Origin of the sequence: Mucilaginibacter xinganensis (assembly GCF_002257585.1) — a bacterium.
GTDB classification, from domain to species: Bacteria; Bacteroidota; Bacteroidia; order Sphingobacteriales; family Sphingobacteriaceae; genus Mucilaginibacter; species Mucilaginibacter xinganensis.
This window is the reverse complement of record NZ_CP022743.1, coordinates 4,548,980-4,605,769: the sequence shown is the minus strand read 5'-3', so window position 1 is coordinate 4,605,769 and position 56,790 is coordinate 4,548,980. Positions and strand designations below refer to the sequence as shown.

Below are 56,790 nucleotides of genomic sequence, written 5' to 3'. Positions count from 1 at the left end.
CCCTTTTTTGTTAATTTTAGATCAGTAAATTTCGAACTTGCAATTTGATCCTTAAGTTTGTATTTATTATCCCTTATCCAACAAAATAAATGACATTATTAAAAAAAGGTTTGTTTTTATTTGTAAGCTTTTTTGTTCTGTTAGATAATGTCTATCCTTTTTTTATCCAAAATAAACAATCAACCGATTCTTTGCTAAAAAAAGCTAATTCTTCTAATGATCCATTAATAGGTTTGAAATTGGTTAAACAAGCCTTGAGCGAGGCAAAGCATACTAACAATAGAATAGGCATCATCAAAAGTCTAAACCTTGCTGCCGAATTTTATGCAGATTTGAGATTTTACGATACCACGAAAATTTTCGCTGAAAACGCTTTATTAGCTGCTGAAAAATATAATATAAACACCTACCAGGGTGACTCATGGATTTATTTAGGTAATGCGGATTATGGAGTTGGGGAATTTAAACATGCTATTGAACAGTACAAAAAGGCGGCTCTTTTTTATAAAAAAACAAATAAACTGTCTGATTTAGCAACGTCTTATTTAAATATCGGCGTTTGCGAGAGTAAGCTTTCATTATATCCTGAATCTATAAGATATTTTATGCTGGCTTCAGAAATATTTGGAAATCTAAAAGACAAAGAATATTTATCCTCAACTTTCAATTCCGTAGCTTTATGCTTCGTTGAGTTAAATAATTATCCAAAGGCGCTGGAATATAATAGGAAAGCTTTAGCTATACGGCAAACATTAAATGAAAGACTTGCAGTTGCACAATCATTAAATAATATCGGGTTTACATTTAAGCAGTATAAGAAAACAGATTCAGCGATATATTACCTCAATAAGTCGCTTGGAATGTATAAGGCCGGAAGCGATTCAAGTTCGATAGTGCTGACTTTACAAAATCTTGGTTCCTCATGGAAAGCAAAAGGTGATTTACCTAGGGCTGAAAAGTATGTTTTAAGGTCACTACATATAGCTGAAAACTATGGGATGACAGAGGAGCTGGCCCGCGGTAATGCCGACCTCGCTGAGATTTATACCCAGCAAAAGAGATATGGGCCGGCACTAAAGGCCATTAATATCACCATTACTACGGCGCAACAATTAAAGCTTCCTGAATTATTAATGGAGGCTTATGGTATAAAGTATAATTTATACAACCATGCGGGCGACTATAAAAATGCGCTGCTTTATCTTAACAAAAGGGGCGACCTAAAGGATAGTCTTTTTTCTGTGGCTAAAAACCGCACGGTTGACGAACTGGAGATCAAATATCAAACGGCAAAAAAAGAAAAAGATATCGCTGTTCTCCAGGTGCAAAACAGTCTGGGTCAAAAAATTGTGAAGCAGCAAAGTTTGTCGATCACGATACTTATTGTAGCCTCGGTTTTACTGCTCGTATTATTTGTGATAGCCTATAATAACTTCAGAATGAAGAATAAGGCTAATATGCGCATCCAACTGCTGATGCGGGACCTGCATCATCGTGTTAAAAATAACCTGCAGATCCTTTCAGGTCTTTTCACTATGCAAATAGAGAACCTGAGCGATGAAAATACGAAAATAGCCCTTCGTGAAAACGAGGCCAGGCTAACCTCTATGAATTTGATTCATAATAAATTATACCTTGACAACACCACCACCAAAATTGAAATGAACGATTATTTAACCAAGTTGTTAAATCATATTAAAGATTCATTTGCAGGGTATAAACAAAATGAAGTGAATTTGAGGATAGAGGTAGGTAATATTATGCTTGAAGCCGATAAAGCAGTGGCTATTGGGTTGATAGCGAATGAATTGGCTACCAATGCATTTAAGTATGCTTTTAATGATAGCGGGGGCGAAATTCACCTTGCACTAAAGCTGGTTGAAAAATCAAAACTATTGTTAACCCTTGGTGATAACGGTGTGGGTTTAAAAGAGGAGAATAAGAATAAGGCGCCGTCGTTTGGTTTAAGACTGGTTAACTTGATGGCACGCCAGTTGAACTCAACCCTGGTGATAAAAAACAACCCCGGCGTTTTTTACCAGATGGAGATAAATATTTAATAAGTGAATCCGTAATAGGGTTAGGAGTGGTCAGGAATGAGGAAACGTGCTGGAGCATAACGAAATTGGTCTATTTTAACGTGCTTATAACCTGGCGCTTAATTCTTTCCGTCCGGGTTCTTTTGTTATTAATTCAAACTTTTTTCAAAAAGCTTTTTGAGAACAAAAAAAACCTCCTATATTTGCATTCCTTTTTGGAATGGATAACAAACCTAAGGAGATTGCCTGATAGTATAATGGTAGTACGACGGTTTTTGGTACCGTTTGTCTAGGTTCGAATCCTGGTCGGGCAACAGTTGATATTTCGGATTTCGAATGTTCAATTTCGGATTTATTCCGGGAGAACTATCGAAATCCGAATTGTTTTTTATAATAGCTGGTAATCAGGAAATTCATTTGGATTCAACTTCCGAAACCGAAGATCCGACATCCAAACTCAAAAAATGCCTTTACAATTTAACCCGGTTAAATTATTTGCTGGTTCTGCCACACAATCACTGGCGGCAAATGTTGCAGAATGTTATGGCCGCGATTTAGGCGAGGTTGATATTTCGCGTTTTAGTGATGGCGAGTTTCAACCCCATTTTAATGAATCGGTTCGTGGTTGTGATGTTTTTTTGATCCAGAGCACCAACCCACCTACGGATAACCTGATGGAATTACTGATGATGATTGATGCCGCCCGCCGTGCATCTGCTCATTATGTAACCGCGGTTATTCCTTATTTCGGTTTAGCCAGGCAGGACAGGAAAGATAAGCCGAGGGTTGCCATTGGTGCAAAACTGGTTGCCAATTTATTAGTGGCTGCCGGTATTAACCGCATTATGACGATGGACCTGCACGCAGCACAGATCCAGGGTTTTTTTGATATCCCGGTTGATCACCTTGACGCTTCCATTATTTTTGTGCCCTATATAAAAAGCCTTGGCCTGGGTAATTTAACCATTGCATCGCCAGATATGGGCGGCTCATACAGGGCGCGTACGTTTGCAAAGTTCTTTAACGCCGAAGTGGTAATCTGCGATAAACGTCGTAAGCGCGCCAACGAAATTGAGTCGATGACGCTTATAGGTGACGTTACCGACCAGGATATTGTGCTGATTGATGACATTTGCGATACCGCCGGAACACTGGCAAAAGCAGCAGGGTTGATTATGGAGCGTGGTGCACGCAGTGTACGCGCAGTTTGTACGCATCCCTTATTGTCGGGTAAGGCGTATGAAACTATAGAGAATTCGGTTTTAACAGAATTAATTGTTACCGATACCATACCGCTGAAACACCACAGCGACAAAATAAAGGTTTTAACCACTGCGAATTTATTTGCAAGTGCAATAATGAATGTAAATGAACACGGCTCAATAAGCCAGCTGTTTAAAGTGGATTGAGAAGTCCATAGTTTATGGTCAACAGGCCATAAATGAATTGAAATTGAATAATAATAAACCATGGTATTGGACCATGGACTTTTAACATAAATAAATAACAAAAAAATGAAATCAATTGCTATTAGCGGTTCTCCAAGAGAGAACGTAGGGAAAAGAGACGCTAAAGAACTGCGTTACCAGAGCCTGGTGCCTGCAGTACTTTACGGTGGGGCTACCCAAACCCACTTTTCAGTGTCCGCAAGTGATTTGAGAGCCGTAGTTTACACGCCGGTTGTTCATTTCATCGACTTAGATATTGCCGGTACAAAATCACAGGCTATCATTAAAGATCTTCAGTTTCACCCGTTAACTGAACAGATCATTCACGTAGATTTTTTACTTTTAGACGAGAAAAAACCTATCACTATTGAGATCCCGGTTAAATTAACAGGAACTTCTCCAGGTGTTAAAGTAGGTGGTAAACTGGTACAAAAATTAAGGAAATTACGTATCAAAGGTTTACCTAAAGATCATTTGGATGCTATTGAAGTAAGCATTGAAACTTTAGAGGTTGGTAAATCTGTTAAGGTTAATGATATTAAATTGGAAAAGTTAGCTATCATGAACGCGAAAGAAGATACTATCGTATCAGTAACTACTTCACGTGCATTACGCCAGGCTGAGCAGGAAGCTGCTTCAGGCAAAAAATAAAGCCACTAACCCCTAAAGGGGAACAAGAGGTACCGCGCCGCCCTCTTTTGGGAACCACGGAATGGTAATTAACAGCGATAAGGGAAACTTATCGCTGTTTTTTTTAAAAGTAATATCTTAGCGGTTGTTATAAATTATTTGTGGCTCGGCCACGCAAATCAAAATCGACCCTTTTGGGGTCAGGGGTATGAAATATTTAATAGTAGGTTTAGGAAACATAGGGCCGGAATATGCTGATACCCGGCATAATATAGGTTTTATGATATTGGACGAACTGGCAAAACAAGAGAACGCCAAATTTTACAATATGCGGCTGGCCTATTATACCGAAATAACCCACAAAGCCCGCACCCTTTACCTGGTTAAGCCAACCACTTATATGAACCTGAGCGGCAAAGCCGTTGCTCATTGGATGAGGGAGCTTAAGATTCCCATTGAAAACGTATTGGTAATCGTGGATGATATTGCGCTTCCGTTCGGCACATTGCGCTTAAAGCCCAAAGGCAGTGCCGCCGGTCATAATGGATTAAAACATATTGAGGCAACGCTTGGACACAATAATTACGCCCGTTTGCGTTTTGGCGTGAGCGACAATTTCCCCAAAGGCAGGCAGGTTGACTATGTGCTGGATGGTTTTGACAAAGACGAACTACCGGAACTGCCTGCTTTGATAGACCGCTCGATAGAAATGATAAAAAGCTTCGCAGCCATAGGCACGGAGCTAACTATGACGCGTTATAATAGATAATAGTTTCTGCCCTGGCTTCGGTTAATTCTCCTGTTTTTATCGCTTTAAAGTAACATTAGCGTTACGTAACTAAAATGATAGTTATTTTGGCTTAAATCATTTTTTTTATGAAAAGCAGGTGAATATCTTCGCGGAAATATTCCCAAAATCCTAAATGAAACGACTTTTACTGATGGCCCTGTGCTGTTACCTGTCGGCCGCAGTATTGGCCCAACCCGCACCACCGGCATTAACTGTTAAAGGAACAGCTATCGATTCTGTTACCAATAAGCCCATTGGTTATGTTACTGTAGCTTTACAGGATGCAGTTACCAAACAATCGGTAAGGGGAGGGCTTACCAAAGACGACGGCACCTTTGAATTGAAAGCGATAACCGGCAAAAACTACCAATTATCATTGGCTTCAGTTGGTTATGCCACAAAAGTTATAAAAATAACCGGTAATACTGCCACCGTTAATTTAGGTAATATTGTAATGGCATCCGGGAAAAACCAGCTAAAGGAGGTTTCCATAACGGCTTTAAAGCCTGTAGTAAAGCAGGAGATTGACCGCATTAGCTATGATGTACAGGCTGACCCTGAAACTAAAACCCAGAATGTTTTGGATATGCTGCGTAAAGTGCCGCTGGTAACGGTTGACGCCAGTGATAATATCCAACTAAAAGGAGGAAGTAACTACAAAATACTGATCAATGGTAAGCCATCATCGTTGGTAGCGCATAATCCGTCGGATGTGTTTAAGTCAATGCCTGCCAGCAGCATCCAGAAAATTGAGATCATTACAACGCCCCCTGCGAAGTATGATGCCGAGGGGTTAGCGGGGATTATTAATATCATCACGAATAAAAAAATAGACCAGGGTTACAACGGCAGCATTAACTTACGCGATAATAGTCTTTACGGACCGGGAGGAGGTCTTTCACTCACGGTAAAACAAGGTAAACTTGGGATTTTTAACTACACGGGTTATGGCAAACAAATAAAGCGCCACAGTTCATCCAACTCAACTTTGCAAACGTTCGGTACAGATCCTACCTTTTTAACACAATCATCTGCGAGCACCAGCCAGGGCCGATATATTTATACCAGTACCGAAATCAGCTATGAGATTGATACGTTAAATCTTATAACAGGTTCATTTGATTACAATAACGGGCATAGCAGTAATGAAAGTAACCAGTTCTCGAATGAGTTTGATGCCGCCAATGCGCTGATTCAAAGCTACAGGATTCAAAACAGCAGCGCCTCAACTTATAAAGGGGGCGACTTCGGCTTTAACTACCAAAAAGGCTTTAAAAATAGTAAGGATAGGCTATTGACCTTTAGTTATAAGTTTTCAAATCAGCCAAACAGCAGCGAAAATATGAATACCATTACCGACAGGTTTAATTATGGGCTGCCCAGCTATTTGCAAAATAATAATGCAGGTACTAAAGAGCAAACCATCCAGGCAGACTATGTGCATCCATTAAAGCATATTACTATTGAAGGTGGTTTAAAGGCAATCCTGAGAAAAAGCTCAAGCGATTTTGGAACCACTGACTATATAGATTCTATAAAAAGCTACGTGCCCGATCCAAACAGCGCCAATAATTTTAACTACAATCAGAATGTTTACAGCTTGTATAACACTTACCAGTACAACTTAAATAATTGGGGAGTTAAAGCCGGGCTGAGGGCTGAAGGTACTGATATAAGCGCTCATTTTGTGTCGCAGGCAACTGATGTTAGCCGCAATTACAGTAATATTGTCCCCTCAATATCTGTACAACGAAAGCTTAAAAACGGAACAAGCTTAAACTTTGGTTTCACCAACCGCATTCAGCGTCCTGATATTTATGAACTGAACCCTTTTGTGGATAAAACAAATCCAAGATTTATCAGAACAGGTAATCCCGATCTGAAACCCGTTGTTAATCACAGCTTCGAGCTTAATTACAGCAAATTCTCAAAAGGATCAATAAACTTCGGGTTGTCTTATTCCTATTCAAACAATTCTATTCAGAGTGTAACCAGGCTGGTTGATACCGTTACTTACACCACTAATGAAAATTTAGGAAGCAACAAAAACCTGGGCTTAAGTGCAAGTTTTAACTATCCTATTACTAAAAAGTTCAATATTAATATCAATAGCCGGATTTCAAATGTTTGGATAAACGGCTTTTATAATGGCCAACAACTTAGCAATAAAGGTATCCAGGGTTATACATTTGCATACGCCGGTTACAGGATAACCGATACCTGGCGTGCCGGTGTTAATGGAGGATTTTATAGCGCAAATGTTTTACTTCAGGGAAAATCCAGCTCAAATGTGTTCACTTCAATCAGTACATCTAAAGACATCCTGAGTAAAAAAGGTTCTGTTTTCTTTAATGTGAACAATCCGTACAGTAAATACCGAACTTATAACAGCTATACCCGCGACCCTGCGTTCTACCAAACCAGCGCATCTGTAAATCCTTACAGATCATTCAATATTGGCTTTAACTACCGCTTTGGAAAGCTTAAGGCAGATATTAAAAAGAACCAGCGTGGTATTGATAACGATGATACCAAAGGAGCTTCCAAACCTGCCAGCGGAAATTAATAGCTTTGCGACATGAAAGTGTACGGAATAACCAATTGCAATACGGTAAAAAAAGCGCTCGACTGGCTAAAAAGTCATAACGTAGCCTATGAGTTTCACGATTTTAAAAAACTTGGTGTAAGCGAAGAAAAATTAAGGGAATGGGATGCGAAGGCCGGCTATGAAAAATTCATGAATAAACAGGGCCTTACCTGGAAACAACTTGACCCGGAAGTGAAGGCAGGCGTAAAAACAAGTACAGATGCTTTAATGTTGCTGCAGCAAAAAACCAGTATGATAAAGCGCCCTGTTATTGAGGATGGCGACTTCCTGTTTTTCGGCTTTGATGAAGCAGTTTATGAAGATAAGTTGATTAAGTGAGGGGATGAATAGGTGAGTGGCTGATTAAGTTGGATTAGGTTAATAGATTTTTGTTTAGTCCGAAAAGGAAAATCGAATTTACACATTAAGCTATTAGCTTGGTTCAGAAGATTTACCCTCAATGCAATCTAAATTAGTCAGCCACTCACTTAATTAACCCGATCAGCTAACACAATGGTAACAATCATTTTACCTGCTGTATCATTCCTCAATTTGTAGTATAATTGCAAATTATAAACTGACCTCAAAATGAAATTAAAACTGTTAGCCGGTTTTGCACTGGCTTTTATTGCTGTAACAGGTGTTAGCCAGGCACAGCAAACCCCCGCAGGGCAAACCACGCCGGCAGCTCCGCCAGCTTCGAACTATGATTACCATGAAGCTTTCGGTCCCTATTTTTACGGAAAAAATGGATCGGAGTACCGCGCGGCCGACGGTGAGCCCGGGCCAAAATACTGGCAGAACCGTGCCGACTATCAGTTAGCCGCTTCGCTTAACGATCAAACCAACGAAATTACAGGATCAGAGGTATTAACCTATACCAATAACAGCCCGCAAAAACTAGGCTACTTATGGATGAACCTGGAACAAAACCTGTTCAGGCAGGATTCAAGGGGAACTGCTATTGTGCCTTTGCTGGGGAATCCTCCAAAGCCAATTAGCCGTAACTGGGGCCGTGGCCAGGATTTTGATGCGGGCTTTAAAATAAAATCGATAAAGCTGGTAGGTCTTAAGGGAGCTACTACCGACCTGAAGTTCCTGGTTTCTGACACTCGGATGCAGGTTTATCTTCCTAAAGAAGTGCCCTCAGACGGTGGCCAGGTGAAATTGAAAATTGAATATTCATTTATACCACCCAATTACGGATCCGACCGTATGGGAATCCAGGAAACTAAAAACGGGAAGATCTTCCAGATAGCACAATGGTATCCCCGTATGTGCGTTTATGACGATATTTATGGATGGAACACCATCCCTTATTCTGGTCCCGGTGAGTTTTACCTTGAATACGGCGATTTTGATTTAAATATCACTGCTCCCGCCAGCCACATAGTGGTAGCGTCGGGCGAGTTGCTTAACCCACAGGAGGTTTATACGCCAATGCAACTGAAACGCTGGGCAGAAGCTGAAAAAAGTGAAAAAACAGTAATTATCCGTTCCGCAAGCGAAGTTACCGACCCGGCATCACGCCCTGCCGGTAAAAAAACATTAACCTGGCACTTTAAAATTAAGAATGCCCGTGATGCTTCATGGGGATCATCGGCTGCATTTATTATCGACGCGGCTAAAATGGACCTGCCAAGCGGAAAAAAATCAACAGCAATATCAGCCTACCCGATTGAAAGCGATGGTGTTAACGCATGGGGCCGTTCAACCGAGTATGTGAAGAAATCGATAGAATACAATTCTAAGCAGTGGTTTGAGTTCCCTTACCCTGCAGCTACTGCTGTTGCCGGTATAGTGGGCGGTATGGAATACCCGGGGATTGTTTTCTGCGGAGCTGGCGCCACCAAAGGAAATTTATGGGGTGTTAACGATCACGAGTTTGGCCATACCTGGTTCCCGATGATCGTAGGCTCGAACGAGCGGATGTACGGCTGGATGGATGAAGGTTTTAATACTTTTATCAATACGCTGTCGACCGCTGATTTTAATAACGGCGAATACAAAGGAAAAGGCAGCATGAATATGCACCGTGCGGGCGCTGCGTTTACTGCCCCCGGGCTGGAGACCATGTTAAGCCAGCCAGCTAACCTTAAAGAGAGAAATACGGGTACTCTGTTATACTCAAAACCAGGCGCCGGCCTTACCATGCTGCGTGAGGTAATACTCGGTCATGACCGTTTTGATTTTGCTTTCAGAACTTACATTGCCAAATGGGCCTTTAAACACCCAACACCTGATGACTTTTTCCGCACCATGGAAAATGCAGGCGGCGAGAACCTGCAATGGTTTTGGAGAGGCTGGTTTATTAACAACTGGCGCCTGGATGTTGCCGTAAGGAGTGTTGAATATGTAGATAACGACCCATCAAAAGGCGCATACATAACTATTGACAACCTGGAGAAAATGGCGATGCCGGTAATATTGGAAGTTAAAACCGTTAGCGGGAAAACTGACCGTGTGAAATTGCCGGTAGAGATCTGGGAGCGAAATAACTCATGGAAGTTTAAATATCCGTCAACCGAAGCTATTGAATCGGTTACCTATGATCCGGACAAAGCGTTGCCTGATTTTAACGAGGCTAACAACGTTTGGACAAAACAGTAGTTAGTGATTGGAGACCAGAGGCTAGAGGTTAGGAGTAAAAGATTAATTCCAAGGACTCCTTTAGCGTAAGCGATTTAGAAAACAAAGACCCGGCAGAAACCGGGTTTTTGTTTTTAAGGTATTTTGAGTGTTAAATAAAATAGGTTGATACAGTGTTGTGTAAAATGTTTAAGTAAAAACCTTTATCATAAAAATTAGGTTTATATTGACAGTGTAATTCATCTGCCATGCAAATAAAAATCGTTTTAGTCCTTTTCTTAAGCCTGATAGCAGGGTCTGTTAATGCGCAGGGCCTTTTAAAAGGTACCGTGTATGACAGCGGGAGCGGCAATAAGTTGTCGAATGTTTTTATAAGAGATAATAGCAGTAAGCAACTGGGTTTAACAGATAAGGACGGTAATTTTACAATTAAGACAGAAACCGGGCACCTGCTGATTTTTGATTGCCCCGGGTATGTATCTGATACTGTATACCTTGTTGACCTTGCCCCTAAAAAGGTTGAGATGATCACTAAAACCATAGCGTTAGGGGAGGTAAAGATCAATTCAAGGCGGCAGGCTTTTGATCCGCATAAAGAATACCCGGAAATTTACACCAAAAGCAAGTTATATGTACTCTCACCAACCACCTGGTTCGGAAAGGAAGCAACAAATGCCAGGCGGCTTAAAAAGTACTTTAAGCGTGAAGAAGAAGAGCGTAAAATTGATGCGGTATTTACAAAAACCTACGTAGGCAGTATTGTGCCCCTAAAAGGGACCGAACTGGATGACTTTATGCTAATGTATCGCCCTACTTATGCTTTTATAAAAGGAAACAACAACGCATCGCTGGCTGTTTATATTAATGACAGCTATAAAAAATATGCTGCCTTACCGCCGGAGAAGCGGAAACCGCAAAGCCTTACGGGGGGGAATTAGTCATTGGGTCATTGGGTCATTGGGTCATTGGGTCATTGGGTCATTGGGTCATTGGGTCATTGGGTCATTGGCATTATGTTAAGTTGGTGCTGCTGGTGAAACAATTATTGATTGGCAGCGGTTGTCATTAAAAATTTGCCGCTATGAAAAAGAAAATAATAACAATGGTATTGCTTACCGCTGCGTTTGCCGTATTAAGTACAAGTTGTGCGCCGCCAAGGCATATGAAACCACCACCGGCGCCCGGAGCGCGTTAATTAATTTTACAAATAAGCCGGCGATGGAAAAATTGCCGGCTTATTTGTTTTTACCCATATTTGGTAACTCACAAAGCAGGGGTTAAATTACTTCCATAAATGTGAAAGCCTCAATTACATTACATCGCCCCAGGTCTTTTTGTCTTTCAGCATTACCTCGCGCAGCAACCTTACCTGTGGGGCGCCATGATTGAGCACTTCATCGTGGAATTTTTTTAGCGAAAAGTTTGTGCCTTCCTGTTTTTCATAGTCAGCGCGTAGCTTTAACAGCTCTAACTTGCCTATAGTATAAAACAGGTAACCCGGGTCAAAGGTACCGCGCAGGGCTTCCTGTCGCGATGGTTTATCGCCCTGGTACCAGTTATCCATAAAAAATTTAGTGGCGTCATCTACACTCATCCCCTGGCAATGGGTTTTGATAGAAACACATAAGCGGCACAAACGCAATAAAGCATCTCCGGACTGGGTAAGCCTGAATTTGGTAGCCCTTACCGTATCGCCATTATGGCCATAACCCTCGTCGGCCATCATTTTTTCGCAGTAATGGGCCCATCCTTCAACAAATGCATAGCTGTTAAAAACCTTTTCGATCCGGGTTGCTGAAGAAGCTGTAAGGTGCAGGTATTGAGTATAATGCCCCGGGTAAGCTTCGTGGATGGTAATGTTATCTGTAGTGTAATAATCAAATTGCCCCAGCCAGTCTTCCTTTTGTTTTGCGGTCCACTTTGCGTCAACAGGGGTAACATAGTAAAAAGCTTCGGTAGCCCTGGTTTCAAAAGGACCGGGATCATCGTTTGAGGCCGTGCTGGTTGCCCGTGCAAATTGCGGAGTTTCCTCAACTTTTAAATTAACCTTGGCTGGCATGGAGACTATATTTTTATCGGTTAAAAATTTGCGGATAGCTTCCACATTTTTCCTTACTTCGGGAATCAGGTTAGCGGCGGTTGGGTGCTCCTTTTGCAGATCGCGGTACACCTCAATCGGTTTTTTATTAGGGTTGACGGTTTTAGCGGCTGCATTAAATACATCCTGCTCTTTTTTTAACTCGGCAAGCCCAATTGCCAATATTTTTTCAGGAGAAAGGGTAAGGCCTTCGCTGTAAAGCAGCATCTTTTTGTAGCTGGTTTCGCCAATAGCGTATTTGTTGGTTGCCTTGGGCAGCTTGCTTTTTTGCAGCCAGGAAACATAATTTTTTATAGCAGCAATGGCAGCGTTATTTGTAGCGTTAAACACGGTCATTAATGAGTCGTTCTTTACCCCTTTTAAGGCGATCTTCAGATCGCCGCCTAAAAAATCGGCCGATCCGTTTGCAATTTCAATGGCAGTTTGAATATATGGTTTCGCCAGCGAGTCTTTTAGATTGCCTTTGGCAGCAGTAAATACATTGGCGGCATTTTTTTCTATCGCTATAATTGATTTAAGCCGATCTTGCAGCGGCGCAAAATTGCGTTTAACATAAATACTTACATCAATTGCCTGCGCGTAGGTCATGGGGTTTTTGTCAAAAGTGCCCATATCCTCAAAATTAAAGATCTCGTTTTTTATAGCCGAACGGAGGATGCGGAAATCATAAAACTGTTTAGGGCTTAACGAGGCCGTATCAGTAACACTTAGCCTTTGATCAAAGTCTTTTAAGCGGCCAAGCTCTTTACCTATTGATTCCTTACTCAAATCTGTTACCTTACCATCATATTGATGGTATCCCAAAGCAACTCCGTTGGCGGGTCGCCAGTCAAGGTAGCCTGAAAGATAATCATCAGCCAGTTTTTGAAATGCGGCATCGCCCGAAACAGGTGTGGTAACGGGCTGTGTTTTATGCTCGCAACTTAATAAAAACGTTATGGGAATAAGCAACAGCGTCAATTTTTTCATAAAAGGATAATTGTTAAAATCGAATTTAGGGTTTAATTGCAAGTTGAGCAAGGGCTCGCAATGTTTAAGCACGTGAAAACTGCTGTTTGATAAATTCTTACCAATATTAAACTCTCCTGACAAACATTCCTGGTGTTAACTGTTATTTTGCTGGTAGCAAATCTACCTGTAATCGTCCTGCCGGCTATTAAACCCGGCAGGATGGTTCATCAACTTTAAAAGATAAATTTCATGAAAAACAAAGTATGGTTTATTACCGGATGCTCCACCGGTTTTGGTCGCGAACTGGCCAAAGAAGTTTTAAAGGCCGGTTACAGGGCCGTAGTAACATCCCGCAAGATCAGCGACGTGGAAGATCTTATCAGAGATTACCCGGATAATGCCATCGCCCTTACGCTTGACGTTACGAAAGAGGCCGAAATAAAGGCTGCTGTTGCCGAGGCTATCCGGCATTTCGGCGAAATTGATGTATTGGTGAACAATGCGGGAATAGGTTATTTTGGCGCGATAGAAGAAAGCGAAGAAGATGAGGTTCGCCGCATGTTCGAGATCAATTTCTGGGGGTTGGCGCATGTTACCAATGCGGTGCTGCCGGTAATGCGCAAACAGCGAAGCGGGCATATCCTTAACGTAGCATCTATTGGCGGCCTGGTTGGTTTCCCGGCGGTAGGCTTTTATAACGCTACCAAGTTTGCTGTTGATGGCTATTCAGATGCATTGTCAAAAGAGCTTGCGCCTTTAGGGATCAGGGTTACCGTAATCTGTCCAAGTGGTTTCCGTACAGACTGGGCCGGCCGCTCAGCCAATAACAGCAAGATAATAATTGACGATTACAAAGCTACTGCAGCAGCTAATAAGGATAATATCCGTGGCTATAGCGGTAAACAACCCGGCGACCCTGAACGCGCTGCAAAGGCCATTGTTAAGGCGGTTGAGTCTAAAAACCCGCCATTGCACTTGCTGCTTGGTAAAGCTGCATTAAAAGGCGCACGCAACAAACTGGAAGTTTTAAAGAAAGATTTTGATGCCTGGGCAGATGTTACCGAAGGTGCTGATTTTCCGGAGGGGGAGTAGTTTGTTTAATCCATAGTTGATGGTCCATAGTCCATAGCAGGAAGATGATAATGTCCTCGCAAGGACGATAATTGATAATCCATCCCGTAATTAATCCTTTTCGTTTTTAAGCCGTCCAACATACAAACACCCGCAGTTGGGTGCAGGCATTAAAGCTTAACATTATGAAAAAGAGATTTGTTGCATTTGCGCTTTTGGTAAGCGCTATAGTATCGGTAACATCCGGCTGTTATGTGGAAGGTGGATATGGCGGACATCCGCACAGGTACCATCATTACCGACATGATTATTAATATAAATAGATTGTTTTAGGATAAGTGAGTGTGTATGGAAAGCCCCGGAGAGATCCGGGGCTTTTTGGTGTGGCCATTGATTTTTAGATTGAATGATTTGGCTGATTACGTTTTAGCGTAGTGATTTTTTTTCGTACTTTTGTATAAGCGTCATCTTATGAAGTTTCCTTTCATTGCGACACAATATTTTCGTCTCCACAATAAAACAAGATTTTTACATTTTTAGGCTCGTTTTTTGATATTTATCTAGGTATAGTATTGATATATAACTTATTAACTTAAAAGCACTGTAATGACCAAAATGCATTTTGCCCGTTTAATGCCTTTTTTAAACACGATCAAAATGCATATTGCCCGTTTTTAGGGTGTTTTGAGACATGACCAAAATGCGTTTTGCCCGTTTTTACCCCCTTTTTAGACACGACCAAAATGTGTTTTTTTCATAGACATCGGGTGTTTGGGTGTAGTAAAAAGTTAATTATGAAACTTTGAGTATATTGGAGCTTGATTTAATAGTTACAACAATAAATGTCTTCCAATAATTTTTATAAAGCCTTTATCATCTCTTTACTGTTAATAGTAGCTACCAATAAGATAGATGCCCAAACGATTGCCGATTATAAAAGTAAACTGAGTCTGCGAATATACCCTGATGAGGCGCTCGTTCAAAAAGGCGGAGTTGATAGTCTGGTGTTCACTGTTGATCTGCCGGGTACCAAAACATTGCTCATGCTTGATTTACCAAATATTTTTGTGCCTGTCCAAAGAAAGGAGTTCGACAAATGGGGTATTACCGCAAGGGATGCTTTCCAAATGGCTCATGAAAATGTCGCGAAGCAAAAAATAGAAAATATTACAAAGGTTTTTGATGTTGATGGCGCGAAGGTTGAATTTAATTTTTTAGGAAATGAAGATTATGCCGCAAGCTATGCACTCAATATAGGAGCAAATAAGCCGGAACTGGTAGGCGAATGGGGCTCGGTTGTAGTAATTCCTAATAGAGGGCTGGTAGTGATTTGTAAAATAAGCCGGGACAAACCCCTTGATTTTGTTAAGTTTATCCAACGCATAAAACCATTAACTGATAGATCATACATTGGGCATCAGAGCCCGGTTTCCAAGCATTTCTTTTGGTACTACAAGGGAACGTTTACCACGATAACGGTTAATGAAACTACAAACGGAGGTATAAATGTAGTTGCGCCGCCTGAGTTAGGCGAACTAATGTCAGTAAAGAAATAATTTATTTGGAAACGCGCAGTCAACCCAAACATTCCCAACCCTTTCACCCTCTATAACTTAAACCGTAAACTTTTTTCAATAACCTATTGAAAATCAAAAAATAAGTCCGTACTTTTGCAGTCCCGAAAACCGGGTTAAAAACAAATAAACAAAAAAAGGAAGAATGCCTACTATTCAACAATTAGTTAGAAAAGGTAGAGTAGCTCTGGTTGACAAGAGTAAGTCGCCAGCGTTGGACAGCTGTCCACAGCGAAGAGGAGTATGCACACGCGTGTATACCACTACCCCTAAAAAACCAAACTCAGCAATGCGTAAAGTTGCCCGTGTGCGCCTTACCAACGGAAAAGAAGTTAATGCTTATATTCCGGGTGAAGGTCACAACTTACAGGAGCACTCAATTGTATTGATCCGCGGCGGACGTGTTAAGGATTTACCAGGTGTACGTTACCACATCATCCGTGGGGCATTAGATACATCAGGTGTAGCAGGCCGTAACCAGCGTCGTAGTAAATACGGAACTAAACGCCCTAAACCGGGACAAGTAGCAGCAGCGCCAACAAAAGGTAAAAAGAAATAATTAAAGGAGGATAGTAATAATGAGAAAGTCAAAACCAAAAAAAAGAATCCTTCTTCCTGATCCAAGATTCAATGATGTTCTGGTAACCAGGTTTGTAAATAACATGATGTATGACGGTAAGAAATCTACCGCATATGCTATATTCTATAACGCCGTTGATATTGTTGAGAAGAAAACCAGCGAAAACGGTTTGGATACATGGAAAAAAGCTTTGAACAATGTAATGCCTGCTGTTGAAGTAAAAAGCCGCCGTGTAGGTGGTGCTAACTTCCAGGTTCCTACAGAAGTTCGTCCTGAGCGTAAAGTAGCTTTGGGTATGAAATGGCTGATCAGCTATGCCCGTCGTCGTGGTGAAAAAACCATGATGGAGAAATTAGCAGGTGAGATCATCTCAGCAGCTAAAGGTGAAGGTGCCGCAGTGAAGAAAAAAGAAGATACGCACAAAATGGCTGAGGCTAACAAAGCGTTCTCACACTTTAGATTCTAAAATTAGATTACACCGATTTAATAATACGATTACACCGATTATTTATGTTTACATTTTAATAATCGGTGTAATCATTAAACCAAATTGGTGAAATCCAAAAAAAACAAAGATGTCAAGAGATCTAAGATATACAAGAAACATAGGTATTGCCGCTCACATTGATGCCGGTAAAACTACAACTACAGAGCGTATCCTGTACTATTCTGGCTTTAGCCACAAAATTGGCGAAGTTCACGAAGGTGCAGCTACAATGGACTGGATGGCGCAGGAGCAGGAACGTGGTATCACTATCACTTCGGCTGCTACTACTATCGACTGGAAATACAGGGGCCACTCATACCATATCAACATTATTGATACCCCGGGACACGTGGATTTTACCGTTGAGGTAAATCGTTCATTACGTGTACTGGATGGTTTGGTGTTCTTGTTTTCTGCCGTTGATGGTGTTGAGCCACAATCAGAAACCAACTGGAGACTTGCAAATAATTACAACGTTGCCCGTATAGGTTTCGTTAATAAAATGGACCGTTCAGGTGCCGACTTTTTAAATGTTGTAAAACAAGTAAAAAGCATGTTAGGCAGCAACGCTGTTCCGCTTCAGTTGCCAATTGGTGCAGAAGAGAACTTTAAAGGTGTTGTTGACTTAATTAACTGGAAAGGTATTGTTTGGAATGAGCATGATAAAGGTATGACCTTTACTGAAGTGCCTATTCCGGAGGATATGCTGGAAGAAGCAACTGAGTGGAGAGAGAAATTGCTTGAATCAGTAGCTGATTATGATGAGAGCCTGATGGAGAAATTCTTTGACGCTCCTGAAACAATTACTGAGCGTGAAGTGCTTGACGCTTTACGTAAAGCTGTTTTGGACGCTAAGATTGTTCCTATGGTTTGCGGTTCATCTTTCAAAAACAAAGGTGTACAAACCATGCTTGATTATGTGATGGAATTACTTCCTTCACCAATGGACGTTGATGGTATTGTGGGTACAAACCCTGATACCGGCGAAGAAATTGTTCGTCAGCCATCAGAAAAAGAGCCATTTGCTGCATTAGCGTTTAAAATTGCAACCGATCCTTTCGTAGGCCGTTTGTGCTTTATCCGTGTGTATTCAGGTAATCTTGAGGCCGGTTCATATGTGCATAACATGCGTTCAGGTAATAAAGAACGGATCAGCCGTATTTTCCAAATGCATGCTAACAAGCAAAACCCTATCCCTAATGTAGGTGCAGGTGATATTGCTGCGGTAGTAGGCTTTAAGGATATTAAAACAGGTGATACCCTTTGCGATGAGAAACATCCGATAGTTCTTGAATCAATGAACTTCCCTGAGCCGGTTATCGGTTTAGCTATTGAGCCTAAAACACAGGCTGACGTAGATAAATTAGGTATGGCTTTAGGTAAATTATCAGAAGAGGATCCTACTTTCCGTGTAAACTCTGACGAAGAAACCGGCCAAACTGTAATTTCAGGTATGGGCGAGCTTCACTTGGATATTATCATGGACCGCTTAAAACGTGAGTTTAAAGTGGAAGTTAACCAGGGTGCTCCGCAGGTTGCTTACAAAGAAGCAATTACAGGTACTACACAACACCGTGAAACATATAAGAAACAAACTGGTGGTCGTGGTAAATTTGCCGATATCCAGGTTATTCTTTCGCCGAATGATGAAGGTAAAGAAGGCTTACAATTTGTGAACGAAATTTCAGGTGGTTCAATACCACGTGAGTTTATCCCATCTGTTGAAAAAGGCTTTGCAGCTTCAATGGTAAATGGTGTATTGGCAGGCTATCCGTTAACCAGCTTAAAAGTTCGTTTAATTGATGGTTCATTCCACGCAGTCGATTCAGATGCGCTATCTTTCGAGTTAGCTGCAAAGATGGCTTATCGCGAGGCATTGCCAAAATGTAAACCGGTATTGCTTGAGCCGATCATGAAAATTGAGATCTTAACCCCTGAAGAAAACATGGGTGATGTTATCGGTGACATGAACCGTCGTCGTGGCCAGCTTTTAGGTATGGATTCACGTGCAGGTGCACAGGTAATTAAAGCTACTGTACCACTTTCAGAAATGTTTGGTTATGTAACCCAGTTACGTACCATCACTTCAGGTCGTGCTACTTCAACTATGGAGTTTGATCACTATGCTGAAGCGCCACGTGCCGTACAGGAAGAAGTAGTTGCCAAAGCAAGAGGCAAAAGAGCTGCTGCTAATGCGTAAATAAGTGATTGGTTGATTGGTGATCAGAGATTAGTTTTTGAACCCAATCAACTTTTTAAATACAATAAATAATCAATTGCTCTAACAAATAGCTCTTAGAGTAATTACAAAACAAAAACAAAATGAGCCAAAGGATCAGAATTAAATTAAAATCGTACGATTACAACCTGGTTGATAAATCAGCTGAGAAGATCGTAAAAACAGTAAAGCCTACGGGCGCTGTAGTAAGCGGACCGCTTCCATTACCAACTGAAAAGAAAATTTTCACGGTATTGCGTTCGCCGCACGTAAACAAAAAAGCACGTGAGCAATTTCAATTATGCTCATACAAGCGCTTATTGGATATCTACAGTTCAAACTCAAAAACTGTTGATGCTTTAATGAAGCTTGAATTGCCAAGCGGTGTTGAAGTTGAGATCAAGGTGTGATAGTACCGGAAGATCATATAAAAAGGCCATTCTGAAAACAGTGGCCTTTTTTAGTTATAACGTAACCATTAACTGATCTTGTTAGCCTCGCTGGATGGTACGCGCATAGTTTCTTTACCAGGATAACATGTTAAAAAAGCTCAACCTTACCGTTATTTGCCAGAAACTCCAGCCAAAGCGCCTCCAGTTCATCAACCAGTTGTGGCTTTATGGAAATGCCGGATGCCTGCGGTGTCCAGTTTTGAGCGGCGAAGTTTCCTGTTTTTAAAACATCCATTGTGAGGATAGATTCCTTATCCGGGTTGAGTAACACATCAAGAGTAATATTTATGCGATAACGCAACCTGCCATTCCGATATACCTGGTAAGGTGTTGAGGTAATAAAACCGGAAGCAAAAATACCCTTGGGCGCTAAGCCAAGCCTTACGATGTAAGCCCTGTCGCCGGGTTGAATAGTCTTATGGCTGGCTACGCTCCAGTTTTCTTCAAACTTGCCGTCAACAAGCTTTTTGATATCTTCGTCAAGTCCGGGCCATTCCCACTTCAAAGGGTTCCATCCAAACAGGTAAGCTTTCATGTTAGCTTACTTTATGATCTGCCCATCAGCTCATCTACCTTATTTCGCTCCGTTTGCAGCTCGCGGGCAAGTTTCTTTTCTTTTTCGTTAGCCTTGGCTTTGTAGTTTTTAAACTCTTCATCAAGTTCGTTATAGAGGTTTATACGGTACCTGGCTTCGCGGCTGTGGGCGCCTGATCGGAAAATGACCACAGCTGCGGTAGCACCAAGGATAATTACAAGGCCCCACATTATCAGGTTGTAGGCAGATTTGTTGATGTACATGCCAAGGAAATTTACAGAGTTAACCCTGGCGTTTGACTGCGCAAGAGATTGCTCCTTTTCACTTACGCTGCTTTGCAGGTTGCTGGTTGTTTTGGTTTGTGCGGCAAGTTTTGTTTCGGCTTGCTGTAATTTAAGGCGGTCAGCATTGATAGTATCTTTCAGATTTTTATATAGCGAGGAAACAAACGGTTCCTGGTAATGGTATATTTTGGTTAGCAAGTACTTGTATTGGCCGTTAAGCGATTTATCCCGCATCAGTATGGTATCTTCCTTTGTCGGTTTATGATATTTAAAAGGGGGGGCTTGCCTAATTTGAACAGGCGCAGGTTTAGCAGGAGGAATTTGATTAGATAAATTTTTATTGTTAGCTGAAAAAACCTGTGCGGCACCCAACAAAATTAAGGTTATAAAGGTGAATAATCTTACAATAAAAAAGTTCTTCATGGTATTAATTTAGTTCAACAATATTAACAAAACAGGAGTTTAAAGGTTTTTATTGTGCAAAAAGCCTCTTTTATAAAGGCGAATGTAAGGTTTAGTACGGAATTTTGCTACTCATACCTATATTAGCAGTATGAATATAGGCATCATTGGCTTGGGGGATATGGGGCGTTTGTACGCAAAAGCTTTTGCTGATGCAGGCTACCAGGTTTGTGGTTGCGACCTGCCCGATAACCGCGACCGGCTGGAGGAAGAGCTTTCACCATACCATATTAAAATTATGGAAAGCGGCATGGATGTATCCCGGATTTCAGACCTTATCATCTATTCTGTTGAAGCAGATAAGATGCTGCAGGTTGTTGCGGAATGTGGCTCATCGACCAAGTATGGTGCTATTGTAGCCGGGCAGACATCAGTTAAAACACCTGAAATAACAACATTTGAAAAATACCTGCCTGCTGATGCACAAATAATAACCTTTCACGGCATGCATGGGCCGGGGTTTAAGCCCCGGGGGCAAAAGTTGATCCTGATCCGCCACAGGGCAGATGGAGAGGCCTACCAGCGCATGCTTGACCTGTTTACTGCCATAGGATCGGATATCGTGGAGATGAATGACTACCACGAACATGATAAAATTGTTGCCGACACGCAGGCCGTAACCCATGTAGGCTTCGAAAGTATGGGGACAGCCTGGAAAGAGGCAGGGTTTTTCCCCTGGGAAAATGCTTCGTATATAGGAGGCATCGATAACGTGAAAATCCTGACCACGCTGCGGATCTTTAGCTATAAAGCACACGTTTACGCAGGATTGGCCATACTTAACCCTTATGCCAGGCAGCAGGTAAAGCGGTATGCTGTATCTGAGTCGGAATTGTTTAAGCTGATGATAAAGGAGGAAGAGCAGGCGTTCAGGGAAAGGCTTTATCGTGCCCGTGACTTTGTCTTCCATGAAAGCCGCAAGCCTATCATGCTAAATGATACGGTGATGAAAGAGTTTTCCCTTTCGCAAAAGCCCGAGCAGCAAAAGCCTAATTCGCACCTGAGTATATTAAGCATGGTTGATGCGTGGTATCATTTGGGCGTAAACCCTTATGATAACCTGATTTGTCAAACCCCGCCGTTTAGGCTGCGCCTGGGCATAGCCGAATACCTGTTTAAGAATGAAGAGTTGCTGGAAGAATCAATTGTTACGGCTTTGTACGATAAGACCATCCGCGGGGATGATTTAGAGTTTCATTCAGCGGTACGGGAATGGTCGTCAATTATAGGTTACGGTGATATGCAGGGTTACAAAAAACACTTTAATGATGTGCAGGCATTTTTTGATGGCAGGCTGGAAGAAGGTAACAAGCAGAGCGCTGAGTTGATAAGAAGACTAATGATGGAATAGTATTGTTAAATAACGATTCCGCCGACGTGATGAACGATCGGCGGAATCAATACTAAATTAATAACGAATTAGTTGCTGACTGCAAATAAGGTCCACGGGTACGATTTCATATCTCTTAAATATTTACCCTGTGTTTTAAAATATTCCGGGTGCTTTTTAAAGAAAGGAGCAGCCAAAAAATCAGCACCGCCGGGATGGCCCATGTGGGCCCAAAGCGACATCTTTTTAGCTAAAGCAGTGCTGCTAACTTTTCCCTGTACAGCGCCCATGGGGTAAAACGGACCTTCGCTCCATTCAGGCACGCCAACGGGGTCTTCATCTACATGGCCGTCAATTACGCAGCGGTTATTGGCTTTTTTGCCATGTACTGCATCATAAGTGTCACCTTCAATAGTTTTGCCTGTAGCTTCATCCAGTTTGCCTTTGTAATCAACAGCAACCAGTTTCTCCATGCGTAACCTGCGCGCATTTGGCGAGTTTTCATGGTTGTTCACATCAAACGTAGTTTCTTCTTTTATAAGTTTTGGGTCACTCGGAAAATTAGATCCTATAATAGCGGTGTCTTTTGATCGCCATACCTTGTAGTTTTTAAGGCCAAGTTCCAGTTTAGCCACTTCGTTGGTTTTGGTATCGCCAATTAACCAATCATTTGCATAGCCACCGTTGTTGTCCGTAGTCATTATTTTAATTACATCATCAATACTTTTGGCATATTGAGCGGCTTTACGTGCGCGTACAAATTCAGGCGTACGGGTAGTGTCAAAACCTTTAAAGCCGGTTATGGTTGTTTCAGTGATCAGGATGCCACTATTGGTTACCACAAAGTCATCTCCACTATGGATAAAACCAGGGGCGATGTCCATCAGGATATGATTTCCTTTTTCAGGTTTGATATCGGCAATTACATTCCAGCGCTCGCCAACAATATAATCGGTCCAGTTATTATGGCCAATAACAATTTTATGGTCTTTTGTGAAGCTGCCTGTGGCAATAAACGCGCTGCAGTTACCGGGTGCTTTGTTATCGCCGCTGCCGGGTTTAACTTTATTATCAAGGCCGGCAACGTAATATTGGGCCAGCTCAATGTTTGCGTTTAAGGCCGTAATATCCAACGTGTCATATTTCATGCCCTTTGCCTGCAGGCCTTCGGCAATTCCTTTTATTTCATCCTGGTATTCCTTATCTATCTTTTTCCATAAAAAACGTTTCGAAGCTGCACGGTAAAAATCCCAGTCCTTTCCGCTGCTGCTGGGAAGGTAATATTGCATCACTTTAATTAAAGTGTCAATTTCATTAGCCACTAAATAACCATGCTGGTAACCAATATCAGCAGGGGAGCCTGCCAGGTGCACATAGATCCAGCCATTTTTGTCTTCGCGGGTTGCATTGCCGAGCCGGCTACTTTTTGCAGGTGTGTTTTTACAGCTAAAAAACGCTGTTGTTAGTATTACAGCGATAAAAATTTTGATAGGGGTTTTCATTTTTACGGTCAGTTAAGTGATGGTTGAATATAGAGAAACTTAGTAAATTTTCAAAATGCAGTGAAACTAGAGTGCGTTTTTGTTAATCTTGATATATTTGAACAAATTAACCGCCTTGCTGAATTCCTTTAATGGATCAATCTTACGTTAAGCTCAGATACATTTTCCTGCCTTTTTTGATAATTAGCGTAAGCACTATAACTATCTATACTTTTTTTGACTGGCTCATTATTGTTAAACTTAATTTAATTAAAGTTGATGAAGCGGTAGTCAATTTGATAATACCTATGGTGATACCATGGCTCCCGCTTTTATTTTTGTTAAGGGCAAGGGTTAAATTGCTAAAACTGAATAATAAAGGAAACAGGGATCCGGCTACAGGGATCTTAATGGTATGCTGGATTGCGATTGCTATTCCTTTAGTGATATCCCAGGAGTATATGGTTACCGCAACAGGAAAGTTAACCAGACTGGATTATATGAGCCAGATTGATTATAATAAACCCACAAAGTATTATACAGTAAAGCGTTTTTACGTAGCCAAGGGTCTGGTGCATTTGCGGCCTGTTTTTCGTGTAAGCGGTAAATCAAACAGCGACTTCAATATGGCCATTTACGCTCCCATCCCTGTTTTTGACCACCTGTTTCCCGATACTAACATGATAACAGTTATGCGGAATAACCTGAATGCAAAAGGGCTGGTTATCATCAACGGAAAATTAAGTAACATGCAGGTTTTAAAAAGGCTTCCGGCCGATTCAATCCGTAGAATGCGTTATTTGAATCCATCATTGGTAATGCCTCAATATGGTGATGCCGGCAAATTCGGTGCACTGCTGGTATTAACCAGAGGTTTCAAAATCAAATCAGAATCCCCGCCGCCTAAAATTGCACCTGCGGCCTGGCTTGCTGTTAAGTACACAAAAACGATCAGTAACCGATTAACGGTTCAGGAAAAGGATCAAATCTACAGGGCGTTTGCAACGCAGAGCGAAACTGATTTCCGGAATATGCGTTTTGATCGTTTTATTTATCTCGACAGAATCCCATACAATAACGATTCACAGAATTACCTTGATGCAATAAAGCTAAAAGGTGATGTTGTTGATGGTTTTCCGGTTGTTCTGAAACCGGTGTATGATGTTTATTCAAATAGAAACGGCAATAAACTTGCCTGGATCTTCGGCTCGTTCGGAGCAGGGGCGGTAATTTTTTTAATTATACTTAGTTTAATAAAACTAAGGGACGGAGATCTTATCAGCATACTTAAACAACAGGTTTCGGGAAAATAAACCATATCAATGGTTACAGGGTTTAATTACTAACCTGTGAACCCCTCACGCAATCAACTATTTTCACTAAAAAACCCTGCGCAAAATATTTATAAAAAAATAACTTGCTAACTATTTGACAATTAATCTAAAATTTCTATCTTTGCCGTCCCTTAACGGGGAATAATATGTCTTGAACGAAGCCCTACTGCTTCGATGGACACAAACTAAAAAAGAAAATGTCAGGAATTATTGGTAAAAAAGTAGGAATGACCAGCATTTTCGATGAAGCAGGAAAAAACATTCCCTGCACAGTAATCGAAGCTGGCCCTTGCGTGGTAACACAGATCAGATCTGTTGAAACAGACGGATATGCGGCTATACAGCTTGCATATGGCGAGAAAAAAGAAAAACACACTACAGGTCCTTTAAAAGGCCACTTCCAAAAAGCCGGTACTACACCAAAACGTAAACTGGTTGAATTCAAAACTTTCCCGGAAGAAAAATCATTAGGTGACACTGTTACCGTTGAGATTTTCGAGATCGGTGATTTTGTGGATGTGGTTGGTACTTCAAAAGGTAAAGGTTTCCAGGGTGTGGTAAAGCGTCACGGTTTTGGTGGTGTGGGTATGCAAACTCACGGTCAGCACAATCGTTTACGTGCACCGGGTTCATTGGGAGCTTCATCATGGCCTTCACGCGTATTTAAAGGTATGCGTATGGCGGGTCAGATGGGAAATGAGCGTGTAAAGATTCAGAACTTGCAAGTTGTGAAAGTTTTCGCAGAGCAGAATCTGTTGGTTGTTAAAGGTTCCATCCCAGGAGCTAAGGGTTCATTCGTAATAGTGGATAAATAAGATGGAAGTTAACGTAGTAAATGTATCAGGTAAAGAAACAGGTGCCAAGGTGCAACTTCCTGAATCCGTATTCGGTATTGAACCAAACGATCACGCAATTTATCTTGATGTTAAGCAGTATTTAGCTAATCAGCGTCAGGGTACACACAAGTCAAAACAGCGTAACGAAATTGCAGGTTCAACCCGCAAATTATATAAGCAAAAAGGTACCGGTGGTGCCCGTGCAGGTAGTGTGAAATCACCATTGTTTAACGGTGGTGGCCGTGTATTCGGTCCGCAGCCCCGCGATTATAGCTTCAAATTAAATAAAAAGCTTAAATCATTGGCACGCAACTCTGCTTTATCATACAAGGCAAAAGACAGCAACATAGTAGTTGTAGAAGATTTTTCTTTTGAGTCAATCAAAACAAAAAGCTATATACAGCTTACCGCAGATCTTAATGTTAGTGACGTAAAGACACTTTTAGTATTAGGCGCTGCAAATAACAATGTTTATTTATCAAGCAGAAACCTGAAAAGAACTAAGGTTATCACAGCAAACCAGTTAAACACTTATGATGTGTTAAATGCAGGCAAGCTGATATTAACCACAGGTGCTCTTAAAACTTTGGAGGAAGCATTAGCTAAGTAATTATGGAAATTTTAAAGAAACCCTTACTTACTGAAAAAGTAGCTCAATTAACAGAGAAGCTTAATCGTTATGCTTTCAAAGTTGATCACAGAGCTAACAAAATTCAGATCAAAGGAGCCGTTGAGGCTATGTATGGTGTTACCGTGAAAGCTGTAAACACTATGAAATACGTTGGAAAACTGAAGACCCGCAATACTAAGGCAGGCGCCGTTAGCGGCCGCGCTGCAACTTACAAAAAAGCGGTTATTACGTTGAAAGACGGAGAAGTAATTGATTTTTATAGCGGTATATAAATAAAGAGATGGCAGTTAAAAGATTTAAACCGGTTACGCCGGGTACCCGCTTCCGCATAGATACTGATACGTCGGATATCACAACAAACGTTCCTGAAAAGTCGTTGGTGGTTTCGTCTAACACAAGATCAGGCGGACGTAACAACAGCGGTAAGATGACCATGCGCTACATGGGTGGTGGCCACAAACAAGCTTACAGGTTAATTGATTTCAAACGTAATAAATTTGATATCCCTGCAAAGGTTGCAACTATTGAGTACGATCCTAACCGTTCGGCACGTATAGCACTGTTACATTTTGCTGACGGAGAAAAAAGATATATGATAGCCCCTGCAGGTTTAGCGGTTGGACAAACCGTTTTATCGGGCGAAACAGCACCTCCTGAGGTTGGTAACACGTTACCGTTAAAAACCATTCCATTGGGTTCTATTATTCACAATATTGAATTGAACCCTGGCCAGGGCGGTACCATTGCACGTAGTGCAGGTACTTACGCACAGCTTTCGGCACGTGATGGCAAATATGCTATTATCAAATTGCCTTCAGGCGAAACCCGTATGATCCTGGCAACTTGCCTGGCTACTATCGGTACAGTTTCAAATGGCGACAAAGCAAATGCAGTATTAGGCAAGGCTGGCCGCAAACGCTGGTTAGGCCGCAGGCCAAGAGTTCGTGGTGTAGCCATGAACCCGGTAGATCACCCTATGGGTGGTGGTGAGGGAAGAGCCTCAGGTGGTCATCCACGTTCACGCAAAGGTTTATTAGCCAAAGGCTACAAAACTCGTGACAAGAAAAAAACATCGGATCGTTATATCATTGAAAGAAGGAAAAAATAATGGCTCGTTCAATTAAAAAAGGACCTTACATCGATCATAACTTAGACAAGAAAGTTATGGTACTGAATGATTCAAACAAAAAATCAGTTGTAAAAACATGGTCAAGGCGCTCCATGATCTCTCCTGATTTCGTTGGTCATACATTCGCAGTACACAACGGTAATAAATTTATCCCTGTGTATGTAACAGAGAACATGGTTGGACACAAGCTGGGAGAGTTTGCACCAACCCGTACATTCCGTGGTCACGCAGAAAAGAAAAAATAAGGCATGGAAGCAACAACAAAAATCAAAAAGTCTGTATTGATCAGACAACGCAAGGAGCAGGAAAAAGCTCAGCAAGGCGGCTCTTCTGTTGCCAAACTGCAAAACTGCCCTACATCACCACGTAAAATGCGTTTGGTGGTTGATCTGATCCGCGGTATGAACGTTGAGAAAGCGATATATACCCTAAAGTTCTTAAATAAGGAAGCAGCAATACGTGTTGAAAAGCTTTTGTTATCAGCCATCAAAAACTGGGAAGCAAAAAACGAAGGCAAGCGTGTTGAAGACAGTAACTTATATGTAAAAGAGGTTTCAGTAGGCGGTGGTCGTCAGCTAAAAAGGTTACGCCCTGCTCCGCAAGGAAGAGGATACCGTATCCGTAAACGCTCAAACCATGTACACCTGATCGTAGATAGTAAAAACGACAACAATTAATTTGAAATGGGACAGAAAGCACATCCAATAGGTAACAGATTAGGAATCATCAGAGGTTGGGATTCTAATTGGTTCGGTGGCAATCATTATGCCGACAAATTAGTTGAAGACGAAAAAATCCGTAAATATCTTTCAGCACGTATCTCAAAAGGTGGTGTATCAAAGGTAGTTATTGAGCGCACATTGAAACGTATCACTGTAACTATACACACCGCCCGTCCGGGTATTGTTATAGGTAAAGGTGGCCAGGAAGTTGACAAGATCAAAGAAGAGTTAAAGAAACTTACTAAAAAGGAAGTTCAGATCAACATCTTCGAGATCAAACGCCCCGAGCTTGATGCACAATTAGTTGCAGAAGGCATAGCAAAACAACTGGAAGCACGTATTTCATTCCGTCGCGCCATGAAAACCACAATTGCTTCAACCATGAGAATGGGTGCAGAAGGAATTAAGGTAATGACATCTGGTCGTTTAGGCGGCGCTGAAATGGCACGTACAGAACAATATAAAGAAGGAAGAATTCCTCTACATACTTTCCGCGCAGACATCGATTATGCATTAGCTGAAGCATTAACTACTTATGGAAAAATAGGTGTTAAGGTTTGGATTTGCAAAGGCGAGGTTTACGGCAAACGCGACTTATCACCAAACATTGGTGGCGCAAGCAGCGCCAGCGGTAAAGGCGGACGCCCTGAAGGCGGCGCGGCAGGCTTCGGCGGTCGTGGCGGCAATGAAAGAGGCGGAGAGCGCGGTGGCGAACGCAGAGGCGACAGGAAACCAGGCGGTGATCGCCGTGGCGGACCAGGCGCTGGCGGAAGCCGTCCGGGTGGCCAGGGAAATCGTCCGGGTGGTCCAGGCGGTGCAAATCGTCCAGGTGGAAATCGCCCGGGTGGTCCAGGAAAGAGATAATAATATTAGTAGAAAAATATATCGTAACGATATAAAAGCTTAAGAAAATGCTACAGCCAAAAAGAACGAAGTTCAGAAAGATGCAAAAAGGCAAAATGAAAGGTAACGCCAGTCGTGGCGCTGAGCTTTCATTCGGATCTTTCGGTATAAAATCACTCGAGCCGGCCTGGATAACCAGCCGCCAGATCGAAGCTGCACGTATTGCTGTAACACGTTTTATGAAACGTGAAGGCCAGGTGTGGATCAGGATATTTCCTGACAAGCCTGTAACCAAAAAACCAGCAGAGGTACGTATGGGTAAAGGTAAAGGTGCTCCGGAATATTGGGTAGCGGTAGTACGCCCCGGTAGGATCATTTTTGAAGCAGAAGGCGTACCTTTGGACGTTGCTAAAGAGGCATTGCGCCTGGCAGCACAAAAGTTACCTGTGCAAACAAGATTTATAGTACGTAGAGATTACGTAGAAGCATAAATAAAAAGAGTTGAAAGGTTGTAATGTTGAAAGGTTGTAATGTTGATTACAGCCGCCATAATGGAAACATTTGAACATTGTAACTTTCCAATATTACAACACACAAATAAAATAAAATGAAGAACTCAGAAATTTTGGAGTTGTCAACTGAAGAATTGGTTGCCAGGGTCAGCGAGGAAAGAGGAACACTCACCAAACTGAAATTTGCACATGCGGTTTCTGCTATTGAAAACCCTACCCGTATTACAAAAGTACGTAAGGACATCGCCCGTTTAAATACTGAATTAACAAAGCGCAAAGCGGCGTCAGCTTCTGAATAATTTTTTAAGCGTCGAGAAAAATGGAAAGAAATTTAAGAAAAACACGTACCGGCATGGTAGTTAGCAGTAAGATGGAAAAATCTATTGTTGTAGCTGTGGAACGTAAAGTGAAACACCCGATCTACGGTAAGTTCGTTAAGAAAACTACCAAATTCATGGCTCATGATGAAGCTAATACTTGTGGTGTAGGCGATACCGTATTGATTATGGAAACCCGCCCGCTGAGCAAAAATAAAAACTGGAGATTAGTTCAAATTTTAGAAAGGGCTAAATAAGATGGTACAACAGGAATCAAGATTAAATGTAGCTGATAACAGCGGTGCTAAAGAAGTTTTAGTGATCCGTGTGTTAGGTGGTACCGGTAAAAGGTATGCATCAATCGGCGATAAGATAGTAGTTACCGTAAAAAGCGCTTTGCCATCAGGCAACGTTAAAAAAGGTACCGTTTCAAAAGCCGTTGTGGTTAGAACTAAAAAAGAGATCCGTCGTAAGGATGGTTCTTACATCCGTTTTGATGACAATGCTGCGGTTTTGTTAAACAACCAGGATGAGCCAAGAGGTACACGTATTTTTGGCCCGGTAGCAAGGGAGTTACGTGAAAAACAATTTATGAAAATTGTATCATTAGCACCGGAGGTATTGTAACAATGGAAAAGAAACAACACACACAACCAACCAAACTTAAGATCAAAAAAGGTGATCTGGTGAAGGTTATAGCCGGCGATTCAAAAGGATCAGAAGGTAAGATATTAGAAGTAATATTAGAAAAAGGCAGAGCTATTGTTGAAGGTGCCAATATGGTATCAAAACATACTAAACCTAACGCAGCAAAACCAAACGGCGGAATTGTTAAGCAGGAAGCTGCTATAGCTATTTCAAACCTGATGCTGGTTGATCCTAAATCAGGAAAACCAACCCGCGTAGGCCGTAAAAAGAATGATGCCGGTAAATTAGTAAGGTTTGCAAAAATATCAGGAGAGGAAATTAAGTAATGGAATACGTACCAAGATTAAAAACGAAGTATAAGGACGAAATTCGTACTGCACTGAAAGAAAAATTTCAGTATAAAAGCGTAATGCAGGTTCCTAAGCTTGAAAAAATTGCCATTAACCAGGGTGTTGGTGGTGCTACTACTGATAAAAAACTTATTGAAAGTACAATTACTGAATTGACCACTATTACCGGTCAGCAGGCTGTTTCTTCAAAATCCAAGAAAGATATTTCAAACTTTAAGTTACGTAAAAACATGCCTATCGGCGTACGTGTTACCTTACGTGATAATACAATGTATGAGTTTCTTGATCGCTTAATTGCAGTTGCTTTACCACGTATCCGTGATTTCAAAGGTATTAACGATAAAGGTTTTGACGGACGCGGAAACTATACTTTAGGTGTATCAGAGCAAATTATATTCCCTGAAATCAATATTGATAAAATCAATAAAATACAGGGTATGGATATTACCTTTGTAACCTCGGCAACAAATGATGTTGAAGCATTGGAGTTGTTGAAACAATTTGGATTACCATTTAAAAATCAAAATAGCAATGGCTAAAGAAGGTGTAAAAGCACGCGAAGTTAAACGTGCTAAATTAGTAGCTAAATACGCTGAAAAAAGAGCGGCCCTTAAAGAAGCCGGCGATTACGCAGCTTTAGATGCATTACCAAAAGCATCATCACCGGTTAAATTGCACAACCGTTGCAAATTAACAGGCCGTCCTCGCGGATATATGCGTCAGTTTGGTATTTCACGTGTTACATTCCGTGATATGGCCCTGGCCGGTAAGATCCCCGGAATTAAAAAAGCAAGCTGGTAAACAGCGATTGGAGATTAGAGACCAGTGGTTAGAAAGAATAACTAACCGCTGGTCTCTAACTTCTGATTAACTATAATGAATTAACCGATAGAAGGTCGCCCGGGATGTTACCGGAAGGAAACCACTATCATAACACAATAAAATGAATACAGATCCAATCGCAGATTATCTTACAAGAGTAAGGAATGCTATTAAAGCCAACCACCGGGTTGTTGAAATTCCTGCATCAAATCTGAAAAAGGAAATCACTAAGGTGCTTTTCGACAAAGGTTACATTGCTAATTTTAAGTTTGAAGATAACGGACCCCAGGGCATCATCAAGGTGGCTTTGAAGTACCATCCGATAACTAAAATTTCTGCTATCCGCAGCATTTCACGCATCAGTAAACCAGGTTTGAGGAAATACGCAGGCATGGACAATATGCCAAGAGTATTAAATGGTTTAGGTATCGCCATCCTGTCGACTTCAAAAGGTGTAATGACCGATAAAGAAGCCCGTACACAGAATGTTGGCGGTGAGGTTTTATGCTACGTATATTAATAGGAGGAAATTAAGCAATGTCAAGAGTAGGAAAATCACCTATAGCACTACCACAGGGAGTAACTATTAGCGTATCAGCAGATAATGTTGTTACTGTCAAAGGCCCTAAAGGTGAGTTGCATCAGGCTGTTGACAGTGATATCACTGTTGAACAGGAAGAAGGAAATCTGGTTGTAAAACGCCCTTCTGATCAAAAACGCCATAAAGCATTACACGGTTTGTATCGTGCATTGATCAACAACATGGTTGTAGGCGTAACCACCGGTTACAAAATCCAGCAGGAATTAGTAGGTGTGGGTTATCGTGCAACCAATACAGGTAACACTTTAGACTTAGTTTTGGGATATTCTCACCACTATGTTTTTGAATTACCAAAAGAAATTACAGTTTCAACAACTGCTGAGAAGGGTAAAAACCCTACCATCATTTTAGAGTCAATTGATAAACAACTTATTGGCCAGGTAGCGGCAAAAATACGCTCGTTACGTGCTCCAGAGCCTTACAAAGGTAAAGGTATCAAGTTTGTTGGCGAAGTATTGAGAAGAAAAGCAGGTAAATCAGCATCTAAAAAATAATCGTCATGGCAGCTAGAGCAAAATTATCAAGAAGAGACAGAATTAAGATGGGGATAAGGAAGCGCCTTTCAGGTTCTTCAGCACGCCCGCGTTTATCAGTTTACCGTAGCAATAAAGGTATCTATGCGCAGATCATTGACGATGTAAGCGGCAAGACATTAGTGTCGGCCTCATCATTATCAAAAGATTTTACTGCAGCAGAAGGCACTAAGATTGATCAGTCAGTAGCCGTAGGCAAACTGGTTGCTTCAAAAGCTATTGCAGCAGGTATAAAAGATGTGGTTTTCGACAGGAACGGTTATTTGTACCATGGTCGTGTTAAATCACTGGCCGAAGGTGCACGTGAGGGTGGTTTAAACTTTTAATCGAAAAGAGAAATGTCAACAATCAACATAAAAAGAGTAAAAACAAGCGAGATCGAATTAAAAGACCGCTTGGTAAGCATACAGCGTGTGGCCAAAGTAACCAAAGGCGGCCGTACTTTCAGCTTCAGTGCCATTGTGGTAGTGGGCGATGAGAATGGTGTTGTAGGTTACGGGTTAGGTAAAGCTAAAGAGGTTACTGAAGCGATTGCAAAAGGTATTGATGATGCAAAAAAGAACCTTGTAAAGGTTCCTATTATCAACAGCACTATACCTCACGAGCAAATTGGTAAGTTTTCAGGTGGTTTTGTTTTCATCAAACCAGCAGCAAACGGTACCGGTGTAATTGCAGGTGGTGCAATGCGTGCCGTATTAGAGTCAGCCGGTATCCACAACGTATTGGCAAAATCAAAAGGTTCATCAAACCCGCACAACGTGGTTAAGGCAACTGTATCAGCATTATCACAATTGCGTGATGCTTATACTGTAGCACAACAACGCGGCGTTAGTTTAGGTAAAGTATTTAACGGATAATCAGTCATGGCAAAAATCAAAATAACTCAGATTAAAAGCGTGATCGATAGAAGTGAGCGCCAAAAACGTACGGTTGAGGCCCTGGGCTTAAGAAAGATCAACCACAGTGTAGAAGTTGAAGCTACTGCAGCTATCATCGGTATGGTTAAAAAAGTTAATCACCTTGTAGCGGTAGAAAATATTTAATATCATGAATTTAAGCAATCTTAAACCTGCAGAAGGTTCTACTAAAAATAGGAAAAGAATTGGCCGTGGTACTGGTTCAGGCCGTGGCGGAACATCAACCCGTGGCCATAAAGGTGCCGGATCTCGTTCGGGTACCAGCACTAAAGTTGGTTTTGAAGGTGGCCAGATGCCTTTACAGCGTCGTGTTCCTAAGGTTGGATTTAAAAATCCAAACCGCGTTGAGTACGTTGGCGTTAACCTTGACGTGTTACAAGCATTGACTGAGAAATTTACATTATCATCAGTTGATTTTGATACACTTAAAGAACATGGTTTGGCATCCCGTAATGACCTTGTTAAAATTTTAGGTCGTGGCGAACTGAAAGCCAAGTTAGAAGTTAAAGCACATGCATTTACTGCTACAGCGCAAAAAGCTATTGAAGCAGCAGGTGGTACAATAGTTAAGCTATAATTTTCAATGAAGAAATTTTTCACCACATTATCCAATATTTGGAAAATCGATGATTTAAGAGTGCGTATTTTGAACACACTCTTATTTCTTTTTATATATCGTGTAGGCTCATACGTAGTTCTTCCGGGTGTTAACGCTAATTTGCTTAGCCACCAGCAAGGCAATGAAGGCATAACAGGTTTACTCAATATGTTTGCCGGAGGATCGTTTTCACGGGCCTCAATTTTTGCGTTAGGGGTAATGCCTTATATTTCGGCTTCCATAGTGGTGCAATTATTAGGTATTGCTGTTCCGTATTTTGCCAAACTTCAGAAAGAAGGCGAAAGTGGAAGAAACAAAATCAACCAGTGGACCCGTTACCTTACAATCGGTATTACTGCATTGCAGGCTATCGGTTACTTAAAGTCGCAGATCTCACCTGAGCAAATGCTGTTGGTAAACCCATATTTCACTATTTTGAATATGTTTGTGTTAACTGCAGGTACTATGTTTGTGATGTGGCTTGGTGAAAAAATTACTGACAAAGGTATCGGAAACGGTATCTCATTGATCATAATGGTTGGTATTATCTCAGCTCTTCCAGGTGCATTCCTCACGGAATTCCAGTCACGTACGGTGGGCGCGGGTGGTTTGGTAACTTTTATTGTTGAAATTATAGCCCTTATAGGTGTGGTAATGTTTACTGTACTTATTGTACAGGGAACCAGGAAAGTAGCTGTTCAATACGCAAAACGTATTGTTGGTAACAAACAATATGGCGGCGTTCGTCAGTATATCCCCTTAAAAGTAACTGCGGCCGGAGTAATGCCGATCATATTTGCGCAGGCTTTAATGTTTATACCGTCAACAGTTGCACAGTTTTTCCCTAATGCGGCATCAAACGGCATATTAATGTCATTATCCGATTATACATCTGTGTGGCATAACGTATTGTTCGCCATATTGATCATCCTGTTCACTTTCTTCTATACTGCTATTACGGTTAATCCTAACCAAATGGCTGAGGATATGAAAAAGAACGGTGGCTTTGTTCCGGGTATTAAACCAGGACGTGCAACCGGTGCGTTTTTAGATGCGGTAATTTCAAGAATTACGCTTCCAGGTGCTTTTGCCTTGGCTATTGTAGCTGTTATACCGGCACTTGCCAGTATGATACACATCAGCAGTTCATTTGCCCGGTTCTTTGGAGGTACATCACTGATCATTCTTGTACAGGTTGTATTGGATACTTTACAGCAAATAGAAAGTCATTTACTGATGCGTCATTACGACGGGTTGATGAAGAGCGGAAGAGTTAAAGGGCGTACAGCTATCCCATCGGCAAGCGGAACAAGCGAGCCGGTTATATAAATTAACATGTCAAAGATTCATTATAAGTCTGTCGAAGAGATAGAGCTGATAAGAGAAAGTTCTTTACTTGTTTCCAAAACACTTGGGGAGATTGCGAAAGTAATACGCCCCGGTATTAAAACCATTGAATTAGATAAACTTGCAGAGGCGTTCATCCGTGATAACGGAGGGGTCCCTGCATTTTTAAACTATCACGGGTTCCCTTATTCATTGTGTATTTCAATGAATGACCAGGTAGTACATGGTTTCCCCGGTCAGCATGTGCTGGTTGAGGGCGATGTAGTATCGGTTGACTGCGGGGTGATCCTGAATAAGTACTTTGGCGATTCTGCATTTACTTTTGCCATTGGCGAGGTTAGCGAAACGGCAAAGCAGTTAATGCGGGTTACCAGAGAATGCCTTGACCTTGGCGTAGAGAAAGCGGTTGCAGGACTGCGTGTGGGAGATATAGGGCATGCTGTACAGGAACATGCCGAGAAGCATGGCTACGGTGTAGTGAAGGAACTGGTGGGTCATGGTGTGGGTTTAGAGCTGCATGAGAAGCCCGAGGTACCTAATTATGGTAAGCGCGGCTCAGGAACGAAGCTGGAAGAAGGAATGGTGATTGCTATCGAACCTATGATTAACGCAGGCAAGGCCCGGGTTAAGTTTTGGGACGATGGATGGACGGTATCAACCATTGATGGCAAACCGTCTGCTCATTATGAGCATACAGTAGCTATCAGGAAGGGGCAACCCGATATACTTTCAACATTTTCTTACGTAGATAATGTTTTAAAAGAAAAAAATAATAATTAAAATATTTTTATTAATTTTGCATCCCGGTTTTAGGGCGGATAATTAAGTAATAATCAGTAAAATATGGCTAAACAATCATCGATTGAACAGGACGGAACAATTCGGGAAGCATTATCAAATGCAATGTTCAGGGTTGAACTCGAAAATGGTCATGAGATTATTGCGCATATTTCCGGAAAAATGCGAATGCACTACATCAAAATTTTACCTGGCGACAGGGTTAAACTGGAGATGAGTCCATACGATTTAACAAAGGGCAGAATAACCTATAGATATAAATAACGAAGAGATGAAAGTTAGAGCATCCATTAAAAAACGCAGTGTTGATTGCAAAATCATCCGCCGTAACGGGAAACTTTATGTGATTAACAAAAAGAATCCGAAGTTTAAACAACGCCAGGGCTAAAAATCAATAAATAAAAAATATGGCAAGGATATCAGGTATTGATTTACCAAAAAATAAAAGAGGAGAGATCGGACTTACGTATATATTCGGGATCGGCCGCTCAACAGCTCAAAGAATTTTGACTGAAGCAGGTATTGATTTCAATACGAAAGTCCAAGACTGGAATGATGAGCAATTAGCTACCATCCGTGGTATAATTAATGATCAGATAAAAGTTGAAGGCTCCCTGCGTTCAGAAGTTCAGCTTAATATTAAGCGTTTAATGGATATAGGTTGCTACCGTGGTACCCGTCACCGTAAAGGTTTGCCTTTGCGTGGTCAGCGTACTAAGAACAACTCACGTACCCGTAAAGGAAAACGTAAAACAGTTGCTAACAAAAAGAAAGCTACTAAATAGTAAGTGATTAAAGGTTAGAAGGCTGAAATTATTTGACGCTTGCTAACCTTTAGGAATATAGAATTATAAAGAACGGCTGTACGGGTCCGGGTCATTAGATGATCCAGTAATTCGTAAGCTCAATAATCAAAAAAATGGCTAAGAGCAAAAAAGTAACCAAAAAGCGCATTGTAATTGTTGAACCGGTTGGCGAGGCACACATCAATGCTACTTTTAACAACATCATTATCACCCTTACCAACAAAACAGGCCAGGCTATTTCATGGTCGTCTGCAGGTAAAATGGGTTTCAAAGGATCAAAAAAAAATACTCCATATGCTGCAGGACAAGCTGCCAGCGATTGCGGTAAAGTGGCTTATGATTTAGGCTTACGCAAGGTTGAAGTGTTTGTAAAAGGCCCGGGCGCTGGTCGTGAATCAGCTATCCGTACTTTGCAAACTGCAGGTATTGAAGTAACTACTATAAAAGATATCACACCGCTACCGCATAACGGTTGTCGTCCTTCAAAAAGGAGAAGAGTTTAATTAACAATTTTTTTAAAGCTAAGATTCGGCGGCTGCGGGCTGCCTGATACTTTAAAAACCACAAAAAATGGCTAGATATACAGGACCAAAATCCAAAATTGCGCGCCGTTTCCGTGAACCGATCTTCGGTCCGGATAAAGCGCTGGAAAGAAAAAATTATCCCCCTGGGATGCACGGTGCTTCCAAAAGAAGAGGAAAGCAATCGGAGTACTCAACCCAGTTGATGGAGAAACAAAAAGTTAAATACACTTACGGTGTATTAGAGCGTCAGTTCGAAAACCTGTTTCACCGCGCTTCTGCTAAAGAAGGTATCACAGGCGAAAACTTGTTGAAATTTTTAGAAGCCCGTTTAGACAATGCTGTTTACCGTTTAGGTATTTCTCCAAGCCGTTCAGGTGCACGCCAGTTAGTTGGTCACAAGCATATTACTGTTAATGGCGAAGTTGTAAACATTGCGTCTTATGCGTTAAGAGCAGGTGATGTAATTGCGGTTCGTGAGAAATCAAAAACATTAGAGGCAATTACAAATTCAGTGGCTGGCCGCAGAATTAACAAATACAGCTGGCTTGAATGGGATGCTGCCAATTTAACTGGTAAATTCCTTAACTATCCAAACCGCGATGAGATCCCTGAAAATATCAAGGAAAACCTGATCGTCGAGTTGTACTCAAAATAATAACGATACTTATCTGCATTATGGTTGGCATATTCTGTCAATCATTTTTGCAGTTTAAATCAATTCAAATTAGTAAACAATAAATAAAGGATATAAATGGCAATTTTAGCATTTCAAAAACCAGACAAGGTTATCATGCAGAAGTCAACTGATTTTGATGGCACGTTTGAGTTTCGTCCGTTAGAACCAGGCTTCGGTATAACCATTGGTAATGCTCTTCGTCGTATCTTACTTTCATCACTTGAGGGTTATGCGATCACTTCAGTTCGTTTTTCGGGAGTGATGCATGAGTTTTCAACCATAAAAGGTGTTGTTGAAGACGTAACCGAAATTATACTTAACCTAAAACAGGTTAGGTTTAAGAAAACCGGTGAATCTGGTGACAACGAAAAGATATTTGTTATCATTAATGGTCAGGATGCTTTTAGTGCAGGTGATATCACTAAGTTCTCAAATAACTTTTCGGTTTTAAATCCTGATCTTGTGATCTGTAACATGGATTCATCTGTAACGCTTGAAATTGAGCTTACTGTTGGAAAAGGCCGTGGTTACGTTCCAAGCGAAGAAAACAAAAACCCTGACGCTAATGTAGGTGTGATAGCTATCGATTCTATTTACACGCCTATCAAAAACGTTAAATATACTATCGAGAATTATCGTGTGGAACAAAAAACGGACTATGAAAAATTAGTTCTGGACATTACCACAGATGGTTCTATCCATCCTGAAGATGCGCTTAAAGAAGCTGCTAAGATTCTTATCCAGCACTTTATGTTGTTCAGCGATGAGAACATGATGCTTGAAGCACAGGCTAAAGAGGAAACTAAAGAGGTTGATGAGGAAATTTTACACATGCGTAAGATCCTTAAAACTGAATTGGTAGATCTTGACCTTTCAGTACGTGCATTAAATTGCCTTAAAGCTGCAGACATCCGCAGCCTGGCTGATTTGGTTTCGTATGACGTTGCTGATATGCTTAAGTTCAGAAACTTTGGTAAAAAATCATTAACTGAAATTCAGGACCTGGTTAAATCAAAAGGCTTATCTTTTGGTATGAACCTGTCAAAATTTAAGTTAGACGAAGAATAATTTAAAAAAAAGCGATTACGGATCAGTTCGAACTTTAATCGCTTTTTTTTAATATAATAACAGAGCAGTGTACTGAGGCGATCTCACTACCCAACACTCAAATTTACAACTGAGTATTTGCATAATTCCGAGGACTTGACGGTAACGCCGTCCGACGGTATGCACGTGCCACAAACAACAAAATATAATGAGACACGGAAAAAAAGTAAATCACTTAGGCCGCACAAACAGCCATCGCAAGGCGATGATGAGCAACATGGCCACTTCGCTTATTTTACACAAGCGTATTACAACAACATTAGCTAAGGCAAAAGCTTTACGCGGATATGTTGAGCCAATTCTTACGAAATCAAAAAACGATACTACGCACTCACGTCGTACAGTATTTAGCTACTTACAGGATAAAGACGCGGTTACCATTCTTTTCCGCGAAATTGCTCAAAAAATAGCAACCCGTCCGGGTGGTTATACACGTATCATTAAGATGGAAAACCGTTTAGGTGATAACGCTGAAATGGCGATGATTGAATTAGTAGATTACAATACCGTTTACGGAAGTGATGTTGCTAAAGTAGAGAAGAAATCAACCCGTCGTCGTGGTGGTTCTGCAAAAGCTAAAACTGAAGCTCCTGCTGAAAAAGCTGCTCCGGTAGCTGAAGCTCCTTTAGCGCTTGGCGAAACGGCTGATAACGAAATAGAAATTGAAACTCCGGCATCACAGCATGCTGCTGAAGAAAAAACTCCGGAATCACCAGCTGCAAATGAAGAAAATGCAGAAAAAGGCGAATAATTAAACTTGCCTTTTGCACAATGAAAACGTCCTGCTCAATTAGAGCAGGACGTTTTGTTTTTGTACACATATCTGATTGCAGTTCAGGCTATTTTGCACAACTTTAAGGAATGTTTAATTTTATATTTCTCGCAGATTAACTTTGTTTTTTTGAATTAATGTTTTTAAATTTAGAATTATAATACGACAAAGCAAGGTGCTTTGTCTTGTTTAAACCCTAAACTGATATTAATCAAAATCACAATGGAAACCCAATTCGGAAAAAGACTTACAAAAGAAGAACTTAGAAGCGTTAAAGGCGGCAAAATTGAAGGCTGCGCGACGCAGGCAGGGCAGCTTGCGGCAGCCTATACATTAGGTTGTTGTTATTACACTACCGGTTTGGTTTTGTGCCCGCCCAGCAATACCTGCCAGTACCCGGCTAATTGCCCGGCTTACTGATATAAAAAAGACGATCTGTACTGCAGGTCGTCTTTTTTTTTGCGATAAGTCAGAAACTCAAATATTAGCGTGAGGGGTAAGTGCTGAGGCCATAGTCCCCTGTTTAATAACCTAACATCTTAAAACAATAACCACAAAATGGTATATGAGCTTTGTACCTCCATTAAAACCAAAGCCGAAACACAAATATTAATTTTATGAATTCTAATTTAGGTAAACCGCTTACAAAAAAAGAACTGAGAGAAGTTCAGGGTGGTAAGTATCCTGGTTGCGCAGTGCAAGGGCAAAATGGCAATTTCTACTCCGAAGGCTGTTGTACAGGATTGATTAAATGTACCGTTAATAATTTATGCGAGCCTGTTGGCGGTTGTCCGCCCTGCACTACTTGCTAATTGGTATATAAAGTAGTAGTTAACCGGCGATAATCTGTTTTAATTTCCGGTTGATCTGATAGGGTAGTGTGCTTTGTACCCAGTTGAAACCAAAGCCGCAAACAAACGAAAAATATGAAATCGAATTTAGGAAAACCACTTTCTAAAAAAGAAATGAAAGAAGTACAGGGCGGTAAGTATCCTGGTTGTGCAGCTTATGGGCAGGCGGGAGTGGCATACCAGTATGGATGTTGTACAGGACTATATGCCTGCGGCGGCCCAACCGGGCTTTTATGTATAGACGTTGCAGATTGTACTTAAGCAGTGCAGTAATTTAAACCGGTTTCCGGTTTCAAACACCTAAAATCTTAAAACAGTAACTACAACCGGTATATGAGCTTTGTACCTCCGTTAAAACCAAAGCATTAGAACAAACAAACTATTATGAAATCTAACTTAGGAAAATCGCTGACAAAAAAGGAAATGAGAGCAGTTCAGGGTGGTAAATATCCTGGTTGCGCAGCACAGGGGCAAAATGGGAACGCTTATTCGCAGGGATGTTGCACAGGCCTTAGCCAGTGCCCCGGCACAACACATACCTGCGAACCACCGACTGACCCTTGTTTTGATATTTTTTAATAACTGAATAAGTAAAGCTATTCCCGCGTTAAAACGGGAATAGTTGTTTTTATAGTATATTTCATCAGGCATGCACAGGAAGCACATTTACCCTTTTGCGCTAAATTAGGGCTAACTTCAGCATGAAAACCAATTGCATATCGACGTCTGAATATACAATCTGCCGTGGTATTATTTACTGCCGATATTCTGCCAACCTGTCACCATATTTTCTTTAATCACTGACGGAATAATCTTGTTCTGTCTGCCTGTTAACTATATTTTCTGCCAAAGGCATATTGGCACAACCCTTGTTAAATAGGTTATAATACAAATAATCAATCAAGAAAATATAATCATATGTCTAAAATAATTGGAATCGACTTAGGAACAACTAACTCCTGCGTTGCGGTAATGGAGGGTAACGAACCCGTAGTTATTGCCAACAGTGAGGGTAAACGTACTACGCCGTCAGTAGTGGCTTTTGTTGACAATGGCGAGCGTAAAGTTGGTGATCCGGCTAAACGTCAGGCTATCACTAACCCAACAAAAACTATTTATTCTATAAAACGCTTTATGGGTAACAACTTTAACGAAGTTACCAAAGAAGCATCACGTGTACCTTACAAAGTGGTTAAAGGTGATAACAACACGCCGCGTGTTGAAATTGGCGACCGCATGTACACACCACAGGAAATTTCAGCAATGATACTTCAGAAAATGAAGAAAACTGCTGAAGATTTTTTAGGACATGAAGTAACTGAAGCGGTTATTACCGTACCGGCTTATTTTAACGATGCACAGCGCCAGGCTACTAAAGAAGCCGGTGAAATTGCAGGCTTAAAAGTACGCCGTATAATTAACGAACCTACTGCTGCTGCCCTGGCTTATGGCCTTGACAAAGCACACAGGGATATGAAAATTGCAGTATTTGACTGCGGTGGTGGTACGCATGACGTATCTATCCTTGAGTTAGGTGATGGTGTTTTTGAAGTAAAATCAACCGATGGTGATACGCACCTTGGTGGTGACGACTTTGACCAGGTGATCATCGACTGGATGGCTGACGAATTTAAAAATGACGAAGGTGTTGATCTGCGTAAAGATCCAATGGCTTTACAGCGTTTAAAAGAGTCTGCTGAAAAAGCTAAGATTGAGTTATCAAGCTCAGCTCAAACTGAAATTAACTTACCATATGTTACCGCTTCTGACGGTGTGCCTAAGCACCTTGTTAAAACTTTAACCCGTGCTAAATTTGAGCAACTTGCTGACAGCTTAATCAAACGTACCATTGAGCCTTGTAAAACAGCATTGAAAAATGCAGGTTATACCACAGCTGATATTGATGAAGTGATTTTGGTAGGTGGTTCAACCCGTATCCCTGCTATCCAGGAAGCTGTTGAAAAATTCTTCGGTAAAGCGCCGTCAAAAGGTGTTAACCCTGATGAAGTAGTTGCTATTGGTGCAGCTATACAGGGTGGTGTATTGACAGGTGAAGTTAAAGATGTATTGTTGCTGGATGTTACCCCGCTTTCATTAGGTATTGAAACTATGGGTGGTGTAATGACCAAACTGATAGAATCAAACACTACTATCCCAACAAAAAAATCTGAAGTGTTCTCAACTGCGTCTGATAACCAGCCTTCAGTAGAGATCCATATATTACAGGGTGAACGCCCTATTGCTTCAGGTAACCGTACCATTGGACGTTTCCACCTGGACGGGATACCACCGGCTCCGCGCGGCGTACCACAGGTAGAAGTAACTTTTGATATTGATGCCAACGGTATCCTGAATGTATCTGCAAAAGATAAGGCAACCGGCAAAGAGCAGAAAATCCGTATCGAAGCTTCATCAGGTTTAACTGATGCTGAAATCAAAAAGATGAAGGACGAAGCTGAAGCAAATGCTGATGCTGACAAAAAGGCAAAAGAAGAAGTTGAAAAACTGAACGCAGCCGACGCCCTGATCTTCTCAACAGAAAAACAACTGAAAGAGTACGGCGATAAAATTTCGGCTGACAAAAAAGCACCAATTGAGTCAGGTCTGACAAAATTGAAAGAAGCTTACGCAGCTAAAAACTTTGCTGATATTGATACAGCGCAGGCTGAATTGAGCAATGCATGGAATGCAGCATCTGAAGAGATGTATAAAGCAACAGGCGATGCAGGCCAGGCTCAGCCAGGTGCAGAAGGTGGCGCAGGTGCACCAAATGCAGAAGGCAACTCTGACACTGTAACAGATGTTGACTTTGAAGAAGTAAAATAATCCCAATCTCCTAAGAGATATATTAAACTATTAACCCCGGCTATTTATTTAGCCGGGGTTTTTATTTGAGGTGAAACCAGAATAGTAATATTTGCAAACCTGATTAACGTGGATTCGATAAGAATATTTATGGAACATGTTAATTATCAGTTACTTACATCTATTTATTTTTGATAGAAAGTAAATGCCCTGATAATCAGGATGTTTCACTGTGTTCCAGGTGTTCCGCTGAGAAAAATGGAACGCTTTAGCGGCGTGAATTGCATAAACTTGCTTCATCTAAAACTACAGTTGCACGTGGTTGCAGAGCGGTTTAGGTGTTAGCTTACCTTTTGCTTATGTTGAAATCACGTTAATTAAACAAAAAAGCCGCCGGATAAATATCCAACGGCTTTCCTACTTATTTTATTAGCCAATTTCATCCGCGCGTCTGCACGTCAAAAATCTGCATATCAATCTCACGTTCCGTATTCCGGTGTTGTTACTTCGCTTTCTTCAAACTCATAGTCAGTTAAAGGCGGGCAGCTGCAGATCAGGGTCCGGTCACCATAAGTATCGTTCACACGACCAACGGATGGCCAGAATTTGAAGGCTGCAACATAAGGCAGCGGGAATGCAGCATTTTGGCGGGTGTAGGGGTGTTCCCATTCATTAGCTGTAATAACCGATGCGGTGTGTGGCGCATTTTTAAGCGGGTTATCAGTTTTATCTAAAATGCCTTTTTCTACATTGTCAATTTCATGGCGGATGGAGATCATCGCATCGCAAAAACGATCCAGTTCATGCTTCGGTTCTGATTCCGTTGGTTCAACCATAACCGTACCCGCAACCGGGAACGATACAGTTGGTGCGTGGAAACCATAGTCCATTAATCGTTTAGCAATATCAGTAACTTCTATACCAAAGTTTTTAAACGCTCTGCAATCTAATATCATTTCATGTGCGCAACGGCCATTAGCGCCTGTATATAATACAGGGTAATGATGCTCTAAACGTTTTTTAATGTAGTTAGCGTTCAAAATGGCATAGCGGGTGGCGTTGGTTAAACCTTCGCTGCCCATCATAGCAATATAAGCATGTGAGATCACCAGGATAGAGGCTGACCCCCATGGTGCTGATGACACGGCATGAATTGATTTGCCTTTGTCAATATCAACTACTGCATGGCCCGGTAAATAAGGTACCAGGTGTTTGGCTACGCCGATAGGGCCCATACCCGGGCCGCCGCCGCCGTGCGGAATGCAAAACGTTTTGTGTAAGTTAAGGTGGCAAACGTCTGCACCTATGTTAGCCGGGCTTGTTAAGCCTACCTGGGCATTCATATTGGCACCGTCCATATAAACCTGGCCGCCATTTGCATGGATGATTTCGCAGATCTCGATGATAGATTCTTCAAACACACCGTGTGTAGATGGGTAAGTAACCATTAAACAGGAAAGTTCATTTTTATACTGATCTGCTTTTGCTTTCAGATCGGCAACATCAATATTCCCGTTATCGTCACACCTTACCACCACAATTTTCATACCGGCCATTGCTGCAGAAGCAGGGTTAGTGCCATGTGCTGATGACGGAATAAGGGCAATATTACGGTGGCTGTCGCCTTTGTCGTTATGATAAGCGCGGATTACCATCAGGCCCGCATACTCGCCCTGGGCACCGGCATTAGGCTGCAGGCTCATCGCTGCAAAGCCTGTAATTTCGCTTAGCCATTTATTTAATTCATCAAATAATTGCATATAACCGCCAACCTGATCGGTTGGTGCAAAGGGGTGCATTTTACTGAATTCGGCCCAGGTTACCGGAACCATCTCAGTTGTAGCATTCAGCTTCATGGTGCATGAACCCAACGCGATCATGGAATGGCAAAGGGAAAGGTCTTTCGCTTCCAATGATTTGATATATCGCAGCATTTCATGTTCTGAATGATGCGAATTAAATATTGCATGCGTTAAATAAGCCGATTTACGTTGAAGATCTGCCGGGATAACGGTTTTTAGATTTTGAGTTAACTCATCAAAGCTTACATCATTTAAAGATTTACCTTTTACGCGGGCAAAAAAGCGTACAATCGTTTTAATATCTTCAGGCGATGTAGTTTCATCAACTGAGATAGTAACAGCCGAACCTTTATAATTAAAGTTCATCTGGTTGTTAACGGCTTCGCTATGGATAGGGCCGGCTAAAGCACCAAGATCGAACTTAACGGTATCAAAATAAGCGCCGTTCAATTGATCGTAGCCTAACTGCTTTAATGATTCTGCCAGTAAAATGGTTAATCCATGAATCCTTTCTGCAATTAGCTTTACGCCTTTAGGGCCATGGTAAACGGCATACATGCCAGCCATAATGGCCAGCAATGCCTGTGCTGTACAAATGTTGGAGGTTGCTTTGTCCCTGCGGATATGCTGCTCACGGGTTTGTAAGGCCATCCGCAACGCATAATCGCCGGCGCTGTCAATGGTAACACCGATGATGCGGCCGGGGATTGACCTTTTATATTCTTCTTTTGTAGCAAAAAATGCAGCATGTGGGCCCCCAAAGCCCATTGGTACACCGAAGCGTTGGGTAGAGCCAACCACAATGTCGGCACCCCATTCGCCCGGAGGCGTTAACAGCACCAGGCTCATTATATCAGCAACAACAGTAAGCTTAATGGCTTTTTCGTGTGCTTTTTCGGCATAACTTTTATAGTTATAAACCGCACCGCTTCCGGCAGGGTATTGAATTATGGCACCAAACATCTCATCAGTCAGCTCAACGGTTTGGTGGTCGCCAATTAGTAATTCAATACCATAAGGCTGTGCGCGGGTTTTTAAAATATCAATAGTTTGGGGGAAAACCTCTTCAGAAACAAAGAATACATTAGCGCTTTGATTTTTACGCGTGCTGTATTGCATAAACATGGCTTCCGCAGCGGCGGTACCTTCATCAAGTAACGAGGCATTGGCAATTTCCATCCCGGTAAGTTCAATTACCATGGTTTGGAAGTTCAGCAGGGCTTGTAAGCGGCCCTGTGCAATTTCAGCCTGGTAGGGGGTATATTGCGTGTACCAGCCTGGATTTTCCAGGATGTTTCGCTGGATGACACCGGGCACAATTACATCGTAATAACCCTGCCCGATGAACGATTTAAATACTTTGTTCTTTGATGCAGTTTGTTTAAGCGTATTTAAATAATCAAACTCGCTTTTTGCCGGCGGAAGATCAAGCGGTGCTTTTAACCTTATTTTTTCCGGAATGGTTTGGCTGATCAATTCATCTAATGAATTTACGCCAATAGCTTTTAACATTTGTGCCGTATCAGCTTCGTTTGGAGCTATATGACGCGACTGGAATTTTTCCTGGTAATCAATATTCAACTTCATCAAATGGGGTCAGTTATTTTGCTGCAAAGGTACAATTTTATAAAATGAGTATCAATTGCGTTAAGCTAATGTTATGTATTTTACAGTAAGATGTAATTGCCGGTAAGGCAAATTGTTTTACAGCCCGATCCCTGAAAACTTTTAGCAAAACCATTAAATGTTGCTGCCGCATATTGGTCTGTTTTGCAGTAGAAAGGTTGCCGGTATTGCCTGATTGGAAAATATTAGATGGTTTGCTGCTTTTCGCATTTTTTTATCTACCTTGGGTTATTAACCTTAACCATTAGTCACAAATAAAAAACAGCATCATAATTTGAGGATTTACACAACAGTTTAACGGGGCAATACTCATACCTATAAACTAAAATAGCGATCTGCGGTATAAGCACCCTGTACCGATAACAAAACTAGGGTCAAATAACTAAATCACTAAACCAAATGAACAAGCTAACCAGGAATGAAATGAAAAATGTAAATGGTGGAAAAGTACAATTGCCGCCGGGATGCTCTTGCGGGCCTTTGCCACCGCTGTTAACTTACGGGTGTACTTACACCCCTAACCAGATTCAATATTGTAATACAGGGCAGTATTTAATTTGCTGTAATAATGACTAACAAGAAAGAAGCAAAACAGGGTGCTTATCCTGGGTAGCTTTTTTGAACGATAAGGGCCGGTATTTAATTTAAAATGCCGACCCTTTTTTATACCAATTATTGGGTCTTATCTAAACAGCGCAAATACATTTGTATCGTATTTTCCAGCCCATAATATAAAGCATCGCTTATAAGCGCGTGCCCGATACTTACCTCATCCAAACCCGGAATGTTCGCTGCAAAATATTTAAGGTTTTGCAGGTCAAGGTCGTGGCCTGCATTTATACCGAGACCCAATTCTTCAGCCACTTCTGCGGCTTTTATATAAGGAGCTATAGCCAATTCTTTGTTTGCATGATATTGATGAGCATAAGCCTCGGTATAAAGCTCAATGCGGTCGGTACCGGTTTTGGCCGCACCCTCAACCATTTCAACATCCGGATCAACAAATATCGACACCCTGATACCGGCGTTTTTAAAAACCGTAATCATGTCAGTTAGATATTGCTGATTAGCAATAGTATCCCAGCCATGGTTTGAGGTAATCTGCCCTAAAACATCAGGGACAAGGGTAACCTGTTCGGGTTTATTAGCCAGCACCAGGTCTATGAATTTTTGCTCCTGGGAATTGCCCTCAATATTAAACTCGGTGGTCACAATTTTTTTCAGGTCAAAAACATCCTGGTAACGGATATGTCTTTCATCCGGGCGCGGGTGTACAGTTATTCCCTGCGCGCCGAAACGCTCGCAGTCTTTAGCCACCTGGATCAGATCGGGGTTATTGCCGCCGCGCGAGTTACGAAGCGTTGCTATTTTATTGATATTGACGGATAATCTTGTCATTTTTATTTCGGATTTCCGACGTTCGATTTCGGAATTTTAATAGTTTGCATTACAAAATGCTCAAATACAAACTTAAATACTTAATCCGAAATTTAGTAATGATATGGTTGAATCATTTTTTTTAAATTAAAGCATAAGTTTATATTCACACAATGAAACGGAAGACTTTCCTTATTGAGATATTCATATTAGCCGCCTCAGTTTTATTGGTTCGAATATTGGTCGTTTTATTTGGGAGACCTCAATTAGATATAAACCTTCATGATACCTATCTGGTTTTTTCGGAAAATATTGTAGGCTTTCCTGTTTTGCTGCTTATATTTTTTATTTATATAATTAAGGAGGCATTTTATAAGTATAAGCGGAGGCTTCAGAATATTATATTATTACTAAGTCTGTTTTTTATCAATATTGAAGTGTCCAAATTTATTGGATCTCTGGCTGTAATGTCTAAAAAAACAAGTCAATTCAACGGCTGGACCATTTATCCTCCACTTTCAGCATCATCATCTCATCAGCCAATTATGGCCGCTCCTCAACCTAATCCATTCGTTGGGATCACGCAAATAATCTTTTATCTGCAAATCTTTTTAGTAGCATTGTTAGTTATACTTGCAATAGTAACAGGTAAAAACTGGAACTCAAATAAAAATGTATCCTGATTATATAAAACGCCTTCTTTTAATGTTTGCCGGTTTGATTTGTTTACAGCAGTTAGCAAATGCTCAGGCCAATTATACAAAAATAACGAACTATAAGGTTTACTATGGATGGGCCAAGCATTCTCCGCAGGATTGGATGATCATCCGCCAGTTTGAAAACGATGGTAAAAGCTATTTTTTGCTGGTAAATCCACAAACGCTGGAGACTAAAATAGATGAGCCCGGCTTTTACCAGGTTAAACCGATGTCGATGGATGAGGCAAGGATATTTTTTAAAAGAACGCCTTACATAAAGGCTTTACAAAAAGCCGAAAAACAATCAGTTAATATACAGGATGCCGGTATTGAAAGCGGGATGCCCAAACAAACTGGCATAAGTTTAACTGCCGACCTTTGCCCGTCGCACAAGCCGCTTGATAAAAGGATCTTTACCGATATTATAACTGAATTTAAAAGAGTGGAACACCCGGTACCTGTGGCGCTTTCCATTACGGGCATCTGGATGCGGCAGCATCCGCAGGACCTGGACTGGCTAAAAAAAATGCAGCAGGACCATGAGATTTATGTCACCTGGATCAATCATTCTTTCAATCACCGGGTAAGCGCAAAGCTGCCCTTAAAACAAAACTTTTTGCTGGAGGCAGGTACAAATATTAGTTACGAAGTACTGCAAACAGAAATAGCTATGCTTAAAAACGGCTTGTTGCCTTCGGTGTTCTTTCGCTTCCCCGGCCTTGTGTCTGACCAGAAACTGGTGTTTGAGATCACCGATTTCGGACTGATCCCGATTGGCACCGATGCCTGGCTGGCAAAAGGGCAGCAGCCACAGGCAGGCAGCATTGTATTGATCCATGGTAATGGCAACGAACCCGTAGGCGTAAATGATTTTATAAAACTGCTGAGATCAAAGACGCAATCTATCGCCAAAAAACAATGGTTACTTTATGATTTGAGAGAGAGTGTAGATGAAGAATTTCAGGGTGAATAGGTGTTAGCCGACTATCACTTATATTATTTATGCGATTTTGCCCTTGAATAGTTTTTAATGATGTCAAAAAGCTCACCCGGGTTAAATGGCTTGCTTATCCACGAATTCATGCCACTATTAATTACCGCTTGTTTGATATCGCCCACCAGGGAAGCCGTTATAGCAATGATGGGGATAGTCGAGTACTTTTTTTCCTTCATCTGTCTGATTTTCATGGCAGCTTCATATCCATCCATTACAGGCATTTGCAAATCCATCAATATTAAATCATAATCATTTTCAGCAACCAACTGCACCGCCTTTTCCCCATTTTCAACAACATCGAACTCAACACCCCATAGTTCAAGATAACGCTTTACTACCAAAACATTTATGGCATTATCCTCGGCGAGCAACAACCTGGTTCCCCTTATAGTATCTCTGCTGTTACTGTCTTTAACAGAAACACTACCCTGTAGCTTTGTTGCAGGTGCAGCAGCCCCGGCCTTTTTGAGTTTTAGCGTAAAATAAAAGGCGGATCCTTCGCCAACTTTACTTTTAATCTTTATTTTGCCGCCCATCAACTCTACCAGTCGCCGGCAAATTGCCAATCCCAGCCCTATTCCGCCAAACTTTCGCGTGGTTTCGGTACTTGCTTGGGTGAAAATGCCAAAAACATGATCCTGTTTATCTTCGGGTATGCCAATGCCGGTATCACGAACTTCAAAATACACGCTGGAGTAGCCGTGATGCTCGACAACCATTTTGGCTGTTATAGTTACGCCGCCGGTATCGGTAAACTTTACAGCATTATTTACCAGGTTACTAATGATTTGTCCTAACCTTACTGAATCGCCTTTAACAAATGATGGCAGCTTTTTATCATAATTTAACTGCAGAGTGATGTTTTTACCAGTTATTACCGCTTTGTTGATGGCATAGATGTTTTCCAGTAATTCTTTTAAATTAAAATCAATCAGTTCCAGGATAACCATCCCCTCCTCAATTTTGCTGAGACTTAAAATGTCATTGATGATAACCATCAGGTTATCTGCCGAAAACTTAAGTAAGTTAAGGTATTCTTGCTGGTCGTCGCGAGGGTTTTCGAGTAGCAGGTTACTAAAACCGATTACCGCATTCATGGGCGTACGTATTTCATGGCTCATTACCGATAAAAATCGTGATTTGGCCTGTAATGCTATTTCCGCTTGTTCCTTGGCTTTTATCAGCTCTTCCTGAGCTCTCTTTTTTTCGGTTATAAGTTCTGTAAATAAAATGATGCCGCCAACTTGTCCGGGGGCCTCATACCATGGCTTAATTTCCCAACGCAGCCATTCCAGCTTTCCATCGCGCCTGGTAAACTGGTCTTCCTCCATTTTAAATGATTCGCCCTTGAGGCATCGGGCCATATATCCTTTCCATTCTTCAGATATTTCGTGAAAAATTTGTAAATGGTTTTTGCCAATAATGGTTGACACATCAATATTGTAGGAAGCCATCCATATTTTGCTCGCTGCAATGTAGTTATAACTCTTGTCGAGCATAGCAATTGCTGCAGGGGCGCTGCTAATAAAAGCTTCTAATTGAAGTTGCTTCATCGCCAGCTTTTCGGCATCACGTTTCTGCGTGGTTATATCCTGAAATATGCCATAAACGCGTATGCACCGGCCATTCTCAAACTCTGGCTGTCCTATGGTGCGCGTCCAAATCTCCTCATCGGCGGCGTTAATCACCCGAAGTTCCAGGTCATATGACTTACCCTTTGTAACGGCTTCTTCAAAGGCGTCCTTCAATAACTGGCGATCAGGACTTTCTTTAAAAAACTGTGCAAAATTGTCTTTATCGGGTATAAAATCCTCCGGTAATCCAAATATTTGACGGGTTCCCAGCGTCCATGTTACCTGCATGGTGTTCATGTTGATTTCCCACCCACCAACTTCTGACGAGTCGCTGGTTTTAGTTAAAAAACGTTTAACTCTTGATAGTTCCTTTTCTGTTTCCCGCTGACTGGTCATATCGAAATAACTGCCGATCATTAATAATGGTTGGTCATTATCCCATTGAACTATACGACCGGTAAAAACAAAATAGCGCTTTTTGCCTCCTTTATATAGAAAACAAACTTCCTGGGCAAAAGGATCGGTGGCATGGCTTTTAATATGGGACTGTAATTGTTGTTTGAAAAGTTCTAGATTAACGTCAGGAATTTTTTGCGACCAGATCGGCGAAGTGTTTAACTCATCTGAAGTAAAACCGAGGTTTTTCATAAGCGAAACGTCATCAAAAGGCAAATCGCCCTTTATATTCCATTCCCAACAACCCGCTTGTAGCCCTTTTTTCATGAGTTAATTGTTCAGATTCAGGTAAGATATCTTGATTTTTTATACGGAGCAGCTAAAAAAATGTTACGTTTCCATATTGCTCAATAATTAACTTTTGGGTAATTTATCGGACAGGAGTTTTGTGCGACAAAGTTTTGATTGACAATGATTAAGCTATTTGATCAATTTTCGTTTCGTTATAGGAACGCTCGAGTGCAGCAACCAGGTCTTGGATGCTTATAGGTTTTGAAATAAAATAATTCATCCCTGCTTCCAGGCATGCAGCCTTATCTTCTGCCATTGCGCTGGCTGTCATAGCAATAATACAGGGTTGCTTTTCTTTGCTTTTACGAATGATGCGGGTTGTTTCCAGGCCGTCAAGTTCGGGCATTTGCACATCCATTAATATCATATCAAAATAGTTACCGGTCATTATTTCCAATACCTGGGTCCCGTTGTTAACCACCTGTGGCGTATAGCCGAGCTTGTTTATAACCTTTGTGATAAGTTTTTGATTAATTATATTGTCTTCAGCAATCAAAATGTTCATCGGAAATTTTTCTGCGAATTGCTGAGAAAGTATTGTTGTGCCGTTTTTTTCGGATGATATGGGCTTGCTGATTGCCAGTGCTGTTTGTATCACATTATATAATTGCTGTTGTTTAACAGGCTTAAGTAATGTTTTAACAGATTCATCAGTTATTATGTTTTTTTCAAGAACGGAACAAAGCGCTATGACAGGGATATGTTTGTTAATCTTCCTAATGCTTTTAACTAGCTCATCCGGATTGGCCACCTCCGATGCTTTGCCCATTATAACTAAATTGAACTTGCTGCCGTAAGTTAAATGTTTCCATGCCTGGCTGCCGGATGAAGTACAAACCGGACTTAATTTCCATTGTTTTAGTTGACCACCTAAAATTTCAAGTGTTTTTAAACTTTGATCAATTACTAACACACGGTTATCTTTTCCGGTATTTATATCATAATGGTTTGTTGCCGATGCAGTTTCATCTGCTATGCTCGTTATATTGAACAGTACAGCAGTTCCTTTCCCTGGTTCGCTTTCTATATTGATAGTGCCACCCATTAGTTCAACAAGGCGTTCACATATAACCAGCCCCAATCCTGTACCGCCGTAGCTGCGTGTAATTGAAGCGTCAACCTGGGAAAACGCTTTAAACAGGCGTTTTTGTTTTTCAGCGGCAATGCCTATACCGGTATCTTTAATTATAAAACCAATGCTTAGGTTGTTCCCTGTTTTTTCAAGTAGATTTACCTCAACCACTATCTCACCTTTACCGGTAAATTTAATTGCATTGTTTACCAGGTTCAATAGAATCTGCCTGATCCGCAGCTGATCGCCTATTAATTTCTCAGGCACCCCGCATGAAATTTGATATAAAAGATTTAGCTGTTTTTTTGCGGCCGCTTCGGAAAATACGTCAAGCACATCTTCGATACAATTCCTGAGGTCGAAACCATGGTGATCAAGCTCCATCTGGCCCGATTCTATTTTAGAAAAATCAAGAATATCATTAATTACGCCCAGCAGGTTTTCGCCGCTGATACGGATGACATCAGTATATTCACGCTGCTCCTCATTTAGTGGCGTTTCGCAGAGCAAAGACGTCATTCCCAATACGCCATTCATAGGCGTCCTGATCTCATGGCTCATAGTAGCAAGGAAAACGCTTTTGGCTTTATTTGCCCTTTCTGCTTCTTTTCGCGCCTGCAACTCCTGCTCTTTTTGCTCTTGCAGCTTTTCGTTCAATACCTGTAAATAACCTGACTGTGCCTGTAACTCTTCTGACTGTGCCTGTAACTCTTCATTAAGCGCCTGTAGTTCTTCCGACTGGTTTTGCAGTTCCTCAGATTGTTGAACAACTTCGGACGTTCGTTCGTTAACAAGTTTTTGTAATCTCTTCCCCTGTGCCTTAATTGCGTAAATACGGTAACGGTAATAACTATATATAAGCATGCATAACAATAAAACAACAGTAATTCTGAACCACCATGTCATATAAAATGGAGGTATAATAATGATTTTGATAGTTGCCGGCGTATTGTTCCAAATGCCATCGTTATTGGCGGCTTTTACTTTAAATGTGTAGGTGCCCGGGTTAAGGTTGGTATATGTTGCTTTTCGTTGTGTTCCAACGTAGTTCCAGGTGTTTTCAAAACCCTCAAGCATATATGCATACGAAGTCATTTCGGGCAAAGTATAATTTAAGGCACTATACTCAATAGTAAAAACCGATTGTTCATGCTTAAGCTTAATTTCTTTTGTTTGGGTGATAGATTTTTTCAGCACAGAATTTTCGCCAACAGGAACTTTTCTATTAAAAAGCTGAAAGTCGGTAAATACCACCTGATGTGCATTTATGTTTCCCGAAAGCTGATACGGTACCACTATATTGAAACCTTTATGCCCGCCAAAAAGTAGGTCGCCATTCTCTGCTTTTAATCCGGCACCCATAAAAAACTCGTAACCTTGCAGGTTATTCGCTACGGTATAATTCCTGAATTGGTTTGTGCCTGGTTTAAAACTGATGAGCCCTGCGTTAGTACTTACCCATAAAAAGCCATTATCGTCCTCTGTGATACTATTTATTATGGAATAATGTGTTCCCATAGGAAACGTATACTCAGAGAATGTTTTCTTTTGGCGATTGTATAAATTTAATCCGTTGCCCAAAGTACCCACCCAAAAGTTTGAATGGCTATCTTCGAACATTGAAATAATTGTATTATTGCTAAGGCCGCTGTTATAAATATTAAAATGCGTGAAGTTATCGGCGGTTGGGTTGTATAAATTTAGCCCGCCGAAAGTGCCAATCCACATGTTGTTTTCTCTGTCCCTGTATATGGTGCGCACGTCATTATTTGACAGGCAGTGCAAGGTGTCTGCTGTTGAATATTTATAGCGTTTTATAGCTTTTGAGTGATCAAGAACTTCCAGCCCTTCGCCATCCATACCCACCCAAATCTTGCCGTTTTTATCTTCCTCTATACCAAAAATATTGGCACCGCTTACCTGGTTAGCTTTATTGCCAACGGTATAATGGGTAAAGTTTTTTGTTTTCTGATTTAATACATCAAGCCCGTCGCCATAATAGCCAATCCACAGGTTGTTTTTACTGTCCTTAAACAGCTTAAGTACATGTTTGCCGCTTACCGCGTTCTTGTTACCCGGCAGTGGGTTGTAGTGCGTAAATTTTTGTGTTGCTGTGTTTAAAAAGTTTAACCCGCCGCCGTCAGTCCCAATCCAATAACCTTTTTCATCTTCCGAAAATGATGTTACAATATTATTACTAAGGCTGTTAGGGTTATTGGCTTCTTTATGATAATAATTAAAAAGCGATAAATTGGTATCATAAAACCTCACCCCTGATTCATAGGTACCCAACCATAAAATACCACCGCAGTTTAAGATGCAATTAATAGAGTTGTTTGCTGCGGAGGTAGTTGTTTCACCGTCAAGGTACCTTGTAAATGCGCCGGTTGCTTCATCAAATAAATTAAGGCCATCTTCTGTACCAACCCAAATTTTTCTGTCCCAGCCGGGTGTTAACGCAAATACATTGTTATTAACCAATGAGTTGGTATTGCCGGACTGGTGGGAAAAGTTGGTGAAATTCCTGGTTTTTAGATTAAACAGGTCTATGCCGTGGCCAGCTGTGCCTAATAACAAGTTGCCATCTTTGTCTTTTAATAAGGTATTTAACTGATTGTCAATCAATGTGTTTTTTCCGCCGTTCAGGTATTTTTTGGTGACGCCTGTGCCATAGTTAAATTGCACTAATCCGCCACTTGTTGCAAGCCACAGGTTACCCTCGTCATCCCCGGTTATTGCATTTATATGATGGCTGTCAATCTCATTATGATTTTTGGTATAAAAAAATCTTTTAAACTTATGCGTATGTGTG

The 56,790-nt window shown here is 41.3% G+C and carries 61 protein-coding genes and 1 tRNA gene (1 of these 62 running past the window's edge); 54 read left to right on the top strand and 8 right to left on the bottom strand.

Annotated elements, in window-relative coordinates; all coding sequences use genetic code 11:
* Positions 1-89: 89 nt before the first annotated feature.
* The 9 genes from MuYL_RS20205 (at position 90) to MuYL_RS20165 (ending at position 11,021) form a co-directional block, all read left to right on the top strand.
* A complete protein-coding gene (locus MuYL_RS20205) occupies positions 90-2,060 on the top strand; it encodes a tetratricopeptide repeat-containing sensor histidine kinase (RefSeq protein WP_094572278.1) in 1,971 nt (656 codons plus the stop codon).
* Between the two features lie 222 nt (positions 2,061-2,282).
* Positions 2,283-2,353: transfer RNA gene (locus MuYL_RS20200), tRNA-Gln, on the top strand.
* A gap of 150 nt (positions 2,354-2,503) precedes the next feature.
* A complete protein-coding gene (locus MuYL_RS20195; RefSeq protein WP_094572277.1) occupies positions 2,504-3,448 on the top strand; it encodes a ribose-phosphate pyrophosphokinase in 945 nt (314 codons plus the stop codon).
* Positions 3,449-3,553: 105 nt separating this feature from the next.
* Positions 3,554-4,138, top strand: a complete 585-nt coding sequence (locus MuYL_RS20190) for a 50S ribosomal protein L25/general stress protein Ctc (protein ID WP_094572276.1) — start codon at positions 3,554-3,556, stop codon at positions 4,136-4,138.
* A 187-nt stretch (positions 4,139-4,325) separates the two neighbouring features.
* Complete coding sequence (gene pth / locus MuYL_RS20185; RefSeq protein WP_094572275.1) at positions 4,326-4,886, top strand: aminoacyl-tRNA hydrolase; 561 nt, start codon at positions 4,326-4,328, stop codon at positions 4,884-4,886.
* Positions 4,887-5,040: 154 nt separating this feature from the next.
* Positions 5,041-7,473 carry an outer membrane beta-barrel family protein gene (locus tag MuYL_RS20180; RefSeq protein ID WP_094572274.1) on the top strand — a complete coding sequence of 811 codons (2,433 nt, stop codon included), beginning with the start codon at positions 5,041-5,043 and terminating at the stop codon, positions 7,471-7,473.
* Between the two features lie 12 nt (positions 7,474-7,485).
* Complete coding sequence (locus tag MuYL_RS20175; RefSeq protein WP_094572273.1) at positions 7,486-7,833, top strand: Spx/MgsR family RNA polymerase-binding regulatory protein; 348 nt, start codon at positions 7,486-7,488, stop codon at positions 7,831-7,833.
* Between the two features lie 249 nt (positions 7,834-8,082).
* Positions 8,083-10,104 (top strand): M1 family metallopeptidase, encoded by a 2,022-nt coding sequence (locus tag MuYL_RS20170; protein WP_094572272.1) that lies wholly within the window; start codon positions 8,083-8,085, stop codon positions 10,102-10,104.
* A gap of 227 nt (positions 10,105-10,331) precedes the next feature.
* Complete coding sequence (locus MuYL_RS20165) at positions 10,332-11,021, top strand: peptidase associated/transthyretin-like domain-containing protein (RefSeq protein WP_094572271.1); 690 nt, start codon at positions 10,332-10,334, stop codon at positions 11,019-11,021.
* Positions 11,022-11,392: 371 nt separating this feature from the next.
* Here the strand turns inward: MuYL_RS20165 and MuYL_RS20155 are convergent, their stop codons facing one another.
* Positions 11,393-13,150 carry a DUF885 domain-containing protein gene (locus tag MuYL_RS20155; RefSeq protein ID WP_157740997.1) on the bottom strand — a complete coding sequence of 586 codons (1,758 nt, stop codon included), beginning with the start codon at positions 13,148-13,150 and terminating at the stop codon, positions 11,393-11,395.
* Between the two features lie 231 nt (positions 13,151-13,381).
* Between MuYL_RS20155 and MuYL_RS20150 the strand changes: the two genes are divergently transcribed.
* From MuYL_RS20150 to rpsJ, 7 genes are all read left to right on the top strand, one after another.
* Positions 13,382-14,224 carry an oxidoreductase gene (locus MuYL_RS20150; RefSeq protein WP_094572268.1) on the top strand — a complete coding sequence of 281 codons (843 nt, stop codon included), beginning with the start codon at positions 13,382-13,384 and terminating at the stop codon, positions 14,222-14,224.
* A 164-nt stretch (positions 14,225-14,388) separates the two neighbouring features.
* Positions 14,389-14,517, top strand: a complete 129-nt coding sequence (locus MuYL_RS23780) for a hypothetical protein (RefSeq protein WP_262493648.1) — start codon at positions 14,389-14,391, stop codon at positions 14,515-14,517.
* Between the two features lie 528 nt (positions 14,518-15,045).
* Entirely contained in the window at positions 15,046-15,759 is a 714-nt protein-coding gene (locus tag MuYL_RS20145) for a hypothetical protein (protein ID WP_094572267.1), read from the top strand.
* Between the two features lie 163 nt (positions 15,760-15,922).
* Complete coding sequence (gene rpsL / locus MuYL_RS20140; RefSeq protein ID WP_073405808.1) at positions 15,923-16,336, top strand: 30S ribosomal protein S12; 414 nt, start codon at positions 15,923-15,925, stop codon at positions 16,334-16,336.
* 19 nt (positions 16,337-16,355) lie between these two features.
* Complete coding sequence (rpsG, locus tag MuYL_RS20135) at positions 16,356-16,823, top strand: 30S ribosomal protein S7 (RefSeq protein ID WP_094572266.1); 468 nt, start codon at positions 16,356-16,358, stop codon at positions 16,821-16,823.
* A 109-nt stretch (positions 16,824-16,932) separates the two neighbouring features.
* Complete coding sequence (gene fusA / locus MuYL_RS20130) at positions 16,933-19,044, top strand: elongation factor G (RefSeq protein ID WP_094572265.1); 2,112 nt, start codon at positions 16,933-16,935, stop codon at positions 19,042-19,044.
* 122 nt (positions 19,045-19,166) lie between these two features.
* The gene (gene rpsJ / locus MuYL_RS20125) at positions 19,167-19,472 is read left to right on the top strand and encodes a 30S ribosomal protein S10 (RefSeq protein WP_022830652.1); all 306 of its coding nucleotides are present in this window, start codon (positions 19,167-19,169) and stop codon (positions 19,470-19,472) included.
* A 130-nt stretch (positions 19,473-19,602) separates the two neighbouring features.
* On the opposite strand, the gene MuYL_RS20120 is transcribed toward rpsJ, so the two are convergent.
* Entirely contained in the window at positions 19,603-20,049 is a 447-nt protein-coding gene (locus MuYL_RS20120) for a hypothetical protein (protein WP_094572264.1), read from the bottom strand.
* 11 nt (positions 20,050-20,060) lie between these two features.
* Positions 20,061-20,756, bottom strand: a complete 696-nt coding sequence (locus tag MuYL_RS20115) for a hypothetical protein (protein WP_094572263.1) — start codon at positions 20,754-20,756, stop codon at positions 20,061-20,063.
* 130 nt (positions 20,757-20,886) lie between these two features.
* On the opposite strand from MuYL_RS20115, the gene MuYL_RS20110 reads away from it, so the two are divergent.
* Entirely contained in the window at positions 20,887-22,146 is a 1,260-nt protein-coding gene (locus MuYL_RS20110; RefSeq protein WP_094572262.1) for a prephenate dehydrogenase, read from the top strand.
* A gap of 68 nt (positions 22,147-22,214) precedes the next feature.
* On the opposite strand, the gene MuYL_RS20105 is transcribed toward MuYL_RS20110, so the two are convergent.
* A complete protein-coding gene (locus tag MuYL_RS20105; RefSeq protein WP_094572261.1) occupies positions 22,215-23,627 on the bottom strand; it encodes a C45 family autoproteolytic acyltransferase/hydolase in 1,413 nt (470 codons plus the stop codon).
* Positions 23,628-23,758: 131 nt separating this feature from the next.
* Between MuYL_RS20105 and MuYL_RS20100 the strand changes: the two genes are divergently transcribed.
* From MuYL_RS20100 to dnaK, 34 genes are all read left to right on the top strand, one after another.
* Positions 23,759-24,919, top strand: coding sequence for a hypothetical protein (locus MuYL_RS20100; protein ID WP_094572260.1), 1,161 nt, complete (start codon positions 23,759-23,761; stop codon positions 24,917-24,919).
* A 218-nt stretch (positions 24,920-25,137) separates the two neighbouring features.
* A complete protein-coding gene (gene rplC / locus MuYL_RS20095; RefSeq protein WP_094572259.1) occupies positions 25,138-25,755 on the top strand; it encodes a 50S ribosomal protein L3 in 618 nt (205 codons plus the stop codon).
* Between the two features lies 1 nt (position 25,756).
* Positions 25,757-26,386, top strand: coding sequence for a 50S ribosomal protein L4 (gene rplD / locus MuYL_RS20090; RefSeq protein WP_094572258.1), 630 nt, complete (start codon positions 25,757-25,759; stop codon positions 26,384-26,386).
* 2 nt (positions 26,387-26,388) lie between these two features.
* Positions 26,389-26,679 carry a 50S ribosomal protein L23 gene (rplW, locus tag MuYL_RS20085; RefSeq protein WP_094572257.1) on the top strand — a complete coding sequence of 97 codons (291 nt, stop codon included), beginning with the start codon at positions 26,389-26,391 and terminating at the stop codon, positions 26,677-26,679.
* An 8-nt stretch (positions 26,680-26,687) separates the two neighbouring features.
* Positions 26,688-27,515: a 50S ribosomal protein L2 gene (rplB, locus tag MuYL_RS20080; protein ID WP_094572256.1), complete on the top strand. Its 828-nt coding sequence runs from the start codon at positions 26,688-26,690 to the stop codon at positions 27,513-27,515.
* On the top strand, positions 27,515-27,781 hold the full coding sequence (gene rpsS / locus MuYL_RS20075; protein ID WP_094572255.1) for a 30S ribosomal protein S19: 267 nt from the start codon (positions 27,515-27,517) through the stop codon (positions 27,779-27,781). Before rplB ends, rpsS begins: the two co-directional genes overlap by 1 nt.
* 3 nt (positions 27,782-27,784) lie before the next feature.
* Positions 27,785-28,213 carry a 50S ribosomal protein L22 gene (gene rplV / locus MuYL_RS20070; RefSeq protein ID WP_094572254.1) on the top strand — a complete coding sequence of 143 codons (429 nt, stop codon included), beginning with the start codon at positions 27,785-27,787 and terminating at the stop codon, positions 28,211-28,213.
* A 6-nt stretch (positions 28,214-28,219) separates the two neighbouring features.
* Positions 28,220-29,122, top strand: coding sequence for a 30S ribosomal protein S3 (gene rpsC / locus MuYL_RS20065; RefSeq protein WP_094572253.1), 903 nt, complete (start codon positions 28,220-28,222; stop codon positions 29,120-29,122).
* A gap of 47 nt (positions 29,123-29,169) precedes the next feature.
* Positions 29,170-29,592: a 50S ribosomal protein L16 gene (gene rplP / locus MuYL_RS20060; protein ID WP_073405789.1), complete on the top strand. Its 423-nt coding sequence runs from the start codon at positions 29,170-29,172 to the stop codon at positions 29,590-29,592.
* 116 nt (positions 29,593-29,708) lie between these two features.
* Positions 29,709-29,912, top strand: coding sequence for a 50S ribosomal protein L29 (gene rpmC / locus MuYL_RS20055; protein ID WP_094572252.1), 204 nt, complete (start codon positions 29,709-29,711; stop codon positions 29,910-29,912).
* Positions 29,913-29,932: 20 nt separating this feature from the next.
* Positions 29,933-30,187: a 30S ribosomal protein S17 gene (gene rpsQ, locus MuYL_RS20050; RefSeq protein ID WP_094572251.1), complete on the top strand. Its 255-nt coding sequence runs from the start codon at positions 29,933-29,935 to the stop codon at positions 30,185-30,187.
* 1 nt (position 30,188) lies between these two features.
* Positions 30,189-30,557 (top strand): 50S ribosomal protein L14, encoded by a 369-nt coding sequence (gene rplN / locus MuYL_RS20045; RefSeq protein ID WP_073405786.1) that lies wholly within the window; start codon positions 30,189-30,191, stop codon positions 30,555-30,557.
* Positions 30,558-30,559: 2 nt separating this feature from the next.
* Positions 30,560-30,904, top strand: coding sequence for a 50S ribosomal protein L24 (gene rplX, locus MuYL_RS20040; RefSeq protein ID WP_094572250.1), 345 nt, complete (start codon positions 30,560-30,562; stop codon positions 30,902-30,904).
* The gene (rplE, locus tag MuYL_RS20035) at positions 30,904-31,467 is read left to right on the top strand and encodes a 50S ribosomal protein L5 (RefSeq protein WP_094572249.1); all 564 of its coding nucleotides are present in this window, start codon (positions 30,904-30,906) and stop codon (positions 31,465-31,467) included. Before rplX ends, rplE begins: the two co-directional genes overlap by 1 nt.
* Positions 31,460-31,729 carry a 30S ribosomal protein S14 gene (gene rpsN / locus MuYL_RS20030; protein ID WP_094572248.1) on the top strand — a complete coding sequence of 90 codons (270 nt, stop codon included), beginning with the start codon at positions 31,460-31,462 and terminating at the stop codon, positions 31,727-31,729. Before rplE ends, rpsN begins: the two co-directional genes overlap by 8 nt.
* Before the next feature lie 142 nt (positions 31,730-31,871).
* Positions 31,872-32,270, top strand: a complete 399-nt coding sequence (rpsH, locus tag MuYL_RS20025; protein ID WP_094572247.1) for a 30S ribosomal protein S8 — start codon at positions 31,872-31,874, stop codon at positions 32,268-32,270.
* A 17-nt stretch (positions 32,271-32,287) separates the two neighbouring features.
* Positions 32,288-32,845, top strand: coding sequence for a 50S ribosomal protein L6 (gene rplF, locus MuYL_RS20020; protein WP_094572246.1), 558 nt, complete (start codon positions 32,288-32,290; stop codon positions 32,843-32,845).
* A gap of 5 nt (positions 32,846-32,850) precedes the next feature.
* Entirely contained in the window at positions 32,851-33,210 is a 360-nt protein-coding gene (rplR, locus tag MuYL_RS20015) for a 50S ribosomal protein L18 (RefSeq protein WP_094572245.1), read from the top strand.
* A 12-nt stretch (positions 33,211-33,222) separates the two neighbouring features.
* Positions 33,223-33,741: a 30S ribosomal protein S5 gene (rpsE, locus tag MuYL_RS20010; RefSeq protein WP_094572244.1), complete on the top strand. Its 519-nt coding sequence runs from the start codon at positions 33,223-33,225 to the stop codon at positions 33,739-33,741.
* A gap of 6 nt (positions 33,742-33,747) precedes the next feature.
* Complete coding sequence (rpmD, locus tag MuYL_RS20005) at positions 33,748-33,927, top strand: 50S ribosomal protein L30 (protein ID WP_073405778.1); 180 nt, start codon at positions 33,748-33,750, stop codon at positions 33,925-33,927.
* A 4-nt stretch (positions 33,928-33,931) separates the two neighbouring features.
* Positions 33,932-34,378: a 50S ribosomal protein L15 gene (gene rplO, locus MuYL_RS20000; protein WP_073405777.1), complete on the top strand. Its 447-nt coding sequence runs from the start codon at positions 33,932-33,934 to the stop codon at positions 34,376-34,378.
* Between the two features lie 6 nt (positions 34,379-34,384).
* Complete coding sequence (secY, locus tag MuYL_RS19995; RefSeq protein ID WP_094572243.1) at positions 34,385-35,728, top strand: preprotein translocase subunit SecY; 1,344 nt, start codon at positions 34,385-34,387, stop codon at positions 35,726-35,728.
* 6 nt (positions 35,729-35,734) lie between these two features.
* Complete coding sequence (gene map / locus MuYL_RS19990; protein WP_094572242.1) at positions 35,735-36,526, top strand: type I methionyl aminopeptidase; 792 nt, start codon at positions 35,735-35,737, stop codon at positions 36,524-36,526.
* 63 nt (positions 36,527-36,589) lie between these two features.
* On the top strand, positions 36,590-36,808 hold the full coding sequence (infA, locus tag MuYL_RS19985; RefSeq protein ID WP_022833270.1) for a translation initiation factor IF-1: 219 nt from the start codon (positions 36,590-36,592) through the stop codon (positions 36,806-36,808).
* A gap of 7 nt (positions 36,809-36,815) precedes the next feature.
* On the top strand, positions 36,816-36,932 hold the full coding sequence (rpmJ, locus tag MuYL_RS19980; protein ID WP_082855993.1) for a 50S ribosomal protein L36: 117 nt from the start codon (positions 36,816-36,818) through the stop codon (positions 36,930-36,932).
* A gap of 19 nt (positions 36,933-36,951) precedes the next feature.
* On the top strand, positions 36,952-37,329 hold the full coding sequence (gene rpsM, locus MuYL_RS19975; RefSeq protein WP_094572241.1) for a 30S ribosomal protein S13: 378 nt from the start codon (positions 36,952-36,954) through the stop codon (positions 37,327-37,329).
* A 134-nt stretch (positions 37,330-37,463) separates the two neighbouring features.
* A complete protein-coding gene (gene rpsK / locus MuYL_RS19970; RefSeq protein ID WP_094572240.1) occupies positions 37,464-37,853 on the top strand; it encodes a 30S ribosomal protein S11 in 390 nt (129 codons plus the stop codon).
* Positions 37,854-37,920: 67 nt separating this feature from the next.
* Positions 37,921-38,529, top strand: coding sequence for a 30S ribosomal protein S4 (gene rpsD, locus MuYL_RS19965; RefSeq protein ID WP_094572239.1), 609 nt, complete (start codon positions 37,921-37,923; stop codon positions 38,527-38,529).
* Between the two features lie 96 nt (positions 38,530-38,625).
* Positions 38,626-39,618, top strand: coding sequence for a DNA-directed RNA polymerase subunit alpha (locus MuYL_RS19960; RefSeq protein WP_094572238.1), 993 nt, complete (start codon positions 38,626-38,628; stop codon positions 39,616-39,618).
* Positions 39,619-39,805: 187 nt separating this feature from the next.
* Positions 39,806-40,408, top strand: a complete 603-nt coding sequence (gene rplQ / locus MuYL_RS19955; RefSeq protein WP_094572237.1) for a 50S ribosomal protein L17 — start codon at positions 39,806-39,808, stop codon at positions 40,406-40,408.
* Between the two features lie 243 nt (positions 40,409-40,651).
* Entirely contained in the window at positions 40,652-40,849 is a 198-nt protein-coding gene (locus MuYL_RS19950) for a hypothetical protein (RefSeq protein ID WP_094572236.1), read from the top strand.
* Positions 40,850-41,355: 506 nt separating this feature from the next.
* Positions 41,356-41,541, top strand: a complete 186-nt coding sequence (locus MuYL_RS19945; RefSeq protein WP_094572235.1) for a class IIb bacteriocin, lactobin A/cerein 7B family — start codon at positions 41,356-41,358, stop codon at positions 41,539-41,541.
* A gap of 123 nt (positions 41,542-41,664) precedes the next feature.
* A complete protein-coding gene (locus MuYL_RS23340; RefSeq protein ID WP_157740995.1) occupies positions 41,665-41,859 on the top strand; it encodes a hypothetical protein in 195 nt (64 codons plus the stop codon).
* Positions 41,860-42,156: 297 nt separating this feature from the next.
* Entirely contained in the window at positions 42,157-44,106 is a 1,950-nt protein-coding gene (dnaK, locus tag MuYL_RS19940) for a molecular chaperone DnaK (protein ID WP_262493692.1), read from the top strand.
* A 458-nt stretch (positions 44,107-44,564) separates the two neighbouring features.
* On the opposite strand, the gene gcvP is transcribed toward dnaK, so the two are convergent.
* A complete protein-coding gene (gene gcvP, locus MuYL_RS19935; protein ID WP_094572233.1) occupies positions 44,565-47,474 on the bottom strand; it encodes an aminomethyl-transferring glycine dehydrogenase in 2,910 nt (969 codons plus the stop codon).
* Positions 47,475-47,912: 438 nt separating this feature from the next.
* Here gcvP and MuYL_RS23335 point away from each other — a divergent pair, with 438 nt between their 5' ends.
* Positions 47,913-48,089, top strand: coding sequence for a hypothetical protein (locus MuYL_RS23335; protein ID WP_157740993.1), 177 nt, complete (start codon positions 47,913-47,915; stop codon positions 48,087-48,089).
* Between the two features lie 96 nt (positions 48,090-48,185).
* Here the strand turns inward: MuYL_RS23335 and MuYL_RS19930 are convergent, their stop codons facing one another.
* Positions 48,186-48,911, bottom strand: coding sequence for a pyridoxine 5'-phosphate synthase (locus tag MuYL_RS19930; RefSeq protein ID WP_094572232.1), 726 nt, complete (start codon positions 48,909-48,911; stop codon positions 48,186-48,188).
* A 152-nt stretch (positions 48,912-49,063) separates the two neighbouring features.
* On the opposite strand from MuYL_RS19930, the gene MuYL_RS19925 reads away from it, so the two are divergent.
* A complete protein-coding gene (locus MuYL_RS19925; protein ID WP_094572231.1) occupies positions 49,064-49,573 on the top strand; it encodes a hypothetical protein in 510 nt (169 codons plus the stop codon).
* Positions 49,563-50,561 (top strand): polysaccharide deacetylase family protein, encoded by a 999-nt coding sequence (locus MuYL_RS19920; protein WP_245845648.1) that lies wholly within the window; start codon positions 49,563-49,565, stop codon positions 50,559-50,561. The genes MuYL_RS19925 and MuYL_RS19920 overlap by 11 nt, the downstream gene beginning before the upstream one ends.
* A 23-nt stretch (positions 50,562-50,584) precedes the next feature.
* On the opposite strand, the gene MuYL_RS19915 is transcribed toward MuYL_RS19920, so the two are convergent.
* A complete protein-coding gene (locus MuYL_RS19915) occupies positions 50,585-52,882 on the bottom strand; it encodes a PAS domain-containing hybrid sensor histidine kinase/response regulator (RefSeq protein ID WP_094572230.1) in 2,298 nt (765 codons plus the stop codon).
* Between the two features lie 148 nt (positions 52,883-53,030).
* On the bottom strand, positions 53,031-56,790 hold the 3' portion of the coding sequence (locus MuYL_RS19910; RefSeq protein ID WP_094572229.1) for a hybrid sensor histidine kinase/response regulator. Its footprint extends 494 nt past the window's final position; the window shows 3,760 of its 4,254 coding nt (coding positions 495-4,254); its start codon lies off the right edge, out of view; its stop codon occupies positions 53,031-53,033.

What these genes read in the sequence shown, in the direction of transcription:
- MuYL_RS20205 (WP_094572278.1), top strand. Translation starts at nt 90, where the DNA reads ATGACATTATTAAAAAAAGGTTTGTTTTTATTTGTAAGCTTTTTTGTT.
- MuYL_RS20195 (WP_094572277.1), top strand. Translation starts at nt 2,504, where the DNA reads ATGCCTTTACAATTTAACCCGGTTAAATTATTTGCTGGTTCTGCCACA.
- MuYL_RS20190 (WP_094572276.1), top strand. Translation starts at nt 3,554, where the DNA reads ATGAAATCAATTGCTATTAGCGGTTCTCCAAGAGAGAACGTAGGGAAA.
- pth (WP_094572275.1), top strand. Translation starts at nt 4,326, where the DNA reads ATGAAATATTTAATAGTAGGTTTAGGAAACATAGGGCCGGAATATGCT.
- MuYL_RS20180 (WP_094572274.1), top strand. Translation starts at nt 5,041, where the DNA reads ATGAAACGACTTTTACTGATGGCCCTGTGCTGTTACCTGTCGGCCGCA.
- MuYL_RS20175 (WP_094572273.1), top strand. Translation starts at nt 7,486, where the DNA reads ATGAAAGTGTACGGAATAACCAATTGCAATACGGTAAAAAAAGCGCTC.
- MuYL_RS20170 (WP_094572272.1), top strand. Translation starts at nt 8,083, where the DNA reads ATGAAATTAAAACTGTTAGCCGGTTTTGCACTGGCTTTTATTGCTGTA.
- MuYL_RS20165 (WP_094572271.1), top strand. Translation starts at nt 10,332, where the DNA reads ATGCAAATAAAAATCGTTTTAGTCCTTTTCTTAAGCCTGATAGCAGGG.
- MuYL_RS20155 (WP_157740997.1), bottom strand. Translation starts at nt 13,150, where the DNA reads ATGAAAAAATTGACGCTGTTGCTTATTCCCATAACGTTTTTATTAAGT.
- MuYL_RS20150 (WP_094572268.1), top strand. Translation starts at nt 13,382, where the DNA reads ATGAAAAACAAAGTATGGTTTATTACCGGATGCTCCACCGGTTTTGGT.
- MuYL_RS23780 (WP_262493648.1), top strand. Translation starts at nt 14,389, where the DNA reads ATGAAAAAGAGATTTGTTGCATTTGCGCTTTTGGTAAGCGCTATAGTA.
- MuYL_RS20145 (WP_094572267.1), top strand. Translation starts at nt 15,046, where the DNA reads ATGTCTTCCAATAATTTTTATAAAGCCTTTATCATCTCTTTACTGTTA.
- rpsL (WP_073405808.1), top strand. Translation starts at nt 15,923, where the DNA reads ATGCCTACTATTCAACAATTAGTTAGAAAAGGTAGAGTAGCTCTGGTT.
- rpsG (WP_094572266.1), top strand. Translation starts at nt 16,356, where the DNA reads ATGAGAAAGTCAAAACCAAAAAAAAGAATCCTTCTTCCTGATCCAAGA.
- fusA (WP_094572265.1), top strand. Translation starts at nt 16,933, where the DNA reads ATGTCAAGAGATCTAAGATATACAAGAAACATAGGTATTGCCGCTCAC.
- rpsJ (WP_022830652.1), top strand. Translation starts at nt 19,167, where the DNA reads ATGAGCCAAAGGATCAGAATTAAATTAAAATCGTACGATTACAACCTG.
- MuYL_RS20120 (WP_094572264.1), bottom strand. Translation starts at nt 20,049, where the DNA reads ATGAAAGCTTACCTGTTTGGATGGAACCCTTTGAAGTGGGAATGGCCC.
- MuYL_RS20115 (WP_094572263.1), bottom strand. Translation starts at nt 20,756, where the DNA reads ATGAAGAACTTTTTTATTGTAAGATTATTCACCTTTATAACCTTAATT.
- MuYL_RS20110 (WP_094572262.1), top strand. Translation starts at nt 20,887, where the DNA reads ATGAATATAGGCATCATTGGCTTGGGGGATATGGGGCGTTTGTACGCA.
- MuYL_RS20105 (WP_094572261.1), bottom strand. Translation starts at nt 23,627, where the DNA reads ATGAAAACCCCTATCAAAATTTTTATCGCTGTAATACTAACAACAGCG.
- MuYL_RS20100 (WP_094572260.1), top strand. Translation starts at nt 23,759, where the DNA reads ATGGATCAATCTTACGTTAAGCTCAGATACATTTTCCTGCCTTTTTTG.
- rplC (WP_094572259.1), top strand. Translation starts at nt 25,138, where the DNA reads ATGTCAGGAATTATTGGTAAAAAAGTAGGAATGACCAGCATTTTCGAT.
- rplD (WP_094572258.1), top strand. Translation starts at nt 25,757, where the DNA reads ATGGAAGTTAACGTAGTAAATGTATCAGGTAAAGAAACAGGTGCCAAG.
- rplW (WP_094572257.1), top strand. Translation starts at nt 26,389, where the DNA reads ATGGAAATTTTAAAGAAACCCTTACTTACTGAAAAAGTAGCTCAATTA.
- rplB (WP_094572256.1), top strand. Translation starts at nt 26,688, where the DNA reads ATGGCAGTTAAAAGATTTAAACCGGTTACGCCGGGTACCCGCTTCCGC.
- rpsS (WP_094572255.1), top strand. Translation starts at nt 27,515, where the DNA reads ATGGCTCGTTCAATTAAAAAAGGACCTTACATCGATCATAACTTAGAC.
- rplV (WP_094572254.1), top strand. Translation starts at nt 27,785, where the DNA reads ATGGAAGCAACAACAAAAATCAAAAAGTCTGTATTGATCAGACAACGC.
- rpsC (WP_094572253.1), top strand. Translation starts at nt 28,220, where the DNA reads ATGGGACAGAAAGCACATCCAATAGGTAACAGATTAGGAATCATCAGA.
- rplP (WP_073405789.1), top strand. Translation starts at nt 29,170, where the DNA reads ATGCTACAGCCAAAAAGAACGAAGTTCAGAAAGATGCAAAAAGGCAAA.
- rpmC (WP_094572252.1), top strand. Translation starts at nt 29,709, where the DNA reads ATGAAGAACTCAGAAATTTTGGAGTTGTCAACTGAAGAATTGGTTGCC.
- rpsQ (WP_094572251.1), top strand. Translation starts at nt 29,933, where the DNA reads ATGGAAAGAAATTTAAGAAAAACACGTACCGGCATGGTAGTTAGCAGT.
- rplN (WP_073405786.1), top strand. Translation starts at nt 30,189, where the DNA reads ATGGTACAACAGGAATCAAGATTAAATGTAGCTGATAACAGCGGTGCT.
- rplX (WP_094572250.1), top strand. Translation starts at nt 30,560, where the DNA reads ATGGAAAAGAAACAACACACACAACCAACCAAACTTAAGATCAAAAAA.
- rplE (WP_094572249.1), top strand. Translation starts at nt 30,904, where the DNA reads ATGGAATACGTACCAAGATTAAAAACGAAGTATAAGGACGAAATTCGT.
- rpsN (WP_094572248.1), top strand. Translation starts at nt 31,460, where the DNA reads ATGGCTAAAGAAGGTGTAAAAGCACGCGAAGTTAAACGTGCTAAATTA.
- rpsH (WP_094572247.1), top strand. Translation starts at nt 31,872, where the DNA reads ATGAATACAGATCCAATCGCAGATTATCTTACAAGAGTAAGGAATGCT.
- rplF (WP_094572246.1), top strand. Translation starts at nt 32,288, where the DNA reads ATGTCAAGAGTAGGAAAATCACCTATAGCACTACCACAGGGAGTAACT.
- rplR (WP_094572245.1), top strand. Translation starts at nt 32,851, where the DNA reads ATGGCAGCTAGAGCAAAATTATCAAGAAGAGACAGAATTAAGATGGGG.
- rpsE (WP_094572244.1), top strand. Translation starts at nt 33,223, where the DNA reads ATGTCAACAATCAACATAAAAAGAGTAAAAACAAGCGAGATCGAATTA.
- rpmD (WP_073405778.1), top strand. Translation starts at nt 33,748, where the DNA reads ATGGCAAAAATCAAAATAACTCAGATTAAAAGCGTGATCGATAGAAGT.
- rplO (WP_073405777.1), top strand. Translation starts at nt 33,932, where the DNA reads ATGAATTTAAGCAATCTTAAACCTGCAGAAGGTTCTACTAAAAATAGG.
- secY (WP_094572243.1), top strand. Translation starts at nt 34,385, where the DNA reads ATGAAGAAATTTTTCACCACATTATCCAATATTTGGAAAATCGATGAT.
- map (WP_094572242.1), top strand. Translation starts at nt 35,735, where the DNA reads ATGTCAAAGATTCATTATAAGTCTGTCGAAGAGATAGAGCTGATAAGA.
- infA (WP_022833270.1), top strand. Translation starts at nt 36,590, where the DNA reads ATGGCTAAACAATCATCGATTGAACAGGACGGAACAATTCGGGAAGCA.
- rpmJ (WP_082855993.1), top strand. Translation starts at nt 36,816, where the DNA reads ATGAAAGTTAGAGCATCCATTAAAAAACGCAGTGTTGATTGCAAAATC.
- rpsM (WP_094572241.1), top strand. Translation starts at nt 36,952, where the DNA reads ATGGCAAGGATATCAGGTATTGATTTACCAAAAAATAAAAGAGGAGAG.
- rpsK (WP_094572240.1), top strand. Translation starts at nt 37,464, where the DNA reads ATGGCTAAGAGCAAAAAAGTAACCAAAAAGCGCATTGTAATTGTTGAA.
- rpsD (WP_094572239.1), top strand. Translation starts at nt 37,921, where the DNA reads ATGGCTAGATATACAGGACCAAAATCCAAAATTGCGCGCCGTTTCCGT.
- MuYL_RS19960 (WP_094572238.1), top strand. Translation starts at nt 38,626, where the DNA reads ATGGCAATTTTAGCATTTCAAAAACCAGACAAGGTTATCATGCAGAAG.
- rplQ (WP_094572237.1), top strand. Translation starts at nt 39,806, where the DNA reads ATGAGACACGGAAAAAAAGTAAATCACTTAGGCCGCACAAACAGCCAT.
- MuYL_RS19950 (WP_094572236.1), top strand. Translation starts at nt 40,652, where the DNA reads ATGGAAACCCAATTCGGAAAAAGACTTACAAAAGAAGAACTTAGAAGC.
- MuYL_RS19945 (WP_094572235.1), top strand. Translation starts at nt 41,356, where the DNA reads ATGAAATCGAATTTAGGAAAACCACTTTCTAAAAAAGAAATGAAAGAA.
- MuYL_RS23340 (WP_157740995.1), top strand. Translation starts at nt 41,665, where the DNA reads ATGAAATCTAACTTAGGAAAATCGCTGACAAAAAAGGAAATGAGAGCA.
- gcvP (WP_094572233.1), bottom strand. Translation starts at nt 47,474, where the DNA reads ATGAAGTTGAATATTGATTACCAGGAAAAATTCCAGTCGCGTCATATA.
- MuYL_RS23335 (WP_157740993.1), top strand. Translation starts at nt 47,913, where the DNA reads ATGAACAAGCTAACCAGGAATGAAATGAAAAATGTAAATGGTGGAAAA.
- MuYL_RS19930 (WP_094572232.1), bottom strand. Translation starts at nt 48,911, where the DNA reads ATGACAAGATTATCCGTCAATATCAATAAAATAGCAACGCTTCGTAAC.
- MuYL_RS19925 (WP_094572231.1), top strand. Translation starts at nt 49,064, where the DNA reads ATGAAACGGAAGACTTTCCTTATTGAGATATTCATATTAGCCGCCTCA.
- MuYL_RS19920 (WP_245845648.1), top strand. Translation starts at nt 49,563, where the DNA reads ATGTATCCTGATTATATAAAACGCCTTCTTTTAATGTTTGCCGGTTTG.
- MuYL_RS19915 (WP_094572230.1), bottom strand. Translation starts at nt 52,882, where the DNA reads ATGAAAAAAGGGCTACAAGCGGGTTGTTGGGAATGGAATATAAAGGGC.